This is a genomic window from Saprospiraceae bacterium (assembly GCA_016719615.1).
Taxonomy (GTDB): Bacteria; Bacteroidota; Bacteroidia; order Chitinophagales; family Saprospiraceae; genus Vicinibacter.
In genome coordinates this window covers 510,857-568,527 of the sequence record JADJYQ010000001.1, presented here as the reverse complement: position 1 = coordinate 568,527, position 57,671 = coordinate 510,857, and the positions used below count along the sequence as shown (strand labels likewise).

Annotated in this window: 46 protein-coding genes and 2 pseudogenes (2 of these 48 running past the window's edge); 22 read left to right on the top strand and 26 right to left on the bottom strand. The window is 38.3% G+C overall.

The genetic code is table 11. The features are described from left to right. The 3 genes from IPM92_02335 to IPM92_02325 form a co-directional block, all read right to left on the bottom strand. Positions 1–222: the start of a hypothetical protein gene (locus tag IPM92_02335; GenBank protein MBK9107234.1), read on the bottom strand. The gene continues 1,110 nt to the left of window position 1, outside the view; only the first 222 of its 1,332 coding nucleotides appear in the window; the start codon lies at positions 220–222; its stop codon lies off the left edge, out of view. After that, entirely contained in the window at positions 219–764 is a 546-nt protein-coding gene (locus IPM92_02330) for an RNA polymerase sigma factor (GenBank protein MBK9107233.1), read from the bottom strand. Before IPM92_02330 ends, IPM92_02335 begins: the two co-directional genes overlap by 4 nt. 243 nt (positions 765–1,007) lie before the next feature. Beyond that, a complete protein-coding gene (locus IPM92_02325) occupies positions 1,008–2,294 on the bottom strand; it encodes an aminotransferase class V-fold PLP-dependent enzyme (protein ID MBK9107232.1) in 1,287 nt (428 codons plus the stop codon). Between the two features lie 114 nt (positions 2,295–2,408). On the opposite strand from IPM92_02325, the gene IPM92_02320 reads away from it, so the two are divergent. From IPM92_02320 to IPM92_02285, 8 genes are read left to right on the top strand one after another with little or no spacing between them, the layout of a single operon-like run. Continuing rightward, complete coding sequence (locus IPM92_02320; protein ID MBK9107231.1) at positions 2,409–3,212, top strand: class I SAM-dependent methyltransferase; 804 nt, start codon at positions 2,409–2,411, stop codon at positions 3,210–3,212. 26 nt (positions 3,213–3,238) lie between these two features. After that, positions 3,239–4,027, top strand: a complete 789-nt coding sequence (locus tag IPM92_02315; protein MBK9107230.1) for a glycosyltransferase — start codon at positions 3,239–3,241, stop codon at positions 4,025–4,027. Next, entirely contained in the window at positions 4,020–4,334 is a 315-nt protein-coding gene (locus IPM92_02310; protein ID MBK9107229.1) for a glycosyltransferase, read from the top strand. The genes IPM92_02315 and IPM92_02310 overlap by 8 nt, the downstream gene beginning before the upstream one ends. Before the next feature lie 28 nt (positions 4,335–4,362). Continuing rightward, complete coding sequence (locus tag IPM92_02305) at positions 4,363–5,454, top strand: hypothetical protein (GenBank protein MBK9107228.1); 1,092 nt, start codon at positions 4,363–4,365, stop codon at positions 5,452–5,454. Beyond that, a complete protein-coding gene (locus tag IPM92_02300; protein MBK9107227.1) occupies positions 5,370–8,759 on the top strand; it encodes a gliding motility-associated C-terminal domain-containing protein in 3,390 nt (1,129 codons plus the stop codon). The genes IPM92_02305 and IPM92_02300 overlap by 85 nt, the downstream gene beginning before the upstream one ends. Continuing rightward, on the top strand, positions 8,666–13,180 hold the full coding sequence (locus tag IPM92_02295; protein MBK9107226.1) for a gliding motility-associated C-terminal domain-containing protein: 4,515 nt from the start codon (positions 8,666–8,668) through the stop codon (positions 13,178–13,180). The genes IPM92_02300 and IPM92_02295 overlap by 94 nt, the downstream gene beginning before the upstream one ends. After that, positions 13,181–13,822 carry an O-methyltransferase gene (locus tag IPM92_02290; GenBank protein ID MBK9107225.1) on the top strand — a complete coding sequence of 214 codons (642 nt, stop codon included), beginning with the start codon at positions 13,181–13,183 and terminating at the stop codon, positions 13,820–13,822. It begins immediately after the preceding gene. A gap of 10 nt (positions 13,823–13,832) precedes the next feature. Beyond that, positions 13,833–14,750 (top strand): GNAT family N-acetyltransferase, encoded by a 918-nt coding sequence (locus IPM92_02285; GenBank protein ID MBK9107224.1) that lies wholly within the window; start codon positions 13,833–13,835, stop codon positions 14,748–14,750. A gap of 17 nt (positions 14,751–14,767) precedes the next feature. Here IPM92_02285 and IPM92_02280 read toward each other — a convergent pair whose 3' ends face one another. Next, complete coding sequence (locus IPM92_02280; GenBank protein MBK9107223.1) at positions 14,768–16,516, bottom strand: BamA/TamA family outer membrane protein; 1,749 nt, start codon at positions 16,514–16,516, stop codon at positions 14,768–14,770. Here IPM92_02280 and hemW point away from each other — a divergent pair. The 3 genes from hemW (at position 16,515) to IPM92_02265 (ending at position 19,564) form a co-directional block, all read left to right on the top strand. Further along, on the top strand, positions 16,515–17,684 hold the full coding sequence (gene hemW, locus IPM92_02275) for a radical SAM family heme chaperone HemW (protein ID MBK9107222.1): 1,170 nt from the start codon (positions 16,515–16,517) through the stop codon (positions 17,682–17,684). The genes IPM92_02280 and hemW overlap by 2 nt on opposite strands. Before the next feature lie 493 nt (positions 17,685–18,177). After that, complete coding sequence (locus IPM92_02270) at positions 18,178–18,606, top strand: transposase (protein ID MBK9107221.1); 429 nt, start codon at positions 18,178–18,180, stop codon at positions 18,604–18,606. Between the two features lie 13 nt (positions 18,607–18,619). Next, the gene (locus IPM92_02265) at positions 18,620–19,564 is read left to right on the top strand and encodes an IS3 family transposase (GenBank protein MBK9107220.1); all 945 of its coding nucleotides are present in this window, start codon (positions 18,620–18,622) and stop codon (positions 19,562–19,564) included. A 53-nt stretch (positions 19,565–19,617) separates the two neighbouring features. On the opposite strand, the gene galE is transcribed toward IPM92_02265, so the two are convergent. Both galE and IPM92_02255 read right to left on the bottom strand, forming a co-directional pair. Then, on the bottom strand, positions 19,618–20,634 hold the full coding sequence (gene galE / locus IPM92_02260; GenBank protein ID MBK9107219.1) for a UDP-glucose 4-epimerase GalE: 1,017 nt from the start codon (positions 20,632–20,634) through the stop codon (positions 19,618–19,620). Beyond that, a complete protein-coding gene (locus tag IPM92_02255; GenBank protein MBK9107218.1) occupies positions 20,624–22,462 on the bottom strand; it encodes an excinuclease ABC subunit C in 1,839 nt (612 codons plus the stop codon). The genes galE and IPM92_02255 overlap by 11 nt, the downstream gene beginning before the upstream one ends. Before the next feature lie 193 nt (positions 22,463–22,655). On the opposite strand from IPM92_02255, the gene IPM92_02250 reads away from it, so the two are divergent. Continuing rightward, positions 22,656–23,060 (top strand): hypothetical protein, encoded by a 405-nt coding sequence (locus IPM92_02250; GenBank protein MBK9107217.1) that lies wholly within the window; start codon positions 22,656–22,658, stop codon positions 23,058–23,060. Then, positions 23,057–23,671, top strand: coding sequence for a hypothetical protein (locus tag IPM92_02245; GenBank protein ID MBK9107216.1), 615 nt, complete (start codon positions 23,057–23,059; stop codon positions 23,669–23,671). The genes IPM92_02250 and IPM92_02245 overlap by 4 nt, the downstream gene beginning before the upstream one ends. A 239-nt stretch (positions 23,672–23,910) precedes the next feature. Here the strand turns inward: IPM92_02245 and IPM92_02240 are convergent, their stop codons facing one another. The 5 genes from IPM92_02240 to IPM92_02220 form a co-directional block, all read right to left on the bottom strand. Further along, positions 23,911–24,753, bottom strand: coding sequence for an SPFH domain-containing protein (locus IPM92_02240; protein MBK9107215.1), 843 nt, complete (start codon positions 24,751–24,753; stop codon positions 23,911–23,913). A gap of 834 nt (positions 24,754–25,587) precedes the next feature. Beyond that, on the bottom strand, positions 25,588–25,767 hold the full coding sequence (locus IPM92_02235) for a hypothetical protein (protein ID MBK9107214.1): 180 nt from the start codon (positions 25,765–25,767) through the stop codon (positions 25,588–25,590). Between the two features lie 241 nt (positions 25,768–26,008). Further along, complete coding sequence (locus IPM92_02230; GenBank protein ID MBK9107213.1) at positions 26,009–27,775, bottom strand: T9SS type A sorting domain-containing protein; 1,767 nt, start codon at positions 27,773–27,775, stop codon at positions 26,009–26,011. Further along, positions 27,775–30,534: a right-handed parallel beta-helix repeat-containing protein gene (locus IPM92_02225; protein ID MBK9107212.1), complete on the bottom strand. Its 2,760-nt coding sequence runs from the start codon at positions 30,532–30,534 to the stop codon at positions 27,775–27,777. The genes IPM92_02230 and IPM92_02225 overlap by 1 nt, the downstream gene beginning before the upstream one ends. Positions 30,535–31,922: 1,388 nt before the next feature. Further along, positions 31,923–32,984, bottom strand: coding sequence for a hypothetical protein (locus tag IPM92_02220; GenBank protein ID MBK9107211.1), 1,062 nt, complete (start codon positions 32,982–32,984; stop codon positions 31,923–31,925). 108 nt (positions 32,985–33,092) lie between these two features. Between IPM92_02220 and IPM92_02215 the strand changes: the two genes are divergently transcribed. Then, complete coding sequence (locus IPM92_02215; protein ID MBK9107210.1) at positions 33,093–33,824, top strand: hypothetical protein; 732 nt, start codon at positions 33,093–33,095, stop codon at positions 33,822–33,824. A 216-nt stretch (positions 33,825–34,040) separates the two neighbouring features. Here IPM92_02215 and IPM92_02210 read toward each other — a convergent pair whose 3' ends face one another. Together IPM92_02210 and IPM92_02205 are read right to left on the bottom strand one after the other, a co-directional pair. Then, entirely contained in the window at positions 34,041–34,655 is a 615-nt protein-coding gene (locus IPM92_02210) for an HmuY family protein (GenBank protein MBK9107209.1), read from the bottom strand. Next, a complete protein-coding gene (locus tag IPM92_02205) occupies positions 34,652–36,784 on the bottom strand; it encodes a TonB-dependent receptor (protein MBK9107208.1) in 2,133 nt (710 codons plus the stop codon). The genes IPM92_02210 and IPM92_02205 overlap by 4 nt, the downstream gene beginning before the upstream one ends. 145 nt (positions 36,785–36,929) lie before the next feature. Between IPM92_02205 and IPM92_02200 the strand changes: the two genes are divergently transcribed. Next, complete coding sequence (locus IPM92_02200) at positions 36,930–37,823, top strand: helix-turn-helix transcriptional regulator (protein ID MBK9107207.1); 894 nt, start codon at positions 36,930–36,932, stop codon at positions 37,821–37,823. Positions 37,824–37,946: 123 nt separating this feature from the next. Next, positions 37,947–38,654 carry a two pore domain potassium channel family protein gene (locus tag IPM92_02195; protein ID MBK9107206.1) on the top strand — a complete coding sequence of 236 codons (708 nt, stop codon included), beginning with the start codon at positions 37,947–37,949 and terminating at the stop codon, positions 38,652–38,654. A 306-nt stretch (positions 38,655–38,960) separates the two neighbouring features. On the opposite strand, the gene paaZ is transcribed toward IPM92_02195, so the two are convergent. The 5 genes and pseudogenes from paaZ to IPM92_02170 all read right to left on the bottom strand — a co-directional run bounded on the left by paaZ (position 38,961) and on the right by IPM92_02170 (position 44,527). Beyond that, the gene (gene paaZ / locus IPM92_02190) at positions 38,961–41,042 is read right to left on the bottom strand and encodes a phenylacetic acid degradation bifunctional protein PaaZ (GenBank protein MBK9107205.1); all 2,082 of its coding nucleotides are present in this window, start codon (positions 41,040–41,042) and stop codon (positions 38,961–38,963) included. A 49-nt stretch (positions 41,043–41,091) separates the two neighbouring features. Then, positions 41,092–41,556: a hypothetical protein gene (locus IPM92_02185; GenBank protein ID MBK9107204.1), complete on the bottom strand. Its 465-nt coding sequence runs from the start codon at positions 41,554–41,556 to the stop codon at positions 41,092–41,094. A gap of 28 nt (positions 41,557–41,584) precedes the next feature. Further along, positions 41,585–42,799: a 3-oxoadipyl-CoA thiolase gene (gene pcaF, locus IPM92_02180; protein MBK9107203.1), complete on the bottom strand. Its 1,215-nt coding sequence runs from the start codon at positions 42,797–42,799 to the stop codon at positions 41,585–41,587. Positions 42,800–43,121: 322 nt separating this feature from the next. Further along, complete coding sequence (arsS, locus tag IPM92_02175; GenBank protein MBK9107202.1) at positions 43,122–44,159, bottom strand: arsenosugar biosynthesis radical SAM protein ArsS; 1,038 nt, start codon at positions 44,157–44,159, stop codon at positions 43,122–43,124. Between the two features lie 33 nt (positions 44,160–44,192). Beyond that, positions 44,193–44,527: pseudogene (locus tag IPM92_02170) on the bottom strand (carboxymuconolactone decarboxylase family protein). 99 nt (positions 44,528–44,626) lie between these two features. On the opposite strand from IPM92_02170, the gene IPM92_02165 reads away from it, so the two are divergent. From IPM92_02165 to IPM92_02150, 4 genes are all read left to right on the top strand, one after another. After that, a complete protein-coding gene (locus IPM92_02165; GenBank protein ID MBK9107201.1) occupies positions 44,627–45,322 on the top strand; it encodes a TIGR04283 family arsenosugar biosynthesis glycosyltransferase in 696 nt (231 codons plus the stop codon). Between the two features lie 118 nt (positions 45,323–45,440). Further along, positions 45,441–46,031: a YceI family protein gene (locus IPM92_02160; protein MBK9107200.1), complete on the top strand. Its 591-nt coding sequence runs from the start codon at positions 45,441–45,443 to the stop codon at positions 46,029–46,031. A gap of 136 nt (positions 46,032–46,167) precedes the next feature. Next, complete coding sequence (locus IPM92_02155) at positions 46,168–46,587, top strand: hypothetical protein (GenBank protein MBK9107199.1); 420 nt, start codon at positions 46,168–46,170, stop codon at positions 46,585–46,587. Positions 46,588–46,634: 47 nt separating this feature from the next. Beyond that, positions 46,635–47,051, top strand: a complete 417-nt coding sequence (locus IPM92_02150) for a hypothetical protein (protein MBK9107198.1) — start codon at positions 46,635–46,637, stop codon at positions 47,049–47,051. A gap of 2,053 nt (positions 47,052–49,104) precedes the next feature. Here the strand turns inward: IPM92_02150 and paaI are convergent. The 8 genes and pseudogenes from paaI to IPM92_02110 all read right to left on the bottom strand — a co-directional run bounded on the left by paaI (position 49,105) and on the right by IPM92_02110 (position 55,569). Next, positions 49,105–49,524 carry a hydroxyphenylacetyl-CoA thioesterase PaaI gene (gene paaI / locus IPM92_02145; GenBank protein MBK9107197.1) on the bottom strand — a complete coding sequence of 140 codons (420 nt, stop codon included), beginning with the start codon at positions 49,522–49,524 and terminating at the stop codon, positions 49,105–49,107. 31 nt (positions 49,525–49,555) lie between these two features. Next, positions 49,556–50,701: a 3-hydroxybutyryl-CoA dehydrogenase gene (locus tag IPM92_02140; GenBank protein MBK9107196.1), complete on the bottom strand. Its 1,146-nt coding sequence runs from the start codon at positions 50,699–50,701 to the stop codon at positions 49,556–49,558. Between the two features lie 21 nt (positions 50,702–50,722). Then, a complete protein-coding gene (locus tag IPM92_02135) occupies positions 50,723–51,499 on the bottom strand; it encodes an enoyl-CoA hydratase/isomerase family protein (protein ID MBK9107195.1) in 777 nt (258 codons plus the stop codon). Positions 51,500–51,508: 9 nt separating this feature from the next. Then, complete coding sequence (gene paaJ / locus IPM92_02130; GenBank protein ID MBK9107194.1) at positions 51,509–51,949, bottom strand: phenylacetate-CoA oxygenase subunit PaaJ; 441 nt, start codon at positions 51,947–51,949, stop codon at positions 51,509–51,511. A 118-nt stretch (positions 51,950–52,067) separates the two neighbouring features. After that, a pseudogene (paaC, locus tag IPM92_02125) lies at positions 52,068–52,828 on the bottom strand (phenylacetate-CoA oxygenase subunit PaaC). Next, the gene (gene paaB, locus IPM92_02120; GenBank protein MBK9107193.1) at positions 52,828–53,109 is read right to left on the bottom strand and encodes a 1,2-phenylacetyl-CoA epoxidase subunit B; all 282 of its coding nucleotides are present in this window, start codon (positions 53,107–53,109) and stop codon (positions 52,828–52,830) included. Before paaB ends, paaC begins: the two are co-directional and overlap by 1 nt. Positions 53,110–53,518: 409 nt before the next feature. Then, positions 53,519–54,454 (bottom strand): 1,2-phenylacetyl-CoA epoxidase subunit A, encoded by a 936-nt coding sequence (gene paaA, locus IPM92_02115; protein MBK9107192.1) that lies wholly within the window; start codon positions 54,452–54,454, stop codon positions 53,519–53,521. A gap of 50 nt (positions 54,455–54,504) precedes the next feature. Further along, on the bottom strand, positions 54,505–55,569 hold the full coding sequence (locus tag IPM92_02110; GenBank protein ID MBK9107191.1) for a 2Fe-2S iron-sulfur cluster binding domain-containing protein: 1,065 nt from the start codon (positions 55,567–55,569) through the stop codon (positions 54,505–54,507). A 280-nt stretch (positions 55,570–55,849) separates the two neighbouring features. On the opposite strand from IPM92_02110, the gene IPM92_02105 reads away from it, so the two are divergent. Next, positions 55,850–56,695, top strand: a complete 846-nt coding sequence (locus tag IPM92_02105) for a hypothetical protein (protein MBK9107190.1) — start codon at positions 55,850–55,852, stop codon at positions 56,693–56,695. After that, positions 56,578–57,671: the 5' end (the start) of a hypothetical protein gene (locus IPM92_02100; protein ID MBK9107189.1), read on the top strand. The gene runs 1,231 nt beyond the window's last position; 1,094 of the gene's 2,325 nt are visible here — the first part of the coding sequence; its start codon is at positions 56,578–56,580; its stop codon lies off the right edge, out of view. The genes IPM92_02105 and IPM92_02100 overlap by 118 nt, the downstream gene beginning before the upstream one ends.

The following is a 57,671-nucleotide window of genomic DNA, read 5'->3' as shown; positions in this document are numbered from 1 at the left end:
CGTTTCGAAACTGCCTTTAATTAATTGTTGATTGGGCAACCATAAATATATAAGACCTGAAGACAACAGCATACCAGTTAAAAACCACAACAAGGGAATCAATATTCGCCTCCGGGGTTTTTGGGGTAAATGCTTACTGACCTCATTCCATATATGATCAGGCACTTGCTTTTTTTGACCCATCGTCAAATTTTGTAAAAAATGAACCCACTCTGATTTCATGCCGGTAATTTTAAATGAGGATACAATGTTTGGAGCCGCTTGGCGAGAAATTGCTTTGCCTTATATAATTGCGAACGACAACTCACTTCCTTGACCTGCAATAATTTTGATATTTCTTCATACGAATAACCTTCGATAACAGCCAAATTAAAAACAGCCCGGTATCCGGCTGGCATCGATTTGAGTATATTTTCAAAAGCCTCATAATCCAAAGAATATAACACTTCAGGCTCAATGGATACATCGGGAAACAATTCTTCCGGTCCTATCTCAATGAGTTTGCTTTTAGTATGCAGTTGCGTGAGGCAGGGATTAACAATAATTCGCCGGATCCAGGCTCCTAGGGCTCCGGTCTGCTTCCAGGAATTCAAATTCTGAAAAACTTTGATAAAGCCATCCTGCAAAGCATCTTCGGCTTCGGCAGTGCGCGTTAAGTACCTATGGCAAATGCCCAGCATGGTGGGTGCAAACTCATCGTAGAGTTGTTTGCAAGACTTTTGATCACCTTGCAGGCATTTTTTTACCAGTTCCAATTCGCACATGCTCCAATATGACTTTAATTTGGAGCAAATTGTTGCCTAGAGTAGGAAAATATTTTCATATGAATGCAAGATCGGATTGAAAAGATTTCTTTACTTGCCAACGTTCATAGAAGTACTTAGATGCAACAATCTTACAAATACGCTGCATAAGAAGCAATTTTTTAACTTTTAATCAAATTCTGCATCCATAATAATTAAATGAAGATTTAATAACGACTACGTTTTCATATCCAATTCACTCCCCTATCCTCCTGCAATCTTCAACACCGCATTCACAAACTTATCCAATTCAGCATGTGTGGTGTACACATTTGGCGTAACCCGCACACCATGGATGTTTTCCCATTTGATGGCAACGGTGTGAATTTTATAATGCTCAAATAATTTGCTCGATATTTCTTCGGCCGTCTTATCCTGAATAATAAAATTTCCAATTACGCCACTATGCGTTTTACTCAAGGGGTGATTCAATTTGATTTTTGGATGGTCCTTCACTTTGTCAGACCAATACCTCTGCAAACTATGAAGTCTATCGAATTTTCTCTGAGCTCCAATGTGTTCATAAAAATCAATTGCATGAGAAATGGCTTGCTCAATCGCAAAAGAACGGGTTCCCAGACTTTCGAATTTGCGTATATCTGTAGATTCGGGATCTGCTGCTGCAAGTAATGGATACAGCGATTTTATTTTATCCTTTTTGACATACAACAAACCCGATCCAAATGGTGCGCTCAACCATTTATGTATTGATGTTACAAAATAATCGACACCCAAATCTGAAATAGAATAACATAGTTGCGCAAAACTTTGCGCTCCATCAACCATAACTTCTATACCTCTCTTCTTTGCTTCTGCAGCAATCTTTTTAACAGGCAACACTTGCCCATTCCAATTGATGACATGTGTCAGATGTAACAACTTGGTTTTATCTGTGATTTGCCTGACATAGGCATCTACCATATATGAATCATCCTCACTCGGCAATTCCAAATTGACCCATTTTAAAACAAGTCCATCCCGGTGTGCTCTTTGCTTCCATGCATTGATCATGTTAGGATAATCCTGTTTGGCAAGTACGATTTCATCACCTGCCTTCAGTCGCAATCCAAAAATAATGGTTTCAAGGGCTTCGGAGCTGTTTCTGTTGATCGCTAGTTCCTCCGCAGAACAACCGGCAATACCTGCAAGTTTTTCCCGCAATGGCTCACGACCTTGATCCAAAATTCGCCACATATAATAGGAAGGTGCTTCATTGCACATGCGGTTGTAATATTCAACTGCATTCTGTACAACTCTAGGTTGCGGCGATACCCCTCCATTGTTGAAATTGATGATACTTGGCGAACAACTATAAGCCTCTCTGATTCCTCTCCAAAAATCCTCATCATGTGAATTTTCAGTAGGTAAAAGTTCAAAATCCCTGACGCTGGACTGATAGTTTTTCTCCAATTCATTTAATATAGCAGATGGCTGCCAAACCGCTACTGGTGCTATCGCGCTGATGCTTTTTAGGATGGATCTTCTGTTCATTTTTATGATTTATGACCAAACAAGATAAGGCAATTTATGAATTGGAAAGCGCCCCTAAAATAAAAATCTCCACTAGCCAAAATTGTAGAAATATCTTTGTTCAAAATTCCTGAGATGTCAGCCCAATCCGAAAATTATGCGGAACTAAATAGAATAGCCTGGAATAAAAGGGTCGGAATACATTTACAATCTGAATTCTATAACCAAACTTCATTTTTAAAAGGGCAAATTACCCTCTTCGATATTGAAAAAAATCTATTGGGAAACATCATAGATCTTTCCATTTTACACCTTCAATGCCACTTTGGCCAGGATACTATTTCTCTATCGAGAATGGGGGCTAAAGCAACAGGACTCGACATTTCAGATAAAGCCATTGATGCCGCCCGTGAAGCTGCAAAACAAACAGGACAAGACACCCAATTCATTTGCCATCACGTTTATGCCCTTCCAACCGACCATCATCTTCAATACGATATCGTGTTTTCCAGCTATGGCACCATTACCTGGTTGCCCGATTTGTTGCCTTGGGCAAAAACCATATCTAATGCCTTAAAATCGAAAGGGCGGTTTGTATTTGCAGAATTTCATCCTTTGGTTTGGATCTACGATGAATCCCTTTCAAAAATGATATACGACTATTTCAATACCAAAGCCATTTATGAAATTGAAAAAGGGAGTTACGCAGATCGAAATGCAAATGTTGAATTGGAATCCTTGACCTGGAACCATAGTCTGCATGAAGTCATTTCAAGTCTGATTGCAGCAGGTTTAAAACTGATCGATTTTCAGGAATACGATTATTCACCTTGCCCTTTTTTACCGAATATGCTTGAAGATGAACCCGGTAAATTCAGATTGCAAAATCTGTCCGTTAAAATGCCTTTGGTTTATTCACTGGTGTTTGAGAAAATTTAAAAAATTGAAATGACAAATTTCAAAATATGAATTCAATTTGTTTTTGGAACAGTCACAAATTCTGGGGCGGTGGAGAAAAATTGCATCTGGAGTATGCAGAAGGATTTCAAAATAAAAATCACCATTGTTTTATCGTAGCAGATCCAAAATCTCCACTTCGGGATAAAGCGGAAGCGCTTCAATTGAAGGTACATCCATTCCGGATCAAAAAATTAGATTTTTTAAATCCCCTAAAAATTTATTCCATCGTCCGGTTTTTCAAACAAACTCAAACAGATACGCTCATCTTTTCTTCCTCTCAGGATATGAAAGCAGCCGGTATGGCAGCTTATATAGCAGGGGTTTCGAAAATCGTTTATCTCCGCGGACTTGCAGTTCCCATCAAAAACAATTTCATCAACCGATTCTTCTTTAACAAAGTAATCACACACATCATTGCTAATTCTCAGGAAACCAAACGCACTATTTTACTTCATTTGAAGGACAAACAAATCGAACAAAAAATTCAGATCGTTTATCATGGCATTGAAAATATTCCGGAAAACGATCCGGATCAAAATATCCTTAATACAGAATTCGAGAATTCAAACAAAATCATTTGCGGAAATGCAGGTCGGCTCACTGCCCAGAAAGGCCATCGACATCTTCTCGAAATAGCAAAAATTTTAAAAGCCCGACAACTTCCTTTTTGTATAAAAATTGCAGGTGCCGGAGAGCTCGAACAAGATTTGAAAAAACGAATTTCTGAAATGCAACTCGAAGAACAGGTGATGCTACTTGGTTTTGTAAGTGATATGCAAAAAATTTATGCGTGAAATCGACATCTTTGTTTTGAGCTCAGAATGGGAAGGATTTGGTTATGTATTGGTGGAAGCCATGATGCAACAAAAACCGGTGATTGCTTTTGACTTGTCGAGTAATCCCGAAATCATCCAAAGCGGAGATACCGGTTATCTGATTCCCTTTCCGGATTATAGGGCTTTTGCAGACCAACTAGAGGAACTTATTTTGAATCCCGATTTGCGCAAACAAATGGGTCTCGCAGGCAAAAAAAGAGCCCTCGAAAACTTCCTTTTGGAAGACAGTGTCGCGAATCTCGAAAAAGCTCTGGATTTGGCCTAGCTTTTGTAATTTTGATTCTTTCCACAATATGAAATCTATTCACTTCCTTATTGGTATCTGTATTTTATTAAATGTGTACGCAGCACGTACTCAGTGCAGTTTCACTGTTGATGCGGGTCCCGATTTGAAAGTCTGCAATCCCGGCGATATGGTCATGATCAACGGAAAAGTAACGGGCAGCGTTCAGGAAATCTTTTGGGAGCCACCCACAGGCTTAAGCAATCCAAGATCTCCGGTAACAAAAGCAACGGTACCCGGACCCATTGAATATATTTTGACTGCCCGAGGCGTTAGCAACATCAACCTCATTACCAATGGAAATTTTGAAGCCGGAAATACTGGATTCACAACGGATTACATGGTCGGGATGACTTCCTGTTACGGAGCCGGATACCTGGACTGCGAAGGGACTTATGGCGTCATCAATAACCCGCAATTGGGGCATACCGGTTTTGCTCCTTGCGGAGATCATACCAGTGGTTCGGGACTCATGATGGTTTTAAACGGATCCGCAAATTTGCAAAATGTTTGGTGCCAAACCATCAACGTCATGCCCGATATGGATTATATTTTTTCAGCATGGGTGACTTCCGTTGTATCGGCTTCCCCTCCGATCCTTCAATTCTCCATCAATGGAACTAATATTGGAAATATTTTTAATTCCAGCGGTGTCAATTGTTCGTGGGAACAATTTCAAACCACATGGAACTCAGGCTCAAATACCACAGCAGAAATTTGCATTGTCAATTTGAATACCGCCACCGGTGGAAATGATTTTGCAATCGACGATATAACATTCCGAAAAATTTGCGAGATCAAAGACACGATGAAAATCGAGGTCGAAGAAATCATCATAGCGATTGAAAATCCTGAGCTGATGACTTGTGACCAACCCAGATTCAAACTCGATGCAAGTGCATCTTCTTCCGGCACAGGATGGAAATATCAATGGACAACTTCTGATGGAAAAATTATTTCAGGTGGAACTACCCTGAGCCCTACCATAGAAGGCCCGGGTACATATTATCTTACCATTTGTTCCCCATTACCCAATTGCTGCAAAACAGAATTCGTCACCGTTTTAGGAAATATCAAACCCCGGATCTGCAACTCATTGTAAAAGATACGATAGGTTGTAATGTTCAAGCTGCATCCATCAACAGCAGGAGCAAAGTTTTTCCTCTTGAATATGAATGGGATGGTCCTAACGGCTTCTCAAGTACAGATCCATCTATTGTTGTAACCAGCGGGGGAAAGTACACCCTTACCATTACAGATGAATACAACTGTAAAACCATTGATTCCATCGAAGTATTTGAGCGCATTGACAATCCTAAAATAAGTATTCGTTCCAATCCAATAAATTGCCAAACCGATACCGCGGACCTCATCGGATCTTCTTCTGTACCTGGTTCCTCTTTTGAGTGGACGGGTCCCAATCAATTTTATATTAAGGCAGATAGCTTTCAAACGATAGACAGCGGTTGGTTCATTTTAAATGTAGTGACTCCCTCCGGATGTATTAAAACCGACAGTGTTTTGATCAGCAAAGATTTGAACAAGCCACAATTTCAATACACTTCAGATACCATCACCTGCAAAAACGATTCAGCACTCGTTAGCGTTAACGCCAATATAAACCCTGCATCTTTCGGTTGGCACAGTGCACAAAATTTTACCATAAAGGATACATTCACGATAAGTACCCCTAATCCTGGAATTTATACGTTTTATGCTGTGGGAACTAACGGTTGTTCGGATTCGATAAATATTACGGTCCCGGTTGACACGATTCATCCCGTCATCTCACCCATCAACGATACCTTAAATTGTATAAAAACTGAAGTGAGACTGATTTCAGGAAATACAGATCCAAATACTGATATAAGTTGGCAAGATCCGGCTGGTATGGATATATTTCAGGATAGTTTAGATGTAAGCATTCCAGGCATGTATCGCGTAAGGGCGATTTCTGAAAATGGATGTCAGCGAATTCAAGATATATTCATAGGCATTGATACCCTGCATCCCTTATTAACTGTTCGGAATGATACTTTAAACTGTAACAAACAAAAAATAAAACTTCAACTAACGGATGTTAGCTCATCTAGATATTTTTGGACAGGACCGGGCAGTTTTATAGATACGACGCAACAACCTGAAATACAAATTCCAGGCATATATCAGGTCTTGGCTTCATTGGCTAACGGTTGTATGTCTACTGCACAGATTCTGATTGAAATCGACACCATAAAACCTATTATTAATTATTCAAGCGATACTTTAAATTGCAAAAAAGACAGTGTACAACTTTTAGCAAGCGCTGATAAAACAGATGCCGCATTTTTATGGACAGGTCCCAACGGATTTCAAACCATTCAGAAAAATCCCTACACCAGCTTATCCGGCAATTATAAACTCCATGTTACCAACATCAACGGTTGCAGTGATTCCATAAGCCTTACCATATACCAGGATATTCGAAAACCGGAAATCTATCTGGAACCGGATACCTTAAATTGTTTGAAGCGAAATGCGCTTTTACATGGAAAAACCAACAGAGACAGCCTGCTCTACACATGGTCCGGCCCTAATGGCTTGAATTCAACAGACTCCATTCTCTCCATCAACACCGGAGGAGCCTATAGGCTACAAGTTGAAAGTCTGGAAGGTTGTAAATCGGAAGTAACGATTTTGGTTTTTGAAGATACTGCCAAAGCCCTATTGCAAATAGATCCTGACACACTTAACTGCCTGATCACAGAATGGACAGCTTCCCTACAATCAAGTCTTACTCCGGCAGATATAAGTTGGTCAGGCCCGAATGGATTCACCAGTAAGATGTTAAATCCTAAAATTTCAAATGGTGGAAATTACACAGTACAGCTAACAACGCCAAATCAGTGCATTAGCATGCTTACTTTTAATATCCTCCAAGATACCTTAAGACCTGCCATCCAATACACCGGAGATTCCATAACTTGTTCACATCCGGATGCCATATTAACAGCAAACACAACACCTTCAAACCTTTTGGGAATCTGGACGGGACCCCTCGGACAAAACCAGCCAGGAAATTCTTTTCAAACAAAATTAGGAGGTAATTATAATTTTCAAGTGACCGGCAGTAATTTTTGTACAAATCAAATTGCAACTTTTGTTAAAGTGGATACCCTGGCTCCGGATCTGAATTTATCAGGTGATACCATTACTTGTCTTCAGCCAAGAGTTCCTCTTGTAGCTAAAAGTCTGACTCCGGGAATCAGCTTAAACTGGAATGGCCCCTCGAATTTTATGAGTACTTTGGATAGTTTGCAAATTCTTATTCCTGGTTTATATACCGCTTCGATTACAGCTCCTAACGGTTGTAAGTCTGTTCAAAATATTTTAATACCCATAGATACCATACATCCGGTCGTAGTCTTAAGCGCAGATAGCATCAACTGTAAACGTATTGAAGCAAATTTAAGTGCACAAGTGAATCCTGCATTCACAAATTACAGATGGACTGATCTCAACAATATTACGCTCAGCAATCAGTTGATTTATAAAACGAATAAAGGCGGCGTTTTTCAATTTATCGCAACCAATCCTAAAAATGGTTGTCAAACACTCAAACTGCAAACTGTTTTTGAAGATAGTCTCATCATTCGGGATGTGTTGCTCGCGCAAGATCATCCGGTCTGCGGAAATTCTTTTGGCTCAATGAACATTGCAAAGGTCATTGGTGGGCATGAAGGTTTATTATTTGCTATAAATGATCCCAATTTGTTTTCATCGCAATCTCTTTTTACTTCACTGCCTGCCGGAGTTTATACTTTATACATCAAAGACAGCGCAGATTGTCGTTTTGAAAAATCGTTTGAGATCTTACAAATACCTATTGTTGATGCGAATATTCAACCAGAAATTTCGCTGAGACTCGGTAAAGGTGGAACACTTGATCTAAATATTACTTCAGATCCCAATCTTGTGAAGAACATCGATTGGACACCTAAAACTTTTTTAAGTTGCACCAATTGCGAAGATCCTATTGCCACTCCTCCCGGTGATTTAGAATATGAAGTCACCGTAACTGATACAAATGGATGCACGATCACTAAAAGGATTCTCGTTAAAATTGAAACCCCAAAAGTATGGGCTCCCAATGTTTTTAGTCCAAACGGAGACCAGATCAATGATTGGTTTTATCTCATCAGTTCTGATCCGGATATCACGGCTATAAATATTTTGGAAATATTTGACCGATGGGGCAATAAAGTGTTTGTATCCGCACAGCAAAAACCAAATAATGCAATAACTGGTTGGAATGGCACTGCAAAAAATGAAAAATGTTTGCCGGGCGTTTATGTTTATTGGGCAGAAGTGGAATTGATCAATGGAACGAAATGGATCTTAAAAGGAGATATAACATTATTGAAATGAGTGTAAGGCTTACGAGGTATTTACTTTTTACATTTTGTGTTTTTTCAATTCCAGATGTAAAGGCTCAACAAGCATTCGGGAATTTTGAAAAAATCTATGCGATGCCAAATGCTTGTGGAATTACGGTAAATGCAGGCCCCGATATTACCATTTGTTCGGGAAAAGGCAAACAACTCAATGCTATGGTTAATGGTACTACCAATTATAGTTGGGAGCCATTTGATGGATTGAGCAATCCAAATGTTTTAAATCCCATTGCAAATCCAAGTTCAACCACCACTTATACTTTAACTGCAAAAGCAACTTCAGCAAATCTGATATCTAATGGTGGTTTTGAAACAGGAAACCTGGCACCTTCCACCAGTCAATACACCCCATACACCAATGTAAATAACCTCATCACTTCAACCGGAGGTTATATGATCATGAGTGTGCCTCAAATCGCACAAGCTTTTGGTTGCACTCCAAGCATAGGTGCTTTTACAATGGTAATCACACCAACAGGATCCGGCACAAATATTTGGTGTCAAACCATTAACGTGAATCCTAATACAGAATACAAAATTGATTATAAGGTATTTGGTATCTTATATATTTTCGGTTCTCCCCCAACCATCGGATTAAAGATCAATGGAAATTTAATCGGTACTGTTGATGCTATAAGTGGTTTATGTTTGGAAGCAACAGGTAATTTTACGTGGAACAGCGGTGCGGCTACTTCAGCAAATATTTGTTTTGCAAATTATGGCGGTCAGGGTCCAGCTAGCATGTGTTCGATTGATGATATAGTTGTGCGAGAATGCTGCGAAGAAAAAGATGAATTGACCGTTACTGTGTATGAATTACTTGCCGACATTACTTTACCGGATGAAATTAATTGCCTCAACAGGCCCATTTCTTTGGATGCCTCCGGATCCACACAAGGTCCCGGAATCACATACAAATGGTCAACGAATAATGGTAAAATTGTGAGTGGCGATAATACGCTCAATCCTGTGGTCGATTCTCCGGGAGTTTACACGCTTAAGATAATGGGCGAATTTGGCTGTGAAACAGAAGCCATGATTGAAGTAAAAGGCAGCGTCAAGCCACCGGACGTATTTACAAAAAATACTGATATCGATTGTCTGAATGATGTTGCAAGAATTGAAGCGACATCAAAATCCATCGGGCCCAATTTTGAATGGAATGGCCCAAATGGATATTTTAGTACCAAGGCCATCAATTTAAATATCAAAGAGCCGGGAGAATATTTTGTAAAAGTCACCGACACTTATGGCTGTGAAAACACGGCTAAAGTAGAAGTCAAAGACAACAGGACGATCATTGAAGCGGAAATCATTGGAGATAGTTTGACTTGTTCTAAAGACAGCATTTTTCTGGAAGCAAATTCCATTGCAAAAAAACCGGATTATGATTGGACCGGACCCTCTGGTTTTACAAAAGATAGTTCTTCTAAAGTTATTGTTCGCGATACGGGTTGGTATTATCTAACTACTAAAGATAGTTTTGGTTGCAAAGAGTTGGATTCATTTTATGTAAAATCAAGCGTCAGTAATTTAACACTGCAACTATCGGCAGACACCATTACCTGTTCTATAAATTCTATTCAAATAAATCTGGTCACGGATACGTCCGCAACTGTGTTATGGTCAGGACCCAACAATTATACTTCTTCAAGTAGAAAACCCAGTGTTACAGATGGAGGTTGGTATTACGTAGATGTAATTACAAAAGACAGTTGCAAAGCTACTGATTCAATTTTTGTTGTAAAAAATTCGGATGTGCCAGATATCCAAATTTCGGGGAATGATACCATTAATTGTAGTCAAAAAACAATTGATCTCAATGGCCAGACTACTACGGTGGGATCGAGTTTTGAATGGATCACTCCCATGGGCACGATCCCAAATCAAAACATGATTCAAGTAAATATTCCGGGAACCTATCAGTTTAAAGTTAAAGGATCGAACGGTTGTGAAGTCTCGAAAAATCTTACAGTATCTATAGACACGATGGCACCTTTTGTTCAGCTTTTTCCGGATACACTCAATTGCTTAAAAGATAGCCTGGTCTTAATGAGTTTAAACCTTAATGCACAAATGTTTAGTTGGTCCGGACCTAATGCGTTTACATCAAACTTACCAAATCCAACAACCCATCAACCCGGAAGCTATACTTTGATGGTAACGGCCCTAAATGGCTGCACCAGCTCTGCAATAAGTCAGATTGTCGAAGACAAAATAAAACCACAACTTCAGGTCTCTGCTGACACCCTCAATTGCTTACGAACGTTTGTTAGTCCAACAGTCACAGACGACGCCAATACAAAATCTTATCTTTGGTCCGGACCTAACGCGTTTACTTCCAACCAAAAAAATATCACAACATCCACCGCAGGAAAATATACACTTACCACAACTGCAGAAAACGGTTGCACCTCCAGTTTTGAAATAAGCATTGTCGAAGACCTTCAAAAACCATTCGCACAACTTTCGGCTGATACCATTACCTGCAAATCCTCAGCAACGCTTCGCGCTCAAAATATATCCTCAAATACCCTATCCCTTTCATGGATTGGTCCTTTGGGATTCAGCAGTAAGGATTCCACCGCGGCGATAACCAACGGCGGTATCTATAAGATTCTGCTAACGGCTGAAAATGGCTGCACATATGAAGACAGTATAGTCGTCATTCAAAAGGATAAAATACCGGATATTCAAACACAAAACGATACATTGACTTGCATCAAACAAAAATTGTCGCTGAACGCTTTCACGCAAAGCACCGGCGTTCGCTTTGAATGGACAGGTCCCAATGGATTTTTCAGCAACTCACTTTCTCCTGAAGTCATTGATTCCGGATTATATACTATAAAAATAATTGATAGTCTGGGCTGTGAAAATATGGCTCAGCTTTACATTTTTCAATTTAATCAAAAGTCACCGGTTCAGATATTTGCATCCAACGATACACTCAGTTGCAAAGACAGTTTGCTCTTTCTAAAAATAAATATACCAAAGCAAAATGGAAGCTACAGCTGGCTTTTACCCGGTGGAAATCAAATTTCTGCTGATTCCATCTCCATTCAAAATGCCGGATCTTATAAATTAATATTCACCAATAAATTTGGTTGCATTTCAGAAGATAGCATTGCAATCCTGGATACCCGAAAATTACCTGATTTTACTTTAATGGCCGACACCTTAAATTGTCTGAAAAAAAATCTGAGTTTAATCTTAAATACCAATGATAACGATTTGGAATTTGATTGGACAGGACCAGCACAGTTTAAAAGTTTACTGAAAAATCCTGTGATCATGATTGGCGGAGTTTACCAGCTGAGCGTTAAAAATTCGAGCGGCTGTACCCTCACCAAATTTGTCCAAATTGTTCAGGACACAAACAAACCTGATTTAAGCATTTCTGCAGATACCCTCAATTGTCTGAGAAGTATAGTTCCGGTGAAAGCGTCTTCAACACTGCAAGGTTTTAATATGATCTGGCGGGGACCCAATGGGTTTAATTATACACTGCCTCAATTCAATACTCCAAATCCGGGATGGTATGTGTGTACAATTATCAATCCAAGAACCGGATGCCGAACGACAGATTCAGTACAAATTATTCAGGATACGCAACGCATCCATTCAGTCATTACATCTGTACAAAATGCCAACTGTGCAGATCCTACAGGTCGCATTTTGATACAGCAGATAAGCGGAGGCAAAGCTCCCTATTTATATTCTCTGGACAATGGCCTTAGTTTTTTTAGTGATCTCGCTACAAGGAATCTAACACCCGGTAGTTATCAATTACTTGTCAAGGATGCGATAGGTTGCACATTTGGAATTCAAACCGAAATTAAAAAAGAAGATAGTGTACAAATCGCACTGCCGCCGCTCCTACAATTAAAAGAAAATGAAAAGGCACAACTCATTCTAAGCATTCTTACAGATCCTGGTAAAATAAAAACAATAAAATGGGATCCATCAGGTCAGTTGGATTGCAATGATTGCCTAACGCCCACCCTCACTGCAAATTATGAAGAAACGATACGCGTAACGGTTACCGATAGCAATGGATGTAGTGCAGAAGCCTTCATTACGGTAAAAATTAAAAAAGAAAGCAAAGTTTGGTTCCCGAATGTATTTTCACCCAACGGAGACAACATCAATGACTTTTTCTATCCCATAGATTTTGGTTCCGGAACCAACATTGAATCCTTAAGCATTTATGATCGCTGGGGCAACAGAGTTTTCTTTAATGAAAAGTTTCCTTCCAATGCGCCAGATCATGGCTGGAATGGAATCAGCTCTGATGGAAAGAAACATTTACCGGGAGTTTACCTCTATGTTGTCGAACTGTTGGAAAACGGTGAACGCAAAATTTTAACCGGTGATATTACACTATTAGATTAAATGGTGGATCCAACATATCTTAAGCAACTTATATCGTATTGTGAAAACCTGAGCCATCCGGAAAGTGAAGTTTTACATCAATTGGAAAGGAGTACATTCTTGAATACCACTTCCCCACAAATGATTTCAGGAAAACTGCAAGGCAGAATTTTAAGTTTCATTTCAAAGCTTAAAAAGCCAAAACACGTTCTAGATATCGGAAGTTTTACAGGTTACAGCGCTATGTGTTTAGCAGAAGGGCTCTCTGCTAATGGACTAGTACATTCGATTGAAATTACTAACGATTATGATCATATCCGTGAGAAAATATTATCAGGCGATCCATTGTTTCATAAAATTATCTGGCACAAAGGCGATGCTTTGGAGATTATTCCGCAATTGAATTTGGAATGGGACCTGGTATTTTTGGATGCTTCCAAATTAAAATATTTAGCATTTTTGGAATGCCTGGAACCGATTATGCAAAGCGGTAGTATTCTCATTGCAGACAATGTATTATGGTATGGAAAAGTATTAAATCCTCAACAGGATGCGGAGACTTTAACATTACATCGTTATAATGAAACTCTGAAAGTTTCCCTTAATTGGGAAACATTTATTCTTCCGGTAAGAGATGGACTAAGTATTTCTATTAAAAAATAGACTTCATAAAATGCAGTTACCGGAAAAAATCCATATACAAAATGAGTTGTATTTATCCATATCCAGCTATGAGCCAAAACACATCACACAACAACAATGGTTTATCTCTTTGCTCGCTGAATGGGTGCAGACCATTCCATTAAATAAACATCAGTACTACATTCCTTTAAACAAAAAACTCGGTATCTGGCATGCCTACATTCCGCCCTTCATGCAAAAAATTGAATGCGCAGAATTAAACCTTTTTGAGGCTGAATCACTTCTACGCAGTTTACACACTAAATATTCCTGTGGCAACATTTGTCTCCCGCAGGATATCGACTGTGTGGTTTTAAATATAGAGAAATCGAAGAGGAATAATTACATACTCGCACTCAACAAAACTTACGAAGAAATTTACCAACACTACCACAAAGGACATAAACTGAATATAAAATTTGCACAAAAACAAGAAATCATCATTTCAAAGACTCAGGATTTTCAAAATTTTACAAAATTATATCGCCTGCATAGTCACAAAGACATCCCAGCAAAATATAAGTCGGCCGACCATCTCAACGCTTTGATAAAAGCATGTATGGACCGGGGACATGGACTGATATTTCAAGCTCAAAATATAAAGGGAGAAATTTTGGCTGCATGTTTTTTATCTGATTATAAGGATCGGTATGTTTATCACTTATCATTCGCAAGTGAAGAAGGAAAAGAAAAATATGCAATGCATGCTATCCTGGATCAATTGATCAAAGACCAAGCAAACTCAAATAAAATCCTGGATTTTGAAGGTAGTATGATACCCGGTGTTGCTTACTTTATGAAAGGATTTGGAGCTACCGAAGAATACTATTATCAATATATTTGGAATGAAGCATTGCTTTGTAAAATTATAAATTTCGCGAGAAGAGTGAAATCTGGAATTTTCAAATGAGGAGATTATTCTTCTATTTAAAACAATGCAGAATATCCAAAATGAATTTTTCCATTTCCTAAATTAAAGCTTACATCTGGACTTGTACCAATTGCATATTGCAAAGAAAACAGACCGACCGGAGTTGTAAAATGAATACCTAAACCAGATCCATTATAGGTATTCCAAATTTCACTATTTTTTTCATTTTGTCTCAAAAAGCCCAGATCGTGAAACAGACTCAGGTAACTCTGTCGATCCAATAAATAGCGATACTCCAAACTAGCCATCGCATAAGCGGATGCCAGATAAAAATCTTCATCAAATCCTCTTAAATTTTGGGCACCACCTAATCTAAATCGTTCGTTGTCGACAATGAAGGAATTTCCCAAAAAGCCCTCAGAAGTGAAAGCCATTTTTATCACACTCCTGTTTCCAACGCCTGTATAATTGTCCAACTGTACACGAAATCTGGCCTGACGATCATTTAAATTTAAACTATCAAATTGCTCCTGTACTTTGATCTGTTCAGACTCATATTCTAAAAATAAGGGATGCGTTGCATAAGACTTTTTTCCATAATGTAATTCCGCAATGAGTTTTGAACCTTTGGTGGGTAGCCATAAATGATTCAGATTCTGATGGCTGATTCGTACACCTACCGAAAAATAATTAAAATCCAAAACCGGTGGTAAACGTTTCTGAAGAATTAAATAATTAGTATCTGGATTCACCAAATCAGAAGAATGGCTCATGAGACTTACTCCAATTCCACTATTCATATCGAGAGGAAATTCCATAAAAGCCTGATGCTTAAAATCAAAATAAGCTTCGCGGTAACGAAACAAACTCAGGTCGTATTGAATACCAAACGGGAGATATGGGAGAAAAGGGAATTTTAAATTCAATAAAAATTTAGGTGCATTATCGTTGAGATTTTCGTATTTCAAATAAATATCCTCCGACAATTTAAAAAGATTGTACAACTGCAAATTCCCCAATCCTGTAAGCCTGTATTCTCTGCCATTCGGTCCATCGAAAGGATTTAATCCCAATAAAAAATCAAATTTGGAAGATTTATTCTCTTTTATATAATATTTGACGACACACATATTTCCAGGAAAATAAATGAATGGTTCAGCTTCTTGCTGAACATTTGCCAAACGAGAAATGCGCTGAACTGATTTATGAATTTTTGAATGAGAGAATAATGACCCCGGAGATATTCCACTTATTTTTTGTATTACATAATTTTTAAACAAGGGCTTATCTCCTTGTTGAATAGGGCCAAAAGTAAATGCTTCGCCCTTTTCCAAATGAAACCGAAGCTGAAGTGTGTCCTTAGCTAAACTGAGCGGATATAAATGGGCTAAAGCAAAAGGATAGCCGCTTTCTGCATGGTGTAACACCCATTGTTTGAATTCATCTGTAAAGATTTCTTCTGCATCAGTCTTTACAGCTTTGAACCTTGAAACATGATCCTCAAAAGATAAATCTAATTCGGAAACTTCCTTAAAATTCCATTGATATTTGGTCCCCTTGAATAAATAAACCGAAACTTCATCATTGCGATATTTAATCGAATCAAGACCTGCCAGCAGATATCCGTCGGTTTGCTGTAAAAGGACCCATTGATGGACAAAATGAGATAATTCAGCAGTATCCCTTATTTTTGGAAAAATTTCAGTGGATTGCTTTTGATCGATAAAAAAATGAAATTGAAGTCCTTTTTGTGAAATAGCAGGTAAGCACAGGATCCATGCAACATAAACATACAAAACACCCATGCAACAAGATCTGAACATAGCAAACAAACTTTCAGCAGGAATTTATATACACATCCCATACTGTAAACGCAAATGTACTTATTGTAATTTTCATTTCAGCACCAATCTGAAAACTCTTGAAGAAATGAACAAAGCCATTTGCGATGAAATTGAAATTCGGAAAGTTGAAGCCAAATCCTATTCCATTCAAAGTATTTATTTGGGTGGGGGCACACCATCCCTGTTATCGGGATCTGCACTTGAAAAAATAATGGCTACCATTTACGACCATTACCATGTGAAAAGTGATTGCGAGATAACATTGGAAGCCAATCCGGATGACATAGATCCTTTGAAATTAAATACCTGGTTACAATTGGGTATCAACAGGCTCAGCATTGGCATACAATCTTTTCATGAAGAAGATCTCGGTTGGATGAACCGCTCACATACTGCCGAACAAGCCAAAGCATGTTTAATCGAAGTAAAATCAGCGGGGTATCAGAATTTTACTATTGATCTCATGTATGGTTTACCCGCATCGTCCAAAGAAAAACTCCAATTCAATCTCGACCAATTGCTAACATTCCAGGTCCCTCATTTTTCAGCATATGCCCTTACACCCGAAGAACGCACTGCTCTGATTCATTTATATAAAACCGGAAACCTCAAACCGCCCGAAGACATCCACACCGTCAAACAAATGTATCAGATTCTCGATTTTTGCGAAGGCACCGCATATGAAGCATACGAAATCTCAAACTTTGCAAAACCCGGATTTCGTTCACGGCACAACAGCAGCTACTGGAAAGGACTGCCATATCTCGGATTTGGACCCTCTGCGCATTCCTACGATGGCGTCATCCGCCGTTGGAATATTGCAAACAACAACTTATACATCCAAAATATTTCCATCGAACAAGCATATTCCGAGCGCGAAGTCCTCAGCGATGTGGATCACTTTAACGAATACATCCTATTAAATTTGAGAAGAGTTGAAGGCCTCAACTTAAAACACATCCAACTAACTTTTGCACCATTTTATGCACAATTTCTAAAAGATATTCAAGTCCAACTCGACCGAAAAGATATCCTTTTTGATGGAACAAGCTATATTCTAAGCAGACAAGGAAGAACGCAGGCAGATAGGATCAGTGCGGAGATGTTTGCGGTAAAGCAAAAATGCTGAGTGTGACAAAAGTGCTGAGCTAGGCAACAGTGCTGAGCGTAGTCTCTGACTCCGCTCGAATGATAGGAAAACTCCGTTTTCCAGACGGATGATGAATCAGCGATTCAATTAAAATAGTGTTCACCTCACCTCCAACTCCTCTCCACTATGCGGAGAGGAGAGCATTGATGCGTATTTATAAATAATCCTTTCTCTTTTCAGAAAATAAGCAGCTGAGCGTAGTCTTTGACTCCGCTCGGGTGATAGGAAAACTCCGTTTTCCAGACGGATGATGAATCGACGATAACACTTAAACTGGAACAAGTCAACTTCCTCATCGTCAGAAGCAGAATTTACAGAATTAAAGAATTTTCAGAATTATTCTGGATTTAAGAATTTTATATTTTCAGTTTCCATAATTAACATACGAACGTTTGTTAGTTCATTAATAAAAACTAATAACTGTCAGTGCCTGATATAGGTTGACCATATTTTATCATTAAAAAACATAAAAATGGCAACAATTAGAAGGCAATTTAAAATGAGCATTGAGCAGCGTATGGCGAGGCATTTTTCAGAAAGTTTCAAACGATCGAAGGTTCTCGAGATAGAGCAAGGTAGGAGCAAAGTCAGTGAAATTTGTAAGGAATACGAGGTTAGCCCTACCAATGTATACAAATGGATGAGTAAATTTGGTGCAGCTAAAAGCCAAATTCGCATGATTGTTGAAACAAATTCCGACACTAAAAAAATAATAGAACTTAAGCAAAAAGTTGCAGAATTGGAACGAGTAATTGGTCAAAAACAGATCCTAATTGACTTTCAAACTAAGATGATTGAATTAGCAGAAGAAGCATACAAGATTGATATTAAAAAAAATATTCTTCAGCACAATCTGCTACTTCAGACAGGAGCGAAAGCGATATCCATTCTCATTAAATAAGTTGTACAGAGTAATGAATATCAGCAAACAATCTGTTCATCAAAGAATAGAAAGGAATCACCAGGATCTAGAAATAGAAGCACAACTTCTGTGGCTCATACACCAAATTCGTGAAGATCACCCTACGATGGGAGTGCGTGATCTGTTTTATAAAATTCGGCCAGAATCCATGGGCAGGGACCGTTTTGAAGCCTTTTGTAAAGAAAATAGTTTGATGTCCCTTAAGAAAGTATTTAGGCCAAGAACAACAGACAACACAGGGGTTATACGATTTGACAATTTGCTTATAGATCTCCAAATCAATCGAGTTGATCAAGTCTGGCAAAGCGACATAACCTATTTTGAATTAAACAATAGGTTTTATTATTTAACTTTTATCCTTGATGCTTATTCTAGACGAATTGTTGGGCATAACGTGTCGGATAATTTAACGACCATTTGTACCACAATGCCAGCCTTAAAAATGGCTATAAAGTTGCGAGCCAAACAAAAGATGAGCGAATTAATATTCCATTCCGATGGTGGTGGACAATACTATGCAAAATCCTTTTTAGAGCTTACCGCAAAATATGAAATCAGAAACAGTATGTGTGAATATGCTTGGGAAAATGGTAAAGCTGAAAGGATTAATGGAATCATAAAGAATAACTATTTGATACACAGGGATATTAAAAATTATCATCAATTGACTATAGAGGTTGACCGAAGTGTACAACTTTATAACTTAGAAAAACCTCATAAAGAGTTACAAAGATTAAGTCCTGTTGAATTTGAAAATTTGGATATAACTTTACAATTGCAAAAAACACCGAGGATGAAAGAGTCATTTGATGCAAATAACAAAATATATGGGGTATCGAACCCCATATATTTTGAGCAAAAAACACCTCAGAATCTTGATGTATTCTCTGCAAATAATTCGAGTAAAAAGTTACACAAAACGGTCAACCCTATTTAGGCATTGACAAGTTTCGATCCATAATCCATCATCCATCATCGATAATCTATCAACTAATTCCTCCTCCGCTCCCATTCCCATGCGCTGCGCATGATTTCTTCAACGCCATGCTCAGGTTTCCATTGAAGTTGTTTTTCAGCTTTGCTTGCATCGGCCCATATTTCAGGGATGTCGCCGGGTCTGCGCGGCCCGATTTGATAATTTAATTTTTGGCCGGTTGTCTCTTCGAATGCATGTATCATCTCGAGAACGGAGATGCCCTGCCCTATTCCAAGATTATAAGCATCGAATGAAATTGACATTTTATCATAGAGTAAATATTCCAAAGCGAGAGTGTGTGCTCTGGCAAGATCCATGATATGAACATAATCGCGGATACACGAACCATCGCGAGTAGGATAATCATTTCCAAAGACGGTAAGAGATTCCCGCTTACCGATGGCTGTTTCGGTGATGACCGGAACCAGATTTAAGGCCGGATTTCTGGGATCCTCACCTATCAATGCCGATTCGTGAGCACCGGCCGGATTAAAATATCGAAGACTGATTCCCTGTTTATGTGATGCAGATAAAAAATCCATCATCATCCATTCGCCCATTTGTTTGGTCTTTCCATAGGGTGATGGTGAAATACCAAATGCTTGCGTTTCTTTGACCGGCAAACTGCATTGATCTCCATACACTGTGCAGGATGAAGAAAAAATGAGATTTGGAATTCTTACTGCATCCATCCATTTAAACACATTTAGCAATGCATTTAAATTGTTATCGTAATAACGCAGCGGTTGTTGGACAGATTCTCCAACAGCTTTGAGTGCGGCGAAATGAATTACACCACTTATATCCTGAAATTCTTCAGCAAGAAATTTCCAGGACAAAGGATCTGCTAAATCTATTTTTGTATTGGAGATTTTTTGTCTGGTAATTTTTTCAACCCCAAGCAGTACTCTCTCATTTGAATTGACCAGGGAATCCAGACAAATCACATCATACCCATTCTGCAATAGATCGACGATCGTGTGACTTCCGATATATCCGCAAGCCCCAGTTACCGCTATTTTAGTTTTCATTTTCATCTATTTTTGGGTTTGCATCTGATTCCATGTCAAAGTATGAACGAATCCGGTCGCAAATATCTTTTCCTACCAGTGAAGTTATATCGTCCGGTGCGGCCTTTTTGATTTGCTCCACCGAACCAAATTGTTTGATCAGTTTAGTGATGGTCTTTTCACCGACACCTTTGATTTTTGCCAATTCGGATTGTATAAATTTGCGCGAGCGTTGGTTGCGATGAAAGTTGAGTCCAAAACGATGCGCCTCGTTTCTCAGCTGCTGGATCAGCTTGAGAGATTCAGATTTCTTGTTGATGTGAAGTGGAATTGAATCATTAGGAAAATAAATTTCTTCGAGCCTCTTGGCGATCCCAATAACGGTCAGGCGTTTTTCCAATCCCAGTTTTTCAATAGAATTCATAGCAGCCGACAGTTGCCCCTTTCCACCATCGATAACCACCAATTGAGGGAGCGCCAGATTTTCATCCAACATTCTTCTATATCGACGGTATACCACTTCTTCCATGGAAGCAAAGTCATCCGGGCCCACAACGGTCTTGATATTAAAATGGCGGTAATCCTTATTACTAGGCCTTGCATTTTTAAACACCACACAGGATGCGACCGGATTGGTTCCCTGAATATTTGAATTGTCGAAACATTCGATGTGAACAGGAATATGCTCCATATTCAGATCTTCTTTTAAAGTATGTAGGATGCGCTCGGCATGGGTCAATTTACCTGTTTTATTGATCTGTTCTTTGCGTTTTTGAAGTTTGTAGTATTCGATATTGTTGTTGGAAAGGTCCAGCAGCTTTTTCTTATCCCCGAGTTTAGGAACGACTACCTGCAAACTTAAATCATCCAGAACTACATTAAACGGAACGACAATTTCCGGAGCGATGCTATCGAATTTTTCGCGAATGCGCGGAATAGCCAGAGATAAGATCTGGGTTTCATCTTCATCGCAATTTTTAGCTGCTTCCATAGTATAGGTATGTATGACCGCACCATCAATGACCTTCATAAAATGGATGTATGCTTCGGTCTCCGTTGAAGCAATCGAAAACACATCGACATCGCGGATGCTGGTGCTCACCACTGTCGATTTGCCCTGATAGTCCTCAAATGCGGTCAATTGTAATTTACTTTCATGCGCCTTCTCAAATTCCATGTTTTGGGCAAACAACTCCATTTGCTCCACCAAAAACTTCCTAACGACTGTTAGTTGCCCTTTGAGTATATTTTTAATCTGTTGAATTTTCTGATCGTAAGATTCCTGGCTTTCAAATTGCTGGCAAGGACCCATACAATTTTTAATGTGATATTCAAGACATACCTTGTATTTGCCTTTTGCGATGAGCTCCGGTGCCAGATTCAAAGCACAAGTTCTCAAAGGGAACAACTTTTTGACAAGCTCCATGATGATTTCTGCTTTGTATTTGGATGCATAAGGACCAAAGTAAGTGGAACCATCTTTGATCACCCTTCGGGTAAAAAACACTCTCGGAAAAGCCTCCTTTTTAATACAGATATAAGCATAGGTCTTCCCATCCTTAAGCATGACATTATACTTGGGCTGATGGGTTTTGATCAGTGAATTTTCCAACAGGAAGGCATCCTGTTCATTCTCTGTAAGCGTGTACTCAATTTTCAGCGCATTGCGAACCAGAGCTTTAGTTTTAGCCGCCAAATATTTTTTATCGCCAAAATAAGATCCCAGTCTGTTTCTCAGACTTTTGGCCTTACCTACGTATAAGATTTCTTCGCGTTGTCCTATAAATTTATAGACACCCGGATCCCTTGGGATGCCTTCGGCTATTTTCGTGAATTCTTCATAGGTCATTCGGCAAAATTACAAAAGTTCTGTAGCTAAATGTCAATTGATAAAAAGCTAGCATCTAAATAAAGTTAAGCTATAAGTAAATAGCTACTAATTAATTCTGTTCAATTTAAGAATAACACAATGGTCACATATTAGACTTTTTTTTGCAAATAAATATCGCATTTAATATTATAGCACGCGAATACCTTGTGCGATGATCGCAGATCTTGGCATTACTGCGGCCTCTCTCGGAAACTCCCTATTCAAGACTTATAAATCCCTAAGTGAATTAAAAACATTTTTGACCAACAACAATTCCCTTTTTAATGCTATTTTTGAGACGATAGACGAGTTGAAATTGGTGGATGCTTTGGAATGGATTAAATCTGGTGCTACAAAACAATTCAGAGTAATACTAGGAAATAATTCGATTGATGATCTCTTGAATAAATTGGCATTAAAATTTGGTAAAAATTGGAAGGATTTCAGTTGGGGTAAAATGATTGATAATATTCCAGGTGTTATTATTAAATACTATCCAATGGATAGTTCTTTTAATAGTCCTGCGATTGAAATAATAGTCAATGGAATTTCATTTAAAATAAGAATTCAAATATGAAAATAACTCTTATTCAGGATTTTGATTCGCATGAAAAACAAATTTTGCAATCATTAATTAATTCTAAAATAGTGTCTTTTACATTAAATGAATATGAAAGCAAACATAATAATCAAGTAATATATTCTTTCAGCCCTTCATCAGTTAAATTACTCTTAGATAATGGCGATAAAATTGTATTTAAAACCATACATATAAACACAAAGCCAGAACTCGAAACACAACAACTATGTGTTTCAATTGATAAAGAATATAATCAATTGAACGCTCATGAAATTCCAGCTGATTTCAAAATTATAAATATTGAAATTTACTCAAAGCCAATAAATGAAATTTTCGATTATTTAATTATACGCGAAATTTTTAATAAAAAATTGTTGGAATGCGAAGATCGTTTTGAATTGAATTCGAACACTTGTCAATTGATTATTCTTTATAATGAGGAAGGTAAAAAAATTTGTATTGAAGCAAGTCAATATAATGGTTCATCAATAGGTTTATATGTTTCAAATGAAATGGTCGATAAAATAATTCAATCAACTTATCCATTGCAGAGTAATGAAAATTATGTAAACAAATTACAATTTAAATATTTATATTCGATCCACTAAATGATTCTGATAAACTAATATGAATTAGATCCCTTCCAATCATTCAAAAAAAACATTTATTTTGTGAATTCCACTTTATTTAGAGTTCTCATACTATTAAGTCTAATTTTGAAAAGTCCTTTCAAAAGCAGCCTATGCTGCAGGAGACTAAATATCCATGGGTCTGGCTCTTGGATCCTTATTGACAGAGATCATACCTTGTGCAATGATCGCAGATCTTAGGTTTGATCTAACATTCCCTACGCAGACGCCTCCACCACCGGTGTTGTCTCCTTCTCCGAGCACAAGACGACCATCAGGTTACTCACCAATTTTGCTTTTTCGTGCGAGTCCAATTGGACGATGCCCTTCTGCTCGAGTTGTTTCAATGCGCCTTCCACCATACCAATGGCACCTTCTACAATTTTAAATCTTGCAGATACGATCGCTTCCGCCTGTTGGCGCTTTAGCATAGCTGCTGCAATTTCGTTGGCATAAGCAAGATAACCGATACGCGATTCCAGAACTTCAATGCCCGCAAAAGATAATCGTTCCTGCAATTCTGCTTCCAGCACCCTGTTCACCTCCAACTCAGATGAACGCAAGGTGATTTCGTCATGATCATCCACATGGTCATATGCAAAACTACCGGCCAGTTTTCTTACTGCAGCATCCGTTTGCACTTTTACATAATGAATAAAATCCTCGACCTCAAATTGTGCTCTGAAAGTATCCTGGACCTTCCAAACCAAAACAACCCCAATCTGAATCGGATTTCCACGTTTATCATTGACTTTCAATCGTTCACTTTCAAAATTTCGGGCACGCAGTGATAAATCCCGTTTTATAAAAAACGGATTAGCCCAGAAAAAACCATCTTCACGAATGGTTCCAACATATTTTCCAAATAAGGTCAAAACCCGCGAACTATTGGGGTTGATCACAATAAAACCTGATATCAACAATAACCAAATAATACCTCCGATTACATATAAAATAATCTGCTGGCTCATAAACACGATATAAGGCAACAACAATACGACGACCAATATCCACCAACCGGAAACGGCTTTAAATGTTTTTTCTCTTACTGCATGATTCATAAATAAAATTTGAAAGTGTTAACAATAAATCGAATCCCAAATCAACAAAACCGGGGAGCTCAAAATTCCAAATCAAATACAATCTACGACGAAATTAGAGATTTATTCGACAAAAACATAGAAATGGAATTCTGAACCCTTGAGCTCAACAAGTACCCCCTGTTTGAGAAATTTGAAGTGAATATACTCAATTAAGTGTTCATACGCTCTTGAACAATAACCACTTGTCTGAATCAGAATTTACTCAATTAAAGAATTTTCAGAATGGTTCTGATGAGTTAAGTTTGTTTAATTCATAAACAAAATCCTCTGACTTTAGCCTTTGACCTTCAGTCTTCTCCCAATTCCCATTTGTCTGAATCAGGATTTTTAGAATTTTTCATCATGAATCTCTTTCCAATTTTGGGAATGCGTTTATTCTGTAAATCCCGCTGCAGTCAAAAAAATCTTTGATAGATGTTGTTTGTTTGTACACCGATCGCGAGCGGAAAAAAAAATATTACTACAATTAATCATCCGTCTGGAAAACGGAGTTTTCCTATCGCCACAGCGTATCCCGCTTTGAAAAAATATTTTATTACCAAGTTGGCTTATGAAAGCGGGATACGCAGAGCTGCTGTATGATAAAATAGGAATAATTTTAAAGGAAGTACGATCCGCTCTCCTCTCCGCATAGTGGAGAGGAGTTGGAGGTGAGGTGACCATTATGTCAAGATGAAAGATTATCAAATATTTTGCAGAATTTCCTAAAATAAGTTCTATCGAGTAGTGATTCGAGGGACCACACATTTTTGTTGATAAATTTCCTTTGCCTAATCTTCAATCGACAAGAGTTTAACCCATCCAAACGGACACCCCTAATTTACCACTTTTTTTAACTTCTAAAAAAATTATTTTTTTTTTTATTTTTTCAAACATACCAAAATGAGTTTGATGTTGGTCTTTTTGAAAATTCTGTAACCCGTCTATCATTATATTTTTACTACCTAAGATATGGTAGCGTACCTGCGGCACGCTGTGATTCGTTTTACATTTTTGCTACCGATATTTTGTCCCTACGGGACATGGGATACAAGAGTCAAGAGGCAAAAGTTAAGATTCAATTTTTTTCAATTCCCATAACTCAGACCTCATCCCACAGACTAGCAGACTTCTTCCTAAATTCCTAAATGCCTAAACGCCTAAAAACCTAAATTCCTACTTTCAGCCTTACAGACTTCTTCCTACATGCCTACATTCCTAAAAGCCTACTTGCCTACATCCCCACTTTCATCAATAAAGATGTATAAATCTTTTTTTCCTCTTCCAAAATGACAATTCTATAAATTCCATTTGGATATTCTTTCATTTCAATCGTGTTATTTTCGTTATTCAATTCATCAATTCTTAATTGACTACCCAGCATATTGTAAAGTTGATATTTCAATTTCTTCCTTGTTGGAATGTTTATATGAATATATTCACTGAAGGGATTTGGAATAATCTGTATTTCTTTTAATGTCTCATGATCCCGGTACATATCATTGGTTGACACGATTTCCACATTTACGTTGTTACAGAATGTGTCCGTTCCAATTTCATTTTTCACCACCAGACAAACATTATACATCCCATCTTTTGAAAATTCATGCGCAGGATTTGGAAGTCTGCTTTCATTCAATCCACTTCCCGGATCTCCAAAATTCCAATACCATTCTCTTACCTGATACAAGCTGCTATCTGTGAAATTCACCTTAAGGGGCTTGGTGCTATCTTTTTTAGCGGACCATTGCGCCAAGGGTAGTCGCCCACGGGCCAGGGTATCACAAAGGCTCCCATCCATAGCTCCTAAGCGGAAATAAGGAAAATTAGGTATGGTGGCATTGCTCGTGATGTGTATGTTGTGCTGGCGGACATCACAATCCTTTCCTTCGAGATCCGGCTTTTCGATCGTACTTAAATAATCAGGACCACGACCATTATTGATATAAATCTTTTGATCTGGGGCTAATTGCATGAATGAAAAATAGGAAGTGAACAATGGAAAGGAGCTAAATCCATCTATGCTGTCTACCCGCAATCGATTTTTAAAAGCATCTTTTTTTGACAGATCCAGTTGGTAAAGTTCGTAAGCTGTGCCTAAATATATAAACCGGCTATTGGGTGAAAAAGCGAGCGCTGCAATATCAAATCTTGGCATCGTACTGTACTCTATATTCGTAAAAAGTCCTGTACAACGGTCAAAGTCTGCTAAGAAAAACTCGCGGTAACTATAACTGTTTTGGTGAAAAAAAGCATAACGGGTTCCGTCCGGACTGAATTGAGATTGTCCTCTTCCACTTGTTTCAAAAGTATGGGGAATATCCTGCACATGATGCAAGCTGACACCCGTAGGATCGAGTAAGAACATGAAACATTTTTTACCGGAGTAATAAAAACTGGGCAGCCACCAATCCCTGCCATTCGCATGTCGACAAGCCGAAAGGCTGCCATTGACCAAACTATCGGCGTATACGGATTTATTTTTATACACAACATCACCTTTGCCAAGATCCAGGTCCATATCTACCAATGTCGTAAACAGGTTTAGAGAATACCATACAAAGGGAATATTGTCTGTGGTGACATGGAAAATAAAATATTTACCGGGATGTTCCGGCCATGGAAGTATGATAGCTCCATGAATTAATTTATATCCGGTTTCCATCGAACTGTTGGCATACCTGCCCGGATTTAATCCGTCACCATTTGGCATTTTCTGATAATCGCGGTTAAAAACAGAGCGCCCATTTGTATAAAACAGCAGTTTTCCGGAATTGTCTGAAATGGAGGCATTGGTAAATTCTAGTAAATGCTCAACTTTGTAAGTCCTGTATTCAGAATATGAATTGTCATCTTTAAATGTCCAATGAATTCTACTCCAAGTGGAATCTGATTGGGGACTAGAAGCTCCCAACATCCAATTATAATCTTCCCACTGAGCAAATAAAGCTGTCCATCCAAAAACAAGGATGGACAGCAGTAAATTAGATTTATGTTTCATTAAATAATGAATAGTTTTTTTGTATAACTCGTTCCATCAGTTTTCAAAACATTGATAAAGTAGATTCCTGGATTTCTACTAAGATCCAGGATGTTCCTTTGTTGCTTTGTATTCATATTTTTGATCACTTTTCCCTGTGCATCAAATACACGGATTGTGTATTGACTTTGCTTTACATAGTTTTCAATTTTCAAATCAAAAATGCCTTTATTTGGATTGGGCATTATTTGAATATCTAAAACTTCAGCATTTTTATTTCCTGATCTGGGTCCGGAAATGCCAGAACAAGTTGCCCCGGGATGTAAATTCTCCAACTCAGGACTCCAAAGCAATGCCCTTGCCCTGATCACAGCACTGCCTCCATCAAAAGGGCACTGATTTGCAATACCGGTCAAATTTTGTGTTTGGATAGAATCCAAACTGTATTCTAGGTTCACCAGTTTATCTAAAAAGATAGCTGTAACATACAGATCGTTCTCCTCCATAATATTTTGAGGTATTATTTCGCCAAGATCTGATTGTATCGAAGGAATGGCTGCCAACACCTCTTCGTGAATTGCGGCCAATATGGAATCATATTGTGAGATGGCATCCAATAAATTTACAATATGGATATCGCGTTGTTGTTTCCAATATTCCAAATCTGCCCCTTCTTCCTCCCACCAGGCATCAATACTTATGATTGCCTGTGTCTCTAAATCTATTGTGTTTGAAAGATCTTCCAGATTCTCGGCTATGGCTACCGGAACAGTTAACACGGAACTTATGTCATTTGTGATCTGCGCAAGTTTTCCCAGATTTGAATTCTGATGCGCTGATTTAAAACTATTTGACATGTTACCGTTACACCCAAAATCAGGATCCTTCCAAAACTCTCGCAAAACAGTTTTTCTTGCTTCCCAGGTCAAGCCTTCGCCATGCAGTCCACCATATCCACTCACTAAAAGCAGTGAACCATTTGGAAAATCATTACATATTGATTCCGGAGTACCGTCACAATCTGCATCTTGAAAACAGCTGCTTTCCGGATCGGGATTCATTGGCCTTTGGAACCAAAATGGTGGACTATCAATAGGATCGTCAGGATGAAATGGAAGGCCCTGGGTTGATACTATAAAAGCATCTTCAAATGCAGTTATCGGGTCACCAACAAATCGTGCATCCACAGGGGCACTGCCCGTCCAATCATTGCCCGGGTACAGCTGTTGTATTGCAGTGATCGTAAAAAAGAACAACATCGCATGGGTCGTATATGGTCCTTCAAAATTGCTGCCCCGGATACGCGTATCAAGGCATACTCCATCAAATTCTGTTCCTACGTCAATGCCACTTGTCGTATTGCAACAAAGACTACTAAAGTGGGTTTGATGAAGATAAATGCCGGTAGATGATGGGTGATTGATACCCCCACCGCTTATCGTATTGGCATTTAAATTGACCCTGGAACAATTATTGACATAAAATCCCCAGTTAGCATTTACATAAGGATTACCGAAATCAATGGTGTTGCCCTGACAGAGAATCGACCAGGTATTGTATAAAAAATATCCAAAAAAGGATGTTGGAGGTGAAGCAGTATTTTGGTAAACATGATTGTTGAAAATCTGTGTTTCTCTTCCCGCTTCTATTCTATCTCCATCATTGTCTATGGTAATACCAAAACAACTTTCCGTTGGTTGGCCATAAAGTGAATTGGAACTAAAGACAATCATATTATCAGATACCAAAGTCTCCAGGTGTGGCGCACAATCTTTAATAAAGATACCAGATGTTCGAATGGTATCCATCATATTATTATGGATGTTAATAGTCAGGTTCGGACTATTCTGAACAAGAACTCCAAACGAAATATTGCTAAAATGGTTGTTCGTTATGGTTGATGAGGATCTCTGATCTGACCAAATCCCAAAAGGGATCCTTCTAAAAAATGAGTTATTGATTGTGAAGTTCGAACCATGTGATAAAATTCCAATTCCGGGATTGAGCATGGCAATTGTAGTTGGACCATTTTGCATCGTAATATTCTCACCTATATAATTGCTGTTGTACAATTCGATTCCCCAATTCATGTGCTCATAAAACCCTGAACGCTCACTGATGAGTCCAACCGTATTAATGATACGCATACCGGCAAATGGAAAGCCCGATTTTGGAGGAAGCAAAGTTCCATCAGAATAATAACGATTCCCTACAAACGGCCTATCCGCAATGATTTCGTAAGCTTCTATTCCGATGTAACAACGGTTAAATTTATTTTGTATCAGCTGGGTGATGATTGAATTAGGATAACAATAAATACCAATGTTGGCATCACTGATGGTATTGTTATTAAAATCCAATTGCGAACCCCAAGTCGTTATTATCCCATTCCACATCACATTAAATAATCCACATCTTATGAAATTAGTAGATGTCGCTTTAAATAAAGTAAAATTAGCAACATGGATTGTTGATCCAGGATGCATCATAAAAGTACAATTTAAAAATCTCGCATCCACATCAATGATCAAGGTTCCCTGTACACAGATTGTCTTATCCACAACATAACCATTACCACCAACACCTGCAGAACTCCATAAGCTTGTACTTCCTGAGTGAGTGCCAAAATCATATGTGCAGTCGCAAGATTGGCCAAGAATAAAGTTTAAGTTTACAAATATCAGGAAAAGTATAAATATAAACCTAAATAATGCCCATTTCTGTAGACATTTCATTACCAAATGGGCTTTATGAAACTGGGTTGTTTTTAAATTTCTCATAATACTTTGATTTAAATTAATAAAATAAAACGATAGCACATGCTCATGACCTCAGAATTGGATCACAGCAGCATAATAGAAAACTTGAATGGAAGCCTTGTTAAATGCTTAATAAATACGGCTATCGGGAATTTACGCTACTTCAACAGGGCTGTGTTATACGTGCACATAGGCAAAGGGTTTAAGTTAAACAAAACAATACTAACACTTGTTAGTATTCAGGTTTTGTTGTAGCTCGTATGTGATGTGTATCCGAAAAGAAGTTTGAATATAGCATATATTTACAGTGCAGTGCAGTGCAGTGCATTAACTAATCATTAACACATTGGTTGCTTTGTTTTATTGCACATGGGCTGAACCATACCCACTTTTCTAAATCAGCATTTACTCAATTAAAGAATTTTCAGAATGGTTCTGATGAGTTAAGTTTGTTTAATTCATAAACAAATCCTCTGACTTTAGCCTTTGACCTTCAGTCTTCTCCCAATTCCCATTTGTCAGAATCAGAATTTGCAGAATTTTTCATCATGGATCTCTTTGCAATTCTGAGAATGCGTTTATTCTGTAATTCCCGCTGCAGTCAAAAAGATCTTTGATAGATGTTGTTTGTTCGTTCACCCCTCGCGAGCGGAAAAAAAAATATTACTACAATGAATCATCCGTCTGGAAAACGGAGTTTTCCTATCGCCACAGCGTATCCCGCTTTGAAAAATTTATTTTTACCAAGTTGGCTTATGAAAGCGGGATACTGAGCTCTTAAGATAAAATAGGAATAATTTTAAAGGAAGTACGATCCGCTCTCCTCTCCGCATAGTGGAGAGGAGTTGGAGGTGAGGTGACCATTATGTCAAGATGAAAGATTATCAAATATTTTGCAGAATTTCCTAAAATAAGTTCTATCAGAGTAGTGATTCAAGGATACAGTACTAACAAACGTTCGTTAGATGAACATTTTTTGTTAAATAAAATATTCCTATATGCTACGGTAAGTATTCTGAAAATTCTTCAATTCTGCAAATTCTGCTTCAGACAAGAAATGGGTTTTAACCCATCCCGAAAACGGATCAATCGCAGTCATGTAATTGATTTCTGACCCAACATGAAGAATCTGCTTGTTTGAAACGGATGTGGTGAATTCGTAGTGCATTAAGGAAATAATAGTTGCTAGTTTTTATTTTTTCAAACATACCAAAATGAGTTTGATGTTGGTCTTTTTGAAAATTCTGTAACCCGTCTATCATTATATTTTTGCTACCGATATTTTGTCCCTACGGGACATGGGATACAAGAGTCAAGAGTTATGAGCCAAGAGCCAATTTTTATTAATTTCTCAAAATTAAAAGCCTAAACGCCTACTCACAGACTTGCAGGCTAACAAACTCCTACCCCTACCCCTTCCTCTTTCCATCCGACTCCATCTTTACTTCCTTCATTTTTTCATAGTTAAATCCTTTCAGCCTGTGGTGATCTGCTTCTGCAGCAATAAAGGCTGCTTGATTCCAAAATGGGCTAGCTACAATTTTATCGAGCACTTCCACAAAACGCGTTTCCTTTTTCTCAAGTAAGGCTTTTACTGCAATTGCATACGCTTTGATCGACCAGCCATTGGCTTCGATAGAGGATTTTGGTACTTCGTTCAGATTGACCAGATCCGTTTCACTTTTCTCGCCTTTGAAATATAACAAAGCATCCAGGTATGGTTGCGTGGAGGCAGAGATATACATTTTAGGGCTGACTGATCCCAGTAATGAAGTTGCATCTTTTTCTCTTCCGGCTCTCATATAAGCCTGATATTGCCAGTAATAAGATATGCAGTAGAGATCTGAATTGGTAGAGAAATCTCCGCAAACCTCATACATTTTTTCAGCATTGGTAAAATCACCCTGACATTGAAATGCAAGGCCCATCCATTTATAAACCTCATACTGCAGGGTGGCGTCGATTTTTTTCTCCTCTTCTGTTTTATCCAATATTCCCTTAGCGTCGCGTTGTCCTTCGATAGCTTTGCCTGCCTTCCAAAAATCGCTTACAGCTTCCGGAAACTGGCGTCCGATCACCGAAGCCATCCCGCGATAGTAATAGAGGTCAGCCGTATTTGGAAATTGATCTATGCCTTTGCTCAAAACCTGCAAGGCATTTTCAACATAACCTAAATTTAAGGCTTTGCGCCCGTAATCCGCATACCCTTTTACATTTTTCAGATTGCCTAAGTAAAAAGCCCGGGCTTCGTCCAATGATTTGATATAGTTTTGTTTGATAGTATCCGGTTCTGGCATTGCCTGTAGGGGCTTGCCATTAAGCGTCACGGCAAAGGTTGGTGTTTTTTCGGCAGCGTAAGTTTCCATAGCCTGAGCAGCATTTTCAGTATTGCCGGCTCCATCCTTTTTGCAGGATATGACAGTTAGGAAACTCACGAAAACGCTGAATATCAGAGCGTAGTTTAAAGACATATTGAATATTTTAAACAAAATTCAAAAGAATTCGCCGTACCATTCGTTTAATAACTTATGTTAACAATTTATTTTAACGATTGCATCTCAAGATTTTGAATTGGACACATGGTAAGACACATATTTCATATACGAAAAATGAATGGAAATCAAGCTACATATAGTCTTAAAAATGTGCTGTCATTCATTTGTTGCGTTTTCCTTTTCTCTTGCGATCCAAACAACGATGAAGACTACAAGCCTTGTTTAACACCCTTTAGACTGGAAGCATTTTGGCCGGCAAATGTAAGCTTCGAATGGATACCCTATCATCAAAATATATACTATACCTTTAAACACAGTTCAACAGATAGTTTACAATTTCAACTTAGCCAATTCAGGGAGCCTCAGGATTTTTTACAATCGAATTTCTTTGTGATTTGTCCACAGGACAGTCATCAAATGAAACCCGTAGATTATATTCTTAAATCTTATCGCTTTACACTCAAAAATACAAATCCATCTCAAGAGCTTTCAAAAATTCAACTACAACTGGCTACTTTGCTCGATGAGCGAAACAGCAGCTATGATAAAGTATTATTGGCTGATATTCTTACGATAAGTGCTACTCTAAAAACGGATGGAGATTTTCCATTATTACAATTTCCGGTTCTCGATCGTGGATTCATTCCACATAATAACATTCGCTTTCTTTATCAGGACAGCTTATACTTGGATCAAAAATTACTTTATTCTGTTTACTACAATGATGAAAATCCTTTTCAAATTCAAATATTTTATACCAACTCAGGGATAGAAGCCATAAGATTCAAAAACAAATTTTATTTTAGAAATTATTGATGGATGTTGAAACTTTGATATTCAAATTTGATCGTCGATGATATGGCAACAAAGGACCGCGAAGAAGTAGAATCGTTTTCACATTTGGTGTCGGCCATTTCGCCACAATGGCACGAAGACACAAAGAACCACGAAGGGAAATTCTTGTACCCCACGTGTCTTTTTGCCTTTATGGCTACACATCACTATAAGCCATCCAGCTCAATAGAAATTCAACTATTTAAAACTTTTTGACCCATCTTTTTGGTACACATACCTGAATGTATAATACCGGGCCGGAGACATAAATGTGGGAGTCGTCGGCGCATCTTTATAGTAACTTAGAATTTCCATTTTAACATATTTATTGTCGGCAGTGCGGATCACAATGATTCTTCCCGGTTTAGGGATCAATACCATGCCTACAGGATCATAATTGTACCAACTTCTTCCAATGGCCAGTGCACCCAACTGATCTTGTTTAAATATACTATCGACCGGAACTGATTCCAATTCATTGAACAAGCCCGTGTAAGTAAAAGCTGCTGCATTGCCGGGTCCACTAGATCCCGAATTTACGATGATGTCCTGTGCTCTGAAACCTACATCCCACTTTGAAGTTGCGCTATCTGCAGTTACTACGATTGAGCTGTCTGCAAAACGGAAAAATGTAAACTTATTGGTAGTTCCCAATGGAGTACCATTATTAGGATCAAAACCTGTAGGCGGATCTGCAGGCAAATTATTAATTTTTACAGAAACAACTCCACTTGTTGCAGGATCATCATCCTCATCACAGGAAATTAAAAAAGTCAACAAACCCAAAGCCATTAATTTTAAGTAACATTTCATATTGCATTATTTTTAAAAATTTTAAAATTCAATTTGATGAATAAAATTCGTCCCGGTAGTTGGGGCAAATTAATTGGATCTTTGAAATCCGTAATATTTTCTGCACCACATTGGATGTATAAGCGATTTCCAATAGTTTTTCCTAAACTTGCATTAACAAGAACATAAGCATCCACAAAGTGATCATACCGATCAAGTATCGCATTCCCATTAATATCGGATGACGGGCGATTGATGCCCTGCACACTACCAGCTGAGTTCTGAATGCCAAACTTACTCTTATAGGTCATTCTGATACTGGCATCCCACTGTCCTTGTTTTGGGGTATAAAATACTTTGACCATTTCTGTATGTCTGGACCTGTTGTACAATCCGAAATAATCGCTTTGGCTAATCCTGTATGATTCTTTGGTCACCGGATCCCGTCCGTAAATCTGGCCTCTGTTTATTTCACTTACAATTTCTTTATCCTTTGCAAACAGCCATTGCGACGAAAAATGGATTTGAATACCACTATTCCATGTTTTCTTTAATGAAACTTCACCGCCATGTGTATAAGCCTGTTTAATATTGTCGTAGGAATATATGTTGCGCATATCGGTAGTCATGGCTACCGGAATGCTTTCAATCAATCCTTCCAGATCGTTTCTAAATAAATTAAGATCAAGCGTGAAGTCCTTTTTAATATTATAATGCAGGCCCAAATTGAAAGCTAACGATCGTTCGGCATCCAATTTGCCGATTTCATTGGGGTTAGAAAAATACAAAAGGATCTCCCCATTTTTTTCAAGTTGTTGAAGTTGAGCTACGACTTGTTCCGTACCAAAAACCGAGTAAGCCGCAGCAGAATTTCTAAAATTCAAGTATAGATATCTAAAATCAGGTGCTTTAAATCCAGTTCCTACAGATGCTTTTAGTGAAAGATTCTTATTGAACGTGTATTGCAGGGCAAATTTAGGCGACCATTGATTTCCGTACACTGCATTTCGGTCATAACGCAAACCACTAACAAACTCCCATTTGTCAGCCAGACTCCATTCATGTTGCGCAAAGCCAAAATAACTTTGTTGTTCTTTTAATTCGGCATCTCCATATCTGGAAGTTTCGACACTTTCAAAATGAGCACCTGCACCCGCGGTTAAGGTATGTCCACCATCGAATTGCAGGTTTGTGATGAATTCAGGTTTTTGCAATTCTTGTTTAAAATCGTCTGTATAATATTGTTTCTGGTCGTCAATTTCAAATAACTCCGTCTGCGTGCTGTATTTGCTGTAATAATAATGAAGACTTAAAAAAGTTCTTGAATTTAGCCTCAATTTTAATCGCGGACTTAAACTCAAATCTTCCACAAACGCCTGTCCGGAAACCCTGATAGAATCAACACCGGAAATAACCTGATATTGATTGTCCTGAGTTTCTTTGAACCATCTGGTATGGATCGACAATACATGAGCTTGTTTAAATTCATATTTTGGTTTAAGCTGCAATGTTGTATTGTAATAAGGAGAAACGACCTGGCCAAAGCTGTTTTCAAATAAATCAAAACCATCCGTGCGAAAATGATTTACAAAGCCTGTTAATGAAAAATCTTTTATTACAACTTGTCCCTGCAATCCGAGATCGTAGGTATTATTTGTACTGTGCTTTAAATCTACAATAGCTTTATTTTCACTTGCAGATTGCGTCAATATATTTACAACGCCACCTAAGGCTTCTGATCCATACAAACTCGAACTTGGACCTTTTACAATTTCAACCTGCTTGACATTGCCAAGGGTAAATCGGTTAAGTTCGAGATTTCCGGTTAATCTTCCAATGACGGGTTCGCCATCCACCATGATAAGCGTGTAATCGGGATTCAGGCCCTGAACTTGCAAGCCATTGCCAAAACCATTGATTTGAGGAACAACACTCAAACCGACTTGCTCTGTAAGCAGATCCTGAAGTCTGGAAGTTCCCGTAATTTGGATCTCTTTAGCCTTTATAAGTAGTGTTGGCATCGGGACTGCAGTCAGTTTTTTTTCGGTCCGGGTGGCCGAAATGACGATTTCCGCAATTTCAAGTGTGTCTTGCTGCCCAAATCCTTGTCCCATGATCAGGATCGCTAAAAAATACGGTAAGCTCCTCATTTCAGCTGCAAAATTGCTACGGGGTCATTAATTAAAATAACCCTAATTGGATAATAACTACCCTGAAAAGATTTATCTTGCATTTTATGTTATTTTCTATTTAATTGATATTTAATCATTTATAATATTTTTACATAAGAACCGTATGAAATCGGAAAAAATCGTACAAAAAAATATCCCTAAAATAGAATTTAAAGTCTGTTTTGACGATGGCGATTTACAGTTACATATCATTGAAGACCTTATAAGCCAGACAGATCGTTTTCTCGTGTTATTACCCTCAAAGGTTCAGATTTTATTTAGTTTGTCGGGTCCTGTAACATTCATTTTCAGTCCGCACTATCGGCGCAACCTGGCTCAAAATCATGCCTTTGTCATTTATCAACCGGAAGGAGAACTCCAGATCCAACTCCAGGCTGAAAAGGACATTCCTTTAATCCATCTGAGTATCCGTCTTGACAAACTTCATCAACTGTTTAGTCCGCATCCACTTGTGCAATCAGCTCCCATTTTTGATCCTCAAAATGCGCAACACAAATTCTATGAAGAACTTGAGATCAGTGGGGAGTTGCATATTGTACTCAAACAACTCGAACAAAAAATTCGATTAGAGCCGGCAAACCGTTTGTATTTTCAGGCCAAAACGCTGGAAATTCTGAGCTTGCTCTATGCTGAAAAACAAACCAATGCCGAATATTGTCCCTTCCTGAAAAATGAATTGACGGTTCGAAAAATTAAAGACGCAAAAAGTATTTTGTTGGAACAATTTAAGCATCCACCAACCATTCCCGAATTGGCAAAATCGGTCCAGCTCAACGAGTACCAGCTTAAGGCTGGATTTAAGGAAATCTACGGACAAGGGCCCTATCATTATCTCATGAGTTATAAAATGGAAATGGCCAGACGATTGTTGTCAGAACAAAACCTGCAAGTCAAACAAGTAGCCCATGAAATGGGATACACCAATATCAGTCATTTTATTGAAGCCTTCAAAAAACAATTTGGCATCACGCCAAAAAAATTGTTGATGTCGAAATAAAGGAATGTTGGTATCACGCCAGTATCGAAAATACCTATAAGTTGTAAGCTCATCTGAAGCTAAAGTTCAAACCCAATTTAAAATCTTACCGCATTTTATGTTTGTACAACATACCTTTGCGATATGCGAAATCTTCTTAAGAAACTCTTCTTTGGAGACAAAGAGCTACACCACCCACCTGGTCACAAACATGTAGACCGCCGTAAACAAAATCTCAAAGCTATTTGGAACAACGAACACCACGATGATTACGGACTTGAAAAGATCATTCGTTTGTTCCTTGCCGGAATTCAATTTATTTTTCCAGTTGGGCACATCAAACACCTCGTTGAGAAAAAAAATCCCAGGTATAAAGACCTCGTTGTTGACATTTGTATTGTATTGAAACTCATCTTCCCTGTCGTGGCATTGCTCAACGACTGGCAATACATTCCTTTCATTTATTGGTTTATGGTATGGGTAGCTGCAGAAACAGTATTTTATATCCCGGCCATGATCTTTGCTTCAGACACGCATATGCGACCAAGATCTTATAGAAGATCCATGTTGTTGCTGTTCCTGAATTACATGGAACTGATATTGGTATTTGGCGTTTTGTACTCAGCCGGAGACCATTTCAACAAAGCATTTGTACACTGGTTTGATGGAATTTACTTTAGTATTTCCACAGCAACTGCACTCGGCCCTGGCGATTATATACCCAGTACTCTTACAGCTAAAATACTGATCTCCATTCAGCAGATTCTTTTTCTTTGGTTTGTAGTTATTTCACTCAATTTTTTTACAAGCAATATAGAGCGAAAAGGATATTTTAGCAACGGGAGGAATTGAGGTTTGGAAGAAGAAGTCTGTTAGTTTGTTGGTCTGTTGGTCTGTTAGTCTGTTAGTCTGTTAGTCTGTTAGTCTGTTAGTCTGTTAGTCTGTTAGTCTGTTAGTCTGTTAGTCTGTTAGTCTGTTAGTCTGTTAGAAAACAACACGCACTAACGAATGTTAGTTCAATTAAATTCAACTATTTTTAGATTATTTTGTCTATCTTTATCGGTTAAAATGATACTATCAACTATCAACTATCAACTATCAACTATCAACTATCAACTATCAACTATCAACTATCAACTATCAACTATCAACTATCAACTAAAAAACCCCTTTCCTAACCATCGTTAGTATGGTTGCTATTGCCACCGTTTCGCCATTTTGATTGAGCACATCGACCAGCCAGCGCACGATTCCGCAAGGAACTTCTTTGAGTATTTCGTTGGGTTCTCCGCCGGGTACGGGAATTTTTAAAACATTCTCCTGGTCAATTTTTTCTTTTACGGTGAGTTTTACGTGAATGGTGTCTCCCGGATAAACAGGTTTTGTAAAGCGGCATTCATCTACTCCGTAATTCAATAAAACCGGTCCCTTTTTAGCGTCCACAAAGAGGCCAGCTGCTTTAGAAAGAATAAAATAACCATGTGCAACTCTTCCCGTAAACACAGTGTCTTCAAGAGAAGTCGCATCCATATGTGCATAAAAATGGTCGCCGCTTACATTGGCAAATAAGGTAATGTCTGTTTCAGAAACAGTATGTCCGGCAGTAGTGATTGTATCTCCGACAACGAGTTCTTCAAAATATTTTCGAAACAGGTGGATCTCTGATTCTTTGCGCTCCGCACCTACCTGGTAAACTTGTGTAATTTCTGAAAGCATGTCCGGACTGCCCTGCACCGCGGTGCGTTGCAGATAGTGTTTGATACCTCTGAGTCCGCCCATCTCCTCGCCCCCACCAGCTCTTCCCGGACCACCATGAACCAGCAATGGCATGGGAGATCCATGACCGGTACTTTCTTTGGAACATTTTTCATTTAGGATCAGAATTCTTCCATGATATGCAGATGCACCCATTACAAATTGGCTAGCAGTTTGGACATTAGATGTGATCAACGAGCTGACCAAAGAGCCTTTTCCTAAATTACAGATTTCGATAGCCTCTTCTATGTTTTTATAAGGAATGATGGTTCCCACAGGACCAAATGCTTCTAGTTGATGTGTAATTAAATGCTCGAATGGTTTTTCATTCAGCATCAATACGGGAGATAAGAATGCTCCGGAATTAGCATCTGCACCTATCACATCAACTTTATAAGGATCTCCGAATACGATCGGTGTAAATTCTGACAATTGGGCTATGCGTTCTCTTACTTCTTTTAATTGGACCCTACCAGCGAGCGCACCCATTCGCACTTCTTCATTGAATGGGTTTCCAATAATTGTTTTTTGCAATCGGTTTGCCAGGGCTATTTGCAAATCCTCTACGACTTGTTCCGGAACAATGATTCTCCGGATGGCTGTACATTTTTGGCCGCATTTTGCGGTCATCTCCCGGTGCACTTCCTTTACAAAAATATCAAAATCAGCAGAACCCGGTTTCACGTCCATTCCCAACACACTGGCATTCAGCGAATCGGCCTCCAGATTAAAAGGCACTGACTCTTCCATAATTCTTGAATGCGATTTAAGCGCTCGACCTGTGGTGGCGGAACCAGTAAACGTGACTACATCCTGACACATGACAGATTCTAAAATGTTTCTCGCCGATCCACAAACCAGTTGCAGTGATCCTTCAGGCAGTATCCCGGATGCTATAATGTCTTTTACAACCGCTTCTGCCAGATACGAAGTTATCGTTGCCGGTTTTACGATAGCAGGCATACCCGCCAGGAGATTGACAGAAATTTTTTCGAGCATTCCCCAGATTGGAAAATTAAATGCATTGATATGAATAGCAACTCCGTGTTTAGGAGCAAGTATGTGATGTCCGATAAAACTTCCGTTTTTTGATAAATTGGCTACTTCGCCATCCGGAATAAAAAATTGATTTGGCAACTTGCGGCGTAAACTTGAATACGCAAACAGCGTTCCTATACCACCATCGATATCAATCCAACTGTCGGTTTTTGTAGCCCCAGACTGAAAACTGAGTGGATAGTAGCTCGCCTTCCGCTCGGTAAGAAACAAAGCTAAAGACTTGAGCATACGTCCTCTTTCCTGGAAAGTCATTTTTCGCAAAGCAGTCCCTCCGACCGTACGTGCGTAATTCAACATCGCCGTAAAATCAAGACCATCGCTACTTGCAGCAGCGATTGGTTTTCCATCAAGGGCACTTTCAAGAATTTGCCCATCACCATCACCATTCACCCAAGAACCTAATATATAGTTTTGCAATTTTAGCATATTCCTTATTTATTGTAAAACAAACGAACGTTTGTTAGTTTAATAATGATCAGACCGCCACTCCGAATTGTAATAAATGATGTTTTGCATGTTTATGGAGTAAAGAAATCCAATGTTCATAATCAAGATCGCCAAAAAATGGATTGCGCAAAAGTTCTCCTTTGTGATTTTCCCAATAAATAAAAAAATCATCAATTTCAGATTTTAAGGCAGCTAAACTATCGGCCACCTGCTCAAACTTAACGGGGAGGGGTTCTTCTGCCATTAAAATATTTTTTGTATTCTCTTTAAATGGTAGTTCAGATAATAAAAAAGCCTGCATTTTTGGCAAACGTTCTTCCTGCGACAAAATCCCTGAATACACATCTTTTCCATTTCCATTTCGAAATGCATCAGACATATGTTCAATCATTTGATGGACAGTCATTTTGCCCCAATTACCCTTCGCTAAAGGGTCAAGTTTTTGTAAATGATTTAGATATTCATTTTTAAAAAAATTCTCTTTAAGTTTCATGATTTCAGATCAGTTTAAAACGTTAACATCAAACGCGTTCAATGACGCAGGCATATCCTTGTCCCACACCAATGCACATCGTAACCAAGGCATATTTTTTTTGTTGTTCTTGCAATTCGAGCGCTGCAGAATACAAGATCCTTGCCCCACTCATTCCGAGGGGATGCCCAAGTGCAATGGCGCCACCATTGGGATTCAATCGGGTATCATCAGCTTGTACCTTCCACTCTTTGAGACAGGACAATACCTGTGCGGCAAAAGCTTCATTCAATTCAATGATATCCATTTGATCCATACTCAAACCTGCTCTCGCCAAAGCCAATTGAGATGCAGGTACGGGACCAATGCCCATGATGCGGGGCTCTACACCTGCTACACCGGAGGATAAAATTCTTGCGATCGGGTTTAATTGATATTTCTGCACTGCAGATTCGGATGCCAGCAATACAGCTGCTGCACCATCATTTAATCCGGAAGCATTTCCTGCTGTCACTGTCCCACCTTCTTCGACACTTTTAAAAGCTGGTTTCAATTGTGAAAGTCCTGCTAAGCTTGTATCTGCTTTTACAAATTCATCTTCTTTGACAATTTCCGTTTGTCCTTTGCGGAAGGTTATTTCAACAGCTGCGATTTCTTTAGCGAATCTGCCAGATTGAATTGCTTTGGCTGCTTTCATCTGACTGTGATATGCAAACTGATCCTGTGCTTCACGGGTGATTTTATATTGCTCTGCAAGATTCTCAGCAGTTTGCCCCATACTATCCACGCCAAATAATTTTTTCATTTTAGGATTGATAAATCTCCAGCCAAAACTGCTGTCATACATTTCTGAATCTCTACCAAATGCAGATGAAGCCTTTGAAATAACCCAGGGTCCCCGGCTCATATTTTCGACACCGCCGGCAATGATGAGATCAGCTTCTTTGCAAGAGATCGCACGGAAAGCATTTACACATGCTGAAAGTCCGGAAGCACACAACCTGTTGACCGTTTCACCCGGCACGCTCCAGGGTAATCCGGCCAATAATAATGCCATACGGGCTACATTGCGGTTGTCTTCTCCGGCCTGATTGGCGCAACCCAATATGAGATCATCTATATTTACAGGGGCAATATTTGGCTGTCTTTTGATCAAAGCCTCAATAGCTAAAGCGGCCAAATCATCCGCTCGCACGGTAGCTAATCTTCCGGCAAATTTGCCTATTGGTGTCCGCACGCCATCTATGATATAACAATGTTCCATCTATGTTAAACGCAATTAATGCCTTTTGTGTTGAATTTGCAAAGCTACCATATTCGGTATGTATGCTAAGAATAGTTGGTTCAATTTATTAAATTTAATTCTGAAGGAATTCAAGGCATAAATTTCCAATTTAACCTGACTCAGCAATTGAATTAAATGAAGAGCAGTCAAATGGCGTGATTTGATAGCTTCGAAAAACCATCATTTGTTTACTGATTTGCGGTTGATCTTACGCAGAAATCCTAATCTTGGCTAGCTTCAGTTTTTGAATTGCTTAATTCTTTGGGAAACAAAAATGTCATTTCAGTTGATCTCAGTCATTTTAGGTAGTTGCACCTCCACAACTGCTTCCCGAACCGGCAGTACATCCATAACAATGCTGACCAATGACAATGTTTCTTTGCAACAAGTCCGCTTTATTGAAATCGCGGATATGCTTACCCTGGTTGGAAACTTTTAAATCCAACATCTGATTGAAATCGCAATCGTACATGTATCCGTCCCATCCAATGCTCAAAGTATTTCTACACATGACATTTGAAGCGGCCACCGGGTTGAAAGCACTAATGAGTTTTTGCATATAACTTTCGTAATTTCCAGTCACCAATAAATATTCAAGATATCTGCTGATGGGCATATTGGTAATGGTGAATAAATGATTAAACGAGATTGCAAAATCTTTTAATAAAGCATCTTTAAAATCTTTCTCCAATAAACTTTGGCTTGCGGGTAAAAAAGCACCTGAAGGATTATATACGAGATTTAAAACCAGGCCACTATTTTCAATTCCATAACCTACATTGTTCAACATTTTTAAAGCAGTTATGGAATCTTCAAAAACGCCATCTCCTCTTTGCTTGTCTGTCCGGGATTTCGAATAAAAAGGAAGAGATGAAACGACTTCAACACTATTGTTTTTAAAGAATTCAGGAAGGTCGTAATATTTCTTATTAGCTACAATAATAGTAAGATTACAACGTACGATGACTTTCCGACCGAGTTTTCGTATTTCTTCTACAAACCATCGAAAGTTTGGATTCATTTCAGGCGCGCCTCCCGTTAAATCTATGGTCGAAAAATCTTGATTATTTTTAAGAACATCCAAACAATCTAGCATGGTATCGCGAGTCATGATTTCTTTTCGATCCGGACCCGCATCCACATGACAATGTTTGCAAGTCTGATTGCACATTTTACCAACGTTGATCTGAAAAATATCAAGAGCATTTGGTTGCAAAGGAAATAGTTGCACTTCCTTTAAGGATTGCCCAAATAATTTCTGAGTGCCTCCAGGTTCGAGCACTTCCAATTGATAATGACTATCTGATAAGGCATGATGTAATGCCTTTAGACTTTTCATATGTTGCTTATTTTAATTTAATGGATTTTTAAATTACATGCTGATGTCTTTCACTTTATTCATCATCTGCACGCCATGCACTAGTGAAGCACCTCCACGAATAGCAGCAGCCACGTGAACGGCCTCCATCATTTGGGCTTCATCGAAACCTTTTTCAAATGCATCCGTACTGTAGGCATCAATGCAATAAGGACATTGGACCGCATGGGCTACGGCCAGGGCAATCAATGATTTTCTTTGGCTGATAAAGCCCCATCTTGAAAAACCTCTCCATACCAGCTGAAAAATTTATCGGCCATTGGTTTTTGAAATTCACCAATTTTGCCAAACTTGGCTAGGTCTTCGTTGAAATAATAGTGCTGACTCATGTTTTAATACTTTATTGAGGCTCAAATATAATCCTCAAAAGGATTCAGGCATGTGCTTTTAAATTTATAATTGTCCTTTCAAACGCTAATGTAACTTTAATGACACCTCTTATAAGTATCATCATTCCAACTTTTAATGAAGAAAAATACATACCTCAGTTAATTATTTATTTGAAGTCCCTTGAACAAATTGAATTAGCAGAGATCATTGTAACAGACGGTGGAAGCCAGGACAAAACTTTAACATTGATACAAAATGATTCCATCGTATTGTTAAGCTCGCGCCAAAAAGGAAGGGCTGCACAAATGAATTTTGCCGCAGAAAAAGCGCGCGGTAAATTCTTGTATTTTTTACATGCCGATACCCGACCACCCCAAAACATCATTCAACTGATTCTTGACAACGCCCCAAAGAAGGCTTTATCATGCTTGAGATATCACTTTGAATCAGATAAATTCCTGCTTAAAATTAATGGATACTTTACCCGGTTTAATGGAGTTTGGGCTGGTGGAGGAGATCAATCTTTAATCATTGCAACAGACCTGTTCAATCTCCTGGGAGGGTTCTCAAATACAAAAATCATCATGGAAGATTTTGACCTGGTTCAAAGAGCATCTCATGTTGGCTATCCGTTAATTATTTTACCACATTATATGTTGGTCTCAGCACGTAAATACGAGCACAATACCTGGCTCAAAGTACAATTGATGAACTTCATTACGGTATTAGCATGGAAAATGGGTGCATCCCAGGATTTTCTCTTTGCGTTTTATCATAAAAAATTAAATCCTTGAGTCGTATTGTTACTCATTTTTAAAAAGTTAAAATCGCGTTAAAGAAAAGAATTTAACCACAAAAGCAAAACAAATTCTGTCCTCATTCCTTATTAAGGTTCATTTTAAAAAATCAATTATGGCTAAATTATTTTCGACAATCATGTTATTAACTTTGGCTTTTGGCATATCTGCCAAAGACCCGCAGACTTTAAACAGTAAAGTCAATTTACAGGAATCCACCATTGCCTGGACGGGTTACAAAGTAACCGGCAAACACAATGGATTGGTAAATTTAAAATCTGCAAGTTTGAATTTTGAAGGCAATATACTTAAAGGAGGTTCCTTTGAAATTGATATGACTTCGATAAGTTGTCTTGATATGACCGGAGAATATGCAACGAAGTTGGTGAATCACCTGAAAAGCGATGATTTTTTCGGTGTGGCAAACCATCCCGTTGTAAGTTTTGCTACTACCAAAGTGGTGCACCAGGGTCAGGATTTGTATAAAATAGAAGGTAACCTAACCATTAAAGGAGTCACGAAACCAATACGCTTCAATTCCAAAGTAAAAGATATGGATGGACAAAAGCAACTCACAGCTCAAATTAAACTGGACAGAGCTGATTTTAATGTAAAATATGGGTCCGGGTCCTTTTTCGACAATCTTGGAGATAAAACTATCTATGACGAGTTTGACATTAATGTGACTTTGGTCACAGCGAAATAAATATTCATTCATGAGATCATATGAGCCCGGGGCAATTGCTCCGGGCTTTTTTTTTAATAAATGTTAACATATCGCAAAAACTTCTATTATATTTGATTGATAAATTACATTTTTCAAACAAACAAAACCAATATTTATGAACACAAAAACGCTTATTGCCGGGCTACTCGGAGGTATTGCTTACTTCTTTCTGGGCTGGTTGCTTTATGGTATGTTATTGGCTTCGACATTCGAAAGCTTAATGGGATCTGCACAAGGGGTGAACAGATCAGACGATGAAATGGTGCTTTGGGCCCTGGCCATCGGAAATTTAGCTATGGGCTTGGCTATGGCCTATATTCTGAATAACTGGGCCAAGGTTAGCACTGTTCAAACAGGCGCTATTAATGCAGCTACAGTTGCTCTTATGCTGAGTCTTGGCTATGATCTCATGTGGTTTTCAACCACTCACCTCATGACCCTTAGCGGAGTATTACTTGATGTAGTCGTATACACGGCGATGAGTGCCATAGCAGGTGCAATCATTGGATGGTGGCTGGGCAGATCAGCAAACTAAATAATCTTAAGTATTACAATTTTACTCATTTCTAAAAAACAAATATTATGAATTCAAAAATAATTATAGCCGGTTTATTGGGCGGTATATGTTCGTTTCTTATAAGTTCTGCGCTTTACGGAATGCTGTTGCAAGAGACCTTCGCATCCATGTGTGGATCCGCTACTGGCACCATGAGGTCTGATGATGAAATCATCTTTTGGGCATTAATTTTAGGAAATCTGGTCATTGGATATATGGTGGCTTATATTTTTAGCACTTGGGCCAATATATCGACATTTATGGGTGGTTTAATTGGCGGTATCACAATGGGTGTACTTTTTACCGCTGGTTATGATTTTATTTTTTATGGTACAACTCATGTAATGTCTTTAAATGGGATATTACTTGACATCGTAGTCAATATTATTATCTGGGGGGTTTCTTCAGGTGTCGTTGGCTGGTGGTTGGGCAGATCAAAATAATCTTAGCTAAACTATTTTATAAAAACCGCTGGATGAAAATCCGGCGGTTTTTTTTTGGGGTTGGTGGAGGATTAGGTTTGGAGAAAGGTATGAGGAAGTCTGTTAGTCTGTTAGTCTGTTAGTCTGTTAGTCTGTTAGTCTGTTAGTCTGTTAGTCTGTTAGTCTGTTAGTCAATAAAGATGTTAGTTCATAAATATACTTTAATACTATTTTTTATAACATGTTGTTAAAAAAGGTATAATACTCAAAATAGTTGTAAAACCATTGTAAGCATATTGAATATCAATTGTTATATACTTGTTGGTTTCAATAAGCTCTATTTTGTAGAAAAGCAAAAAAGATGCGGCCGATTTTAGATACCACAAAAAACAAGAAAAACAGAGATATAAATGAAAAATTGTGGTGTTTTATCTACTGCAGAAATGAATCAGTCAAGTTAAATAATGAATTAGTTTGGTAAATGGATTTTAGAGAGATTAACCTATCGCTATCTTATTAAAGATAGTGGACAGCTACGACCAGTTAACACTACTTAAACAAACCCAGTTTTCAAATTAAAGCTCATATGAGGCTCATTTAATTATTGATGGCACCTACTTTAAAGGTGAATTATGTTTAGTGCTGTATTATGATTTTGATATCAAATACTGCCAGTTTTATCGCTTTACAAACAAAGAATCATATTTTGAAATTAGGAAGACATAGAAAATATCCAGTTGAGGGAATTCAAATCAACTCCGACTTGTGACGGTCACCATCATTTTAAAAGCAATTCAAAGCATGCCCACCCCAACATTCAAAGATGTTTGGTCATAAAGGGAGACAAATACATGGCTTAGAAGAAAGCCTGTAATGGGAGGGCTTGAATAGTAAGCACTTTGCATTTAATCAAAACTCACAATGACAGTATATTTTGGATAAATCAGTTCAAAGGATCTATCGATATAAAGCTTTCATAAATGAACAGCAGATTAATCCTGATACAGGAAGAAATTATCGTCACAAGGATCTAAGAAGAACTGCAATAATGATTCCAAAGGCAATACCCAATATGTTTCATTATTTAAGCAACCCTCAAATACCGAAAAATACTAATCCATTGAATCTTTTTTCGGGCATTTAAAAGACACTTTACTAGAGGACTGTCATTAACAACCGAAAGTCTTTATTAAATGGTACCTGCACTTTAAAAATGCATCAAGGAAATAGGTTTTGAAAATAAATCACCAACTATTTTTGAGGACATTACCATAAAAAACATGGCTTTGAACTGAATGATAGGAATGGGTTGAAACCTATTCCTATTTATTGCTAGGGGTGCATTTTATGTACCCCATGGGTTACGTTTTCATATTTTTAATTTCTGTGTGTTCGTCTCTGTTTCCGGCTGAAGCCGCCATTGATTTTTATTATTGATTGACGGAATGGGTTGAAACCCATTCCTATTTATTGCTAGGGGTGCATTTTATATACCCTATGTGTTACGTTTTCATATTATTAATTTTTGTGTGTTCGTCTCTGTTTCCGGCTGAAGCCGCCATTGATTTTTATTATATATTGACTTATGCTCCCTTGTCCCGTAGGGACAAAATATTGGTAGCCGATTAGGAACAACCATCACGGCGTGCCGTAGGTACGCTACAGTATCTTAGGTAGTAAAAATATATTGTTAGACGGATTACAGAATTTTCTTTTACTAACCAACATCAAACTCATTTTAGGCAGTTGAATCAATCATTAATAATAATGCATTTCGACATTGCGTTCACCTCACCTCCAGCTCCTCTCCACTCTGCGGAGAGGAGAGCAGGTTGTCGTTCCTTTAAAAATGTTTCCATTATTTTAAAACAGCAGCTCTGCGTATCCCGCTTTCATTAGCCAACTTGGTAATAAAATATTTTTTCAAAGCGGGATACGCTGGGGCGATAGGAAAACTCCGTTTTCCAAACGGATGATTCATTGAATTAATATTTGCTTTGTCCAATGCAACAAGCTATGTACTAACCCCTAGCAACTGTAAACTGTGAATGCCTGTAAACTGAAAACTTCCCTTTCACTTCCAATGTGTATCTTTAATATACACCATCCCTCGAAACAGTGCTACCAGTTCTTCCGCTTGGTTTTTTACTTCGACCATATATACAGCATGAGTTCTTTTGATCGATAATTGTTTGGCTTCGGCAATGAGCGTATCGTGCTCTTTAACAGGATGAAGATGGTTGATACTGCACTCTATTGAAACAGCATGCCGACCATGGCTGTTGGATGCAAATGCAAATGCGCTATCCGCGAGCGAAAACGTGATTCCCCCGTGAGCGATATGAAATCCGTTCAACATTTCTTTCCGTACGGTCATTTTTATTTTCGAATAGCCAAGGCTTTCTTCAATTCTTTCGATTCCCAACCACAAACTGAAAGGATCATTGAAATACATTTTATCAATAATCTCTGTTGGTGTAAGCAATGATTCCATTTGATTCTTTTAAGTATTCCGAAAAAATTATTTATACATGCAGATCAGCAATTAATTTTTTAAACCCAGGACTTGGGCGATACCTGTCTTCTTTATAATACTGATGTAATTCTTCCATTCCTATCAGGCAATGGTTAATGCCCAATTCTTTTGCCCAATGAAGAAGACCCATTGGATAATTAACGCCTTTGGTCATTGCACGTTCGATATCTTCATAACTTGCCAGTCCGTAGTACCATGCATCAACCGCTTCGTTAATGAGCATGTATAAAATGCGGTTTGCAATGCCGGACAATAAAATTCTGTTCTCTTGATCAGGCATCGGTAAATCATTTGCATAATTATAGTAACCTCTTCCAGTTTTTTTACCCAGCCACTTTGCAGAAACGAGATTTCTTTGCGTAAAAGAAGGTTTGTATCTAGGTTCAAAAAAACAAGCTTCCCAAACTGATTTTGTGACTGCAAAATTCACATCATTTCCAATAAAATCCATCAAAGCAAACGGACCCATCTTAAAATTATGAATGCTTGTCATTGCATAATCAATTGTCGCAAAATCTGCGATCCCTTCTTCATAAATGCGCAAAGCTTCTGAATAGTATGGCCTTGCAATTCTGTTTACAATAAATCCGGGCGTATCCTTTGCGATAACGCTTAATTTTCCCCACTGCTGAATATATTCAAGTGTAGTATCTAATACCTCCTTATCCGTTTGCAATGCAGGTATGTGTTCTACCAAAGGCATTAAAGCGACCGGATTAAAAAAATGCAAACCTATGACCCGCGATGGAATTCTACAAGTTGAGGCCAAAGCATTGATGGAAAGTGAGGATGTATTACTTGCAAGTATACAGGAATCCACAACCAGCTTTTCAAGTTCATTAAAAAGCTCTGATTTAATTTTTAAATCTTCAACAATAGCTTCAATGACCCAATGAGCATCCTTTAATATTTTTAGCTCGTTGCTAAAATAAATTCTTCCAAAAATAGCAATGGCTTCAGCATTTGATATTTGACCTTTTTCAGCCAACCTGTTGAGCGCTTTCTGAACAGAAGCTTGTGCCTTTTGAAGAACCGTGTCATTGACATCGACTAACAGTACATCATGCCCTGCTGTTGCCGCCAATTGGGCAATTCCGGAGCCCATTGTGCCTGCACCTACAACTCCAATGCTTATTTTTTTCATATCGCTGTTTATTTACCGGCCTTTAAATTCCGGATTTCTTTTTTCAATAAAAGCCTGGACGCCTTCTTTGTAATCATAGGTTTCGCCGCATAAAATTTGCAACTCCAATTCGTGCTCCAATTGTTGATCTAAATTATTGCTCAAGCTAGCATTCAATAATCGACGCGTATTAAATAAGGCCGTTGTTGGCATATTTCCAATTTGCTTTGCAAATTTCATTACAGCTTCCGAAAAAAGTTCCACAGGAAAAACTTTATAGACCATACCCATTTGCTGGGCATCAGTGGCAGTAACTTTATCCCCTGTCATCATTAATGCCGAAGCCCGTTGCCAACCGATCAATCGAGGAAGAAAAAACGTGCCACCACTATCGGGGATCAAGCCAATTTTTGAAAATGCCTGAATAAAACTTGCGCTTTCACTTGCCAGAACGATATCACAAGCCAATGCAATGTTTGCACCGGCACCTGCCGCTACTCCATTCACAGCAGCAATTACCGGCTTTGAAATACTTCGCAATTTCCGGATGATGGGATTGTAATGTTCCAACAAAATTATTTCCAAACCCGGACCCTGGGGATCCAAAACTTCTTGCAAATCCTGCCCTGCAGAGAATGCTTTTCCGTTGCCTGTCAATAAAATGCATCGCACATTTTCATCCTTATCGAGTTTAATCAATGCATCCAAAAAAGCGATGGCCATATCCCGATTAAATGAGTTATAAACTTCAGGCCTGTTGAAGATGATCGTTGCAAGAGTGTCTTCTATAGTAATTAAAATGCTATTCATTATTTTTCGTTAATGACATTTAAAATAATCGAAAGGTTCTCGGCAATCCATGCATCTGTATAAAGCTTTGCAAGCAGTCGAACCAAATTCACTGATGCGTTCTGTATTTGAAGAAGTGCATCTCGGGCATGAAACTTTGTCTAAAATACCAAAGGCTTCAGGATCTAAGCTGGCCAATCTTCCTGGCGGTGCTATGCCATAACTTTTGAGTTTCATTTTTCCCGATTCACTCATCCAATCCGTAGTCCAGGCTGGAGAAATTGACGTTCGAATATTAACTTTATATCCAAGATTTTCTACTGCTGCCTTCACATTCATTTCAATAAATTGCATTGCAGGGCAACCCGTATAGGTAGGAGTAATAACTATCAAAACTTTGCCATCTACAATTTCAATATTGCGAATAATTCCCAGGTCAATTACGGATAAAACCGGAACCTCAGGATCCATTACAGTCTCAAGTTCATTCCAGATTTTTTGTATGTTTTGTTCGTGCAACAGAAATATAAATTTAGGAACTCAAAATAATCCACAAATTCTTTTATTATCAGGCAACCGAACAGTTATTTTACCACTCCATATTCGGATAAGCGCGCTGCATGTATTGCATTTCCGTCAATATATATCCTAAATGTTCTGAATGATTGCCTTGTTTACCACCTGATTGCATCCAGTTTGTTTGCGGGATTTTTAAAGTAGCTTGTTGTAAAATGCGCTGAACATGATTCATCCAGATATCCCGAATAGCTTCCAGATCGGGACTCACACCTTGTAAATGCATTTGTTTTTCAAAATCGCTTTCCGCAAACATTTCACCGGTAAAATTCCAAAAGTCATCAACAGCAGCCTGCATTTTTTGATGCGATAATTCAGTACCATCTCCGAGTCGCAAAACCCATTCACTGCTCCACTTCAAATGATAGGCAGTTTCTTTTAAGGTTTTTCAGCTATAGCTGCCAGAGATGCATCTGTACTTTTCATCAGCTCTTGAAAATAAGGATAATGAAATGCATCCAGGAAAAACTGTCTGGCAATGGTGTGTGCAAAATCTCCATTTGCTTGTTCCACCAACAACAGATTACGATATTCCCATTCATTCCTTAAGAACGCAATTTGATCCTCAGACTGCATATTTCCAGAGACCTCTGATGCATATTGATAAAGCAAACGAGCTCTACCTATATAATCCAAAGCAATATTGGTCATGGCCATATCCTGTTCCAAAACAGGTCCGTGCCCACACCATTCGCCCAATCGCTGACCCAGGATCACTGCATTATCTGCTAGATGTAGCAAGTACAATATTTTTTCTTCCTTATGCCCCATCATTACATGTGTTTAACTTCATCAGGCAAATCATAAAAAGTGGGATGTCTGTAGATCTTGTCCATCGCAGGTTCGAAAAACGGATCGCTATCAGATGGATCAGAAGCCACGATATGTTTGGATTCCACAGCCCAAATGCTGATCCCTTCCTGCCTGCGCGTGTAAACATCTCTTGCATTTTCAATAGCCATCTGCACGTCAGCCGCATGCAAACTTCCAACATGTTTGTGGTTTAATCCCGATTTAGATCGGATAAATATTTCAAATAAGGGCCAGTCTTTCATTTGGTTGTTAGTTGTTGGTTGTTAGTTGTTGGTTTTTGGTTTTTCCGATAAAAAGAAACCTCTTGTTAACAAAAACGTGAAAATGTCGGGACTTGTATAAAACTAACATACGTTCGTTAGTAATTTATCAATTCATTAATGCTTCGAGTTTGAAATTCGTAAAAATCTAATGCCTAACTTTACTCCATATTCCTTGCTCTATAATCCTTAACCTTTACTCCATTATCCTTGCTCCATAATCCTTAATCTTTACTTCATGATCCTTGTTCCATAATCCTTAATCTTTACTCCATTTTCCTTGCTCTATAATCCTTAATCTTTACTCCATGATCCTTGCTCCATTATCCTTAATCTATAATCCTTAATCTTTACTCCATTTTCCTTGCTCTCCACTCCTCCTAAGAACTTTTCAACCCACAACTGCTTTCCTTTTTTCCGCATACGCCATCGCCGCATCTCTTACCCAGGCTCCTTCTTCATAAGCTTTCACGCGATCTCGAAGCCGTTGTTTGTTGCAGGGGCCATTTCCTTTGACAACATTCCAAAATTCATCCCAATTGATCTTACCAAAATCATAAGAATTGCGTTCGGCATTCCATTTCAGATCAGGATCGGGAACGGTCAGTCCGATCAATTCAGCTTGTGGTATGGTCATGTCGATAAATCGTTGTCTGAGTTCGTCGTTGCTGAAACGTTTGATTTTCCATTTTAAACTCTGTGCCGAATGTATAGATTCCGAATCATTTGGTCCGAACATCATCAGACTGGGCCACCACCACCTGTTGAGTGCATCTTGCGCCATTTGTTTTTGTACAGCGCTGCCTCGGGCCAGGGTCAGCATAATTTCATAACCTTGTCTTTGATGAAAACTTTCCTCTTTGCAGATTCTGATCATGGCCCTGGAGTATGGTCCATAACTAGTTCTGCATAAAGGAATTTGATTCATGATGGCGGCACCATCTACTAACCATCCAATGGCACCCATATCTGCCCAACTGATGGCTGGATAATTAAAAATACTCGAATATTTCGCTTTTCCAGTATGCAGTTCCTCCAGCAATTCTTCTCGGTCTATACCTAAGGTTTCACATGCTGAATATAAATATAAACCATGTCCGGCTTCATCTTGGATTTTTGCCAATAAAATGGCTTTGCGCTTTAAGGAAGGTGCTCTGGTGATCCAATTCCCCTCCGGAAGCATTCCAACAATTTCAGAATGCGCATGCTGACTGATCTGACGGATCAAAGTTTTGCGGTATTCCTCAGGCATCCAGTCCTTGGCTTCAATTTTATCTTCCTTATCAATTTTTTGCTGAAACCTGGATTCGAGATCTTCTCTAAACATGACTTTTACTTTTTGCGACTTGAGTCCAATTTATAAACATATAATTTTCATTATTGATCAAAACTCAATTCAACTTTTGAGGTTTTGGGATAAGATTGACAACTCAATACATAATCATTTTGAATCTCATCTGGCTCCAGTCCATAATTGGTAGCCATTTCAACTTCCCCACTGAGTAGTTTTGCTTTGCAAGTACAACACACCCCTCCTTTACAAGCATAAGGAAGTTTTGCACCTTGTTTTAATGCAGAATCCAGAATACTTTCCGTATTGAAAGCGAGGCTGTATTCAAATGTACGGCCGTCGAGTGTGATTCTGACTAAACTTGAAGCATCCCCATGGGAATCCACTTTGGGAGCGGGTTTGGGAATTTGTACTCCAAACAATTCCAAATGAATTTTAGAAACAGCTACTCCCATCGTCAAAAGTTTTTCACGCAATTCAATCAACATCGATTCCGGACCACACATAAAAAACGCATCCACTTCTTCAGGTTTGAAAAAGTATTTTGCAAATGATTCCAATTTATCTGCATTGATTCTTCCATGATAAAGTTCTTCTTCCAATTTTTCTCTGCTCAACAAAAAATGCAGACTTAGATTCGCAGGATATCGGTTCTTTAAGTTCATCAATTCTTCTAAAAACATGATGCTGTCCGTATGCCTGTTACCGTAATAAAGTTGTATTTGACTTTTAGATTCGACAAATAAAATTTGCTTGATATTTGAAAGAATAGGTGTTATTCCGGAACCCGAGGCAAAAAATATATATTTTCCGGAACGGGACTCATCTAAATTTATAAAAAACCGCCCTTCTGGAATTTCAACTAAAATCTCATCATCCACCTTAAGCTCCTCATTCAGATAATTGCTGAAAATACCATTACTGACTCTGCGCGCAGCAATTTGCAATTTTTGCTCATAAGGGGCTGAGCACATAGAATAAGACCTTTTGACAGATTCACCTAATTTAGGATGAATCAAGGTAATGTGCTGCCCAGATTGAAAATTAAAATATTCGCGAATGGAATCCGGCAAATCAAAACATACGGTAACCGCATCTGCCGTTTCAGCTTGAACGGATTTTACGCGTAATGGGAAAATCTTATGTTGCATGGGCTGCAAAAATAATGAATCAGGCTCATTTCAGATAAAAAAACCTTATTAAGAACGACCGGATGGACGAATATTCATTTTCTGTTTTCCAGAATGTTTGTCGAATAGCCATGTACTATTCCTAATGGGCCTTCGTGATAAGCTATGTACCCGAATACCTGGTTCTTCAATCCTAAATTCCAGATGCATCATTTTAGTCCTTATCCGAAAGATTCGTTCATATTAAAATTTTATATAATATGATACAAGGTCTGCGTATTTTTACGAATATTTTTTGAGCATGTTCAAATTGACAATTTCTTTTATTTGCTTTTCATTCTTTAAGTTATGTTCACAGGATTCCTATTTTCAGCAGGATCTCGACTACAAAATTAAAGTTAGCTTAGATGATCAAAATCATAAATTATCCGGCTTTATTGAAATAAAATACAAAAATAACAGCCCACATATACTGGATAAAATCGGTTTTCATCTTTGGCCAAATGCCTACAAACACAAATCCACAGCATTTGCAAAACAAAAAATAAGGATGGGCGATTTAAATTTTCACGAAGCCTCAGCCAATGCATTGGGTTCTATCGATAGTCTTAATTTTAAAGTCAATGGAATTCCGACAATGTTTCACTTCCAGCCAAAACATGAGGACATCTGTTGGTTAATCCTCCATCAGGCTTTGTTGCCCCAGCAGGAAATCACAATTTCAAGCCCCTTTGTCGTAAAAATACCAGAAAATTTCAGCAGATTGGGCAGAGGACCTGAAAGTTACCAAATGACCCAATGGTACCCCAAGCCAGCTGTTTACGACCACAAAGGCTGGCATGTAATGCCTTATCTGGATTATGGTGAATTTTTTAGCGATTTCGGCAGTTTTGATGTAGAAATTACGCTTCCTGAATCATATGTGGTTGCAGCTAGCGGCAGTCTGCAGACCAATTCAGAAATAATCTTCCTCGAAGAAAAAGTTCGTTGGACTCAAAATCTCATTGAAAAAATGCAATTGCCGAACCTATGCTTGCCAATGAAAAAATCAAGTACAAGACCATTCGATATACAGCAGACCATGTACACGACTTTGCCTGGTTCGCAGATAAAAATTTTTTGGTTCAAAAATCACAAGTTGATTTAGGTGATGACCATAAAGTAGATACCTGGACATTTTTCAAAAACCCCGAAATATGGAAAGAATCTATCACATATGTCAATAGAAGTATCGGGTTTTATTCCTCGCATATTGGTGCATATCCATGGCCCCAGGCAGCGGCTGTAGAAAGTGAATTGAATGCAGGAGGTGGTATGGAATATCCAATGATCACCGTGATTGGAACGATGTATAATCATGAACAATTGGATGAAGTGATCGCCCATGAAATAGCTCATAATTGGTTTTATGGCGTTATTGCTTTTAATGAACGAGACCATCCATTCCTGGATGAAGGCATCACGAGTTATTATGAGCAACGCTACATGCGAAAGTATTATGAAGAAGAAGATTGGTTTTCGGATGAAGGCATTTTAGCCCGGCTTTTCAGAAATGTGGACGCCGAAAAGTTTCAATATCTCTTATTAGCAAGGCCGCATTTGGATCAATATCCAAATCAAAATGCTGATCGATTTACAAGTATCAATTATGGCAACGATGTTTATATAAAAACAGCCGCACTTTTTTCTTATATCGAAAAGTATATTGGACAAGAAAAACTTGATTCATTACTGAGGTCCTTTTATGAAAAATGGAAATTCAAACATCCCTATCCTGAAGATCTTGAAGATCATTTTCGTCAAAATGAAACAAAAGATTTTACTTGGTTTTTTAAAGGGTTTATTTCGAGTGACCGGAAAATGGATTACCGCATGAAAAGTCTGCAAAAGGAAAATGATTCGATATCCATCAAAATTGAAAATTGCAATGGAATTGAAGCACCATTTTTACTTTCAGCCATCAAAAATGATGAAAAAATGGAAAGCAAATGGATAGACGGATTTAAGGGATCGAAAATACTCAAGTCGTCTTGTCGGGATTGCGACTATTTTGCAATAGATATTGATCAGGAATCATTGGATTTGTATGAAAATAATAATTACATTCAAGCAAAATCTGCATT

Excerpts from the sequence above, each read along its gene's own strand:
- IPM92_02330 (MBK9107233.1), bottom strand. The coding sequence starts at position 764 with ATGTGCGAATTGGAACTGGTAAAAAAATGCCTGCAAGGTGATCAAAAG.
- IPM92_02325 (MBK9107232.1), bottom strand. The coding sequence starts at position 2,294 with ATGAACAGAAGATCCATCCTAAAAAGCATCAGCGCGATAGCACCAGTA.
- IPM92_02320 (MBK9107231.1), top strand. The coding sequence starts at position 2,409 with ATGTCAGCCCAATCCGAAAATTATGCGGAACTAAATAGAATAGCCTGG.
- IPM92_02315 (MBK9107230.1), top strand. The coding sequence starts at position 3,239 with ATGAATTCAATTTGTTTTTGGAACAGTCACAAATTCTGGGGCGGTGGA.
- IPM92_02310 (MBK9107229.1), top strand. The coding sequence starts at position 4,020 with ATGCGTGAAATCGACATCTTTGTTTTGAGCTCAGAATGGGAAGGATTT.
- IPM92_02305 (MBK9107228.1), top strand. The coding sequence starts at position 4,363 with ATGAAATCTATTCACTTCCTTATTGGTATCTGTATTTTATTAAATGTG.
- IPM92_02295 (MBK9107226.1), top strand. The coding sequence starts at position 8,666 with ATGTTTGCCGGGCGTTTATGTTTATTGGGCAGAAGTGGAATTGATCAA.
- IPM92_02290 (MBK9107225.1), top strand. The coding sequence starts at position 13,181 with ATGGTGGATCCAACATATCTTAAGCAACTTATATCGTATTGTGAAAAC.
- IPM92_02285 (MBK9107224.1), top strand. The coding sequence starts at position 13,833 with ATGCAGTTACCGGAAAAAATCCATATACAAAATGAGTTGTATTTATCC.
- hemW (MBK9107222.1), top strand. The coding sequence starts at position 16,515 with ATGCAACAAGATCTGAACATAGCAAACAAACTTTCAGCAGGAATTTAT.
- IPM92_02280 (MBK9107223.1), bottom strand. The coding sequence starts at position 16,516 with ATGGGTGTTTTGTATGTTTATGTTGCATGGATCCTGTGCTTACCTGCT.
- IPM92_02270 (MBK9107221.1), top strand. The coding sequence starts at position 18,178 with ATGGCAACAATTAGAAGGCAATTTAAAATGAGCATTGAGCAGCGTATG.
- IPM92_02265 (MBK9107220.1), top strand. The coding sequence starts at position 18,620 with ATGAATATCAGCAAACAATCTGTTCATCAAAGAATAGAAAGGAATCAC.
- galE (MBK9107219.1), bottom strand. The coding sequence starts at position 20,634 with ATGAAAACTAAAATAGCGGTAACTGGGGCTTGCGGATATATCGGAAGT.
- IPM92_02255 (MBK9107218.1), bottom strand. The coding sequence starts at position 22,462 with ATGACCTATGAAGAATTCACGAAAATAGCCGAAGGCATCCCAAGGGAT.
- IPM92_02250 (MBK9107217.1), top strand. The coding sequence starts at position 22,656 with ATGATCGCAGATCTTGGCATTACTGCGGCCTCTCTCGGAAACTCCCTA.
- IPM92_02245 (MBK9107216.1), top strand. The coding sequence starts at position 23,057 with ATGAAAATAACTCTTATTCAGGATTTTGATTCGCATGAAAAACAAATT.
- IPM92_02240 (MBK9107215.1), bottom strand. The coding sequence starts at position 24,753 with ATGAATCATGCAGTAAGAGAAAAAACATTTAAAGCCGTTTCCGGTTGG.
- IPM92_02230 (MBK9107213.1), bottom strand. The coding sequence starts at position 27,775 with ATGAAACATAAATCTAATTTACTGCTGTCCATCCTTGTTTTTGGATGG.
- IPM92_02225 (MBK9107212.1), bottom strand. The coding sequence starts at position 30,534 with ATGAGAAATTTAAAAACAACCCAGTTTCATAAAGCCCATTTGGTAATG.
- IPM92_02220 (MBK9107211.1), bottom strand. The coding sequence starts at position 32,984 with ATGTCTTTAAACTACGCTCTGATATTCAGCGTTTTCGTGAGTTTCCTA.
- IPM92_02215 (MBK9107210.1), top strand. The coding sequence starts at position 33,093 with ATGGTAAGACACATATTTCATATACGAAAAATGAATGGAAATCAAGCT.
- IPM92_02210 (MBK9107209.1), bottom strand. The coding sequence starts at position 34,655 with ATGAAATGTTACTTAAAATTAATGGCTTTGGGTTTGTTGACTTTTTTA.
- IPM92_02205 (MBK9107208.1), bottom strand. The coding sequence starts at position 36,784 with ATGAGGAGCTTACCGTATTTTTTAGCGATCCTGATCATGGGACAAGGA.
- IPM92_02200 (MBK9107207.1), top strand. The coding sequence starts at position 36,930 with ATGAAATCGGAAAAAATCGTACAAAAAAATATCCCTAAAATAGAATTT.
- IPM92_02195 (MBK9107206.1), top strand. The coding sequence starts at position 37,947 with ATGCGAAATCTTCTTAAGAAACTCTTCTTTGGAGACAAAGAGCTACAC.
- paaZ (MBK9107205.1), bottom strand. The coding sequence starts at position 41,042 with ATGCTAAAATTGCAAAACTATATATTAGGTTCTTGGGTGAATGGTGAT.
- IPM92_02185 (MBK9107204.1), bottom strand. The coding sequence starts at position 41,556 with ATGAAACTTAAAGAGAATTTTTTTAAAAATGAATATCTAAATCATTTA.
- pcaF (MBK9107203.1), bottom strand. The coding sequence starts at position 42,799 with ATGGAACATTGTTATATCATAGATGGCGTGCGGACACCAATAGGCAAA.
- arsS (MBK9107202.1), bottom strand. The coding sequence starts at position 44,159 with ATGAAAAGTCTAAAGGCATTACATCATGCCTTATCAGATAGTCATTAT.
- IPM92_02165 (MBK9107201.1), top strand. The coding sequence starts at position 44,627 with ATGACACCTCTTATAAGTATCATCATTCCAACTTTTAATGAAGAAAAA.
- IPM92_02160 (MBK9107200.1), top strand. The coding sequence starts at position 45,441 with ATGGCTAAATTATTTTCGACAATCATGTTATTAACTTTGGCTTTTGGC.
- IPM92_02155 (MBK9107199.1), top strand. The coding sequence starts at position 46,168 with ATGAACACAAAAACGCTTATTGCCGGGCTACTCGGAGGTATTGCTTAC.
- IPM92_02150 (MBK9107198.1), top strand. The coding sequence starts at position 46,635 with ATGAATTCAAAAATAATTATAGCCGGTTTATTGGGCGGTATATGTTCG.
- paaI (MBK9107197.1), bottom strand. The coding sequence starts at position 49,524 with ATGGAATCATTGCTTACACCAACAGAGATTATTGATAAAATGTATTTC.
- IPM92_02135 (MBK9107195.1), bottom strand. The coding sequence starts at position 51,499 with ATGAATAGCATTTTAATTACTATAGAAGACACTCTTGCAACGATCATC.
- paaJ (MBK9107194.1), bottom strand. The coding sequence starts at position 51,949 with ATGGATCCTGAGGTTCCGGTTTTATCCGTAATTGACCTGGGAATTATT.
- paaB (MBK9107193.1), bottom strand. The coding sequence starts at position 53,109 with ATGAAAGACTGGCCCTTATTTGAAATATTTATCCGATCTAAATCGGGA.
- paaA (MBK9107192.1), bottom strand. The coding sequence starts at position 54,454 with ATGTTTAGAGAAGATCTCGAATCCAGGTTTCAGCAAAAAATTGATAAG.
- IPM92_02110 (MBK9107191.1), bottom strand. The coding sequence starts at position 55,569 with ATGCAACATAAGATTTTCCCATTACGCGTAAAATCCGTTCAAGCTGAA.
- IPM92_02105 (MBK9107190.1), top strand. The coding sequence starts at position 55,850 with ATGTTCAAATTGACAATTTCTTTTATTTGCTTTTCATTCTTTAAGTTA.